This window comes from Providencia sp. PROV040, assembly GCF_032706145.1.
GTDB classification, from domain to species: Bacteria; Pseudomonadota; Gammaproteobacteria; order Enterobacterales; family Enterobacteriaceae; genus Providencia; species Providencia hangzhouensis.
Genome location: NZ_CP120530.1, coordinates 2,422,200 through 2,479,870 on the forward strand (window position 1 = coordinate 2,422,200; position 57,671 = coordinate 2,479,870).

48 protein-coding genes and 1 pseudogene (2 of these 49 cut by a window edge) are annotated in these 57,671 nt (G+C 38.5%); 15 read left to right on the forward strand and 34 right to left on the reverse strand.

Going from position 1 to position 57,671, the window contains the following annotated elements; all coding sequences use genetic code 11:
* The 4 genes from rsxC to P3L40_RS11110 form a co-directional block, all read right to left on the reverse strand.
* Positions 1-2,029 carry the 5' portion of an electron transport complex subunit RsxC gene (gene rsxC, locus P3L40_RS11095; RefSeq protein WP_210852524.1) on the reverse strand. Its footprint begins 431 nt before the window's first position, so 2,029 of the gene's 2,460 nt are visible here — the first part of the coding sequence; it begins with the start codon at positions 2,027-2,029; the stop codon falls past the left edge of the window.
* Entirely contained in the window at positions 2,022-2,636 is a 615-nt protein-coding gene (gene rsxB / locus P3L40_RS11100; protein ID WP_210852522.1) for an electron transport complex subunit RsxB, read from the reverse strand. Before rsxB ends, rsxC begins: the two co-directional genes overlap by 8 nt.
* Complete coding sequence (rsxA, locus tag P3L40_RS11105) at positions 2,636-3,217, reverse strand: electron transport complex subunit RsxA (protein ID WP_004254254.1); 582 nt, start codon at positions 3,215-3,217, stop codon at positions 2,636-2,638. Before rsxA ends, rsxB begins: the two co-directional genes overlap by 1 nt.
* Before the next feature lie 84 nt (positions 3,218-3,301).
* Entirely contained in the window at positions 3,302-3,742 is a 441-nt protein-coding gene (locus P3L40_RS11110) for a DUF2569 domain-containing protein (RefSeq protein WP_136135102.1), read from the reverse strand.
* Between the two features lie 128 nt (positions 3,743-3,870).
* Here P3L40_RS11110 and P3L40_RS11115 point away from each other — a divergent pair, with 128 nt between their 5' ends.
* Entirely contained in the window at positions 3,871-4,914 is a 1,044-nt protein-coding gene (locus P3L40_RS11115; protein WP_210852520.1) for an oxidoreductase, read from the forward strand.
* A gap of 60 nt (positions 4,915-4,974) precedes the next feature.
* Complete coding sequence (locus tag P3L40_RS11120; protein ID WP_112307120.1) at positions 4,975-5,952, forward strand: bile acid:sodium symporter family protein; 978 nt, start codon at positions 4,975-4,977, stop codon at positions 5,950-5,952.
* Positions 5,953-6,207: 255 nt separating this feature from the next.
* Here the strand turns inward: P3L40_RS11120 and add are convergent, their stop codons facing one another.
* The 3 genes from add to manA all read right to left on the reverse strand — a co-directional run bounded on the left by add (position 6,208) and on the right by manA (position 10,350).
* Complete coding sequence (gene add, locus P3L40_RS11125) at positions 6,208-7,209, reverse strand: adenosine deaminase (RefSeq protein ID WP_004254279.1); 1,002 nt, start codon at positions 7,207-7,209, stop codon at positions 6,208-6,210.
* A gap of 212 nt (positions 7,210-7,421) precedes the next feature.
* Positions 7,422-9,068, reverse strand: a complete 1,647-nt coding sequence (locus P3L40_RS11130; protein ID WP_228677005.1) for a YdgA family protein — start codon at positions 9,066-9,068, stop codon at positions 7,422-7,424.
* A 106-nt stretch (positions 9,069-9,174) separates the two neighbouring features.
* On the reverse strand, positions 9,175-10,350 hold the full coding sequence (gene manA, locus P3L40_RS11135) for a mannose-6-phosphate isomerase (RefSeq protein ID WP_036957724.1): 1,176 nt from the start codon (positions 10,348-10,350) through the stop codon (positions 9,175-9,177).
* A 179-nt stretch (positions 10,351-10,529) separates the two neighbouring features.
* On the opposite strand from manA, the gene fumC reads away from it, so the two are divergent.
* Complete coding sequence (fumC, locus tag P3L40_RS11140; RefSeq protein ID WP_036957725.1) at positions 10,530-11,927, forward strand: class II fumarate hydratase; 1,398 nt, start codon at positions 10,530-10,532, stop codon at positions 11,925-11,927.
* A gap of 59 nt (positions 11,928-11,986) precedes the next feature.
* Here the strand turns inward: fumC and tus are convergent, their stop codons facing one another.
* The 3 genes from tus to P3L40_RS11155 all read right to left on the reverse strand — a co-directional run bounded on the left by tus (position 11,987) and on the right by P3L40_RS11155 (position 14,977).
* Entirely contained in the window at positions 11,987-12,901 is a 915-nt protein-coding gene (gene tus / locus P3L40_RS11145) for a DNA replication terminus site-binding protein (RefSeq protein WP_136135105.1), read from the reverse strand.
* A gap of 141 nt (positions 12,902-13,042) precedes the next feature.
* Positions 13,043-13,621 carry a lytic polysaccharide monooxygenase gene (locus tag P3L40_RS11150; protein ID WP_228677007.1) on the reverse strand — a complete coding sequence of 193 codons (579 nt, stop codon included), beginning with the start codon at positions 13,619-13,621 and terminating at the stop codon, positions 13,043-13,045.
* A gap of 84 nt (positions 13,622-13,705) precedes the next feature.
* On the reverse strand, positions 13,706-14,977 hold the full coding sequence (locus P3L40_RS11155) for an MFS transporter (protein WP_004254299.1): 1,272 nt from the start codon (positions 14,975-14,977) through the stop codon (positions 13,706-13,708).
* A 125-nt stretch (positions 14,978-15,102) separates the two neighbouring features.
* Between P3L40_RS11155 and P3L40_RS11160 the strand changes: the two genes are divergently transcribed.
* The 3 genes from P3L40_RS11160 (at position 15,103) to bioD (ending at position 18,134) form a co-directional block, all read left to right on the forward strand.
* Positions 15,103-16,014 (forward strand): LysR family transcriptional regulator, encoded by a 912-nt coding sequence (locus tag P3L40_RS11160; protein WP_036957727.1) that lies wholly within the window; start codon positions 15,103-15,105, stop codon positions 16,012-16,014.
* 91 nt (positions 16,015-16,105) lie between these two features.
* Entirely contained in the window at positions 16,106-17,317 is a 1,212-nt protein-coding gene (locus tag P3L40_RS11165; protein ID WP_136135107.1) for an ROK family protein, read from the forward strand.
* Between the two features lie 142 nt (positions 17,318-17,459).
* Entirely contained in the window at positions 17,460-18,134 is a 675-nt protein-coding gene (gene bioD / locus P3L40_RS11170; RefSeq protein WP_136135108.1) for a dethiobiotin synthase, read from the forward strand.
* Between the two features lie 66 nt (positions 18,135-18,200).
* Here bioD and P3L40_RS11175 read toward each other — a convergent pair whose 3' ends face one another.
* From P3L40_RS11175 to tssD, 5 genes and pseudogenes are all read right to left on the reverse strand, one after another.
* Positions 18,201-18,434 (reverse strand): DUF1161 domain-containing protein, encoded by a 234-nt coding sequence (locus tag P3L40_RS11175; RefSeq protein WP_036957728.1) that lies wholly within the window; start codon positions 18,432-18,434, stop codon positions 18,201-18,203.
* A gap of 45 nt (positions 18,435-18,479) precedes the next feature.
* A complete protein-coding gene (locus tag P3L40_RS11180) occupies positions 18,480-18,851 on the reverse strand; it encodes a DUF1283 family protein (RefSeq protein ID WP_036957730.1) in 372 nt (123 codons plus the stop codon).
* A gap of 82 nt (positions 18,852-18,933) precedes the next feature.
* Complete coding sequence (ydfG, locus tag P3L40_RS11185; protein WP_136135109.1) at positions 18,934-19,683, reverse strand: bifunctional NADP-dependent 3-hydroxy acid dehydrogenase/3-hydroxypropionate dehydrogenase YdfG; 750 nt, start codon at positions 19,681-19,683, stop codon at positions 18,934-18,936.
* A 76-nt stretch (positions 19,684-19,759) separates the two neighbouring features.
* Positions 19,760-21,382, reverse strand: coding sequence for a DUF4139 domain-containing protein (locus P3L40_RS11190; protein WP_210852516.1), 1,623 nt, complete (start codon positions 21,380-21,382; stop codon positions 19,760-19,762).
* Between the two features lie 559 nt (positions 21,383-21,941).
* Positions 21,942-22,417, reverse strand: a pseudogene (tssD, locus tag P3L40_RS11195) (type VI secretion system tube protein TssD).
* A 292-nt stretch (positions 22,418-22,709) separates the two neighbouring features.
* Here tssD and P3L40_RS11200 point away from each other — a divergent pair.
* Entirely contained in the window at positions 22,710-22,955 is a 246-nt protein-coding gene (locus P3L40_RS11200) for a hypothetical protein (RefSeq protein WP_096863750.1), read from the forward strand.
* Positions 22,956-23,522: 567 nt separating this feature from the next.
* On the opposite strand, the gene P3L40_RS11205 is transcribed toward P3L40_RS11200, so the two are convergent.
* Both P3L40_RS11205 and P3L40_RS11210 read right to left on the reverse strand, forming a co-directional pair.
* Positions 23,523-24,056: a beta/gamma crystallin-related protein gene (locus tag P3L40_RS11205; RefSeq protein WP_094960555.1), complete on the reverse strand. Its 534-nt coding sequence runs from the start codon at positions 24,054-24,056 to the stop codon at positions 23,523-23,525.
* Positions 24,057-24,138: 82 nt separating this feature from the next.
* Positions 24,139-24,402 (reverse strand): DUF3811 domain-containing protein, encoded by a 264-nt coding sequence (locus P3L40_RS11210; protein ID WP_102138563.1) that lies wholly within the window; start codon positions 24,400-24,402, stop codon positions 24,139-24,141.
* Positions 24,403-24,558: 156 nt separating this feature from the next.
* On the opposite strand from P3L40_RS11210, the gene mnmH reads away from it, so the two are divergent.
* Complete coding sequence (gene mnmH / locus P3L40_RS11215) at positions 24,559-25,650, forward strand: tRNA 2-selenouridine(34) synthase MnmH (RefSeq protein ID WP_136135387.1); 1,092 nt, start codon at positions 24,559-24,561, stop codon at positions 25,648-25,650.
* A gap of 85 nt (positions 25,651-25,735) precedes the next feature.
* Here mnmH and P3L40_RS11220 read toward each other — a convergent pair whose 3' ends face one another.
* The 4 genes from P3L40_RS11220 to P3L40_RS11235 form a co-directional block, all read right to left on the reverse strand.
* Positions 25,736-26,389: a LysE family transporter gene (locus P3L40_RS11220; RefSeq protein ID WP_094960558.1), complete on the reverse strand. Its 654-nt coding sequence runs from the start codon at positions 26,387-26,389 to the stop codon at positions 25,736-25,738.
* A gap of 105 nt (positions 26,390-26,494) precedes the next feature.
* The gene (locus tag P3L40_RS11225) at positions 26,495-26,959 is read right to left on the reverse strand and encodes a YaiI/YqxD family protein (RefSeq protein ID WP_004254330.1); all 465 of its coding nucleotides are present in this window, start codon (positions 26,957-26,959) and stop codon (positions 26,495-26,497) included.
* 78 nt (positions 26,960-27,037) lie between these two features.
* On the reverse strand, positions 27,038-27,529 hold the full coding sequence (locus P3L40_RS11230; RefSeq protein ID WP_136135386.1) for a GNAT family N-acetyltransferase: 492 nt from the start codon (positions 27,527-27,529) through the stop codon (positions 27,038-27,040).
* A gap of 64 nt (positions 27,530-27,593) precedes the next feature.
* Entirely contained in the window at positions 27,594-28,811 is a 1,218-nt protein-coding gene (locus tag P3L40_RS11235) for an MFS transporter (protein WP_136135385.1), read from the reverse strand.
* A gap of 111 nt (positions 28,812-28,922) precedes the next feature.
* Between P3L40_RS11235 and P3L40_RS11240 the strand changes: the two genes are divergently transcribed.
* The gene (locus P3L40_RS11240) at positions 28,923-29,510 is read left to right on the forward strand and encodes a TetR/AcrR family transcriptional regulator (RefSeq protein ID WP_136135384.1); all 588 of its coding nucleotides are present in this window, start codon (positions 28,923-28,925) and stop codon (positions 29,508-29,510) included.
* Here the strand turns inward: P3L40_RS11240 and P3L40_RS11245 are convergent.
* The 4 genes from P3L40_RS11245 to P3L40_RS11260 form a co-directional block, all read right to left on the reverse strand.
* Positions 29,507-30,262 (reverse strand): DUF4184 family protein, encoded by a 756-nt coding sequence (locus P3L40_RS11245; protein ID WP_136135383.1) that lies wholly within the window; start codon positions 30,260-30,262, stop codon positions 29,507-29,509. The two genes, P3L40_RS11240 and P3L40_RS11245, sit on opposite strands and share 4 nt — an antisense overlap.
* A gap of 102 nt (positions 30,263-30,364) precedes the next feature.
* Positions 30,365-31,390: a threonine aldolase family protein gene (locus P3L40_RS11250; RefSeq protein ID WP_136135382.1), complete on the reverse strand. Its 1,026-nt coding sequence runs from the start codon at positions 31,388-31,390 to the stop codon at positions 30,365-30,367.
* Between the two features lie 194 nt (positions 31,391-31,584).
* Positions 31,585-32,220, reverse strand: a complete 636-nt coding sequence (alkB, locus tag P3L40_RS11255; RefSeq protein ID WP_080544462.1) for a DNA oxidative demethylase AlkB — start codon at positions 32,218-32,220, stop codon at positions 31,585-31,587.
* A gap of 106 nt (positions 32,221-32,326) precedes the next feature.
* A complete protein-coding gene (locus tag P3L40_RS11260; protein ID WP_136135381.1) occupies positions 32,327-33,199 on the reverse strand; it encodes an EamA family transporter in 873 nt (290 codons plus the stop codon).
* Between the two features lie 84 nt (positions 33,200-33,283).
* Here P3L40_RS11260 and P3L40_RS11265 point away from each other — a divergent pair, with 84 nt between their 5' ends.
* On the forward strand, positions 33,284-33,778 hold the full coding sequence (locus P3L40_RS11265; RefSeq protein WP_110591724.1) for a MarR family winged helix-turn-helix transcriptional regulator: 495 nt from the start codon (positions 33,284-33,286) through the stop codon (positions 33,776-33,778).
* 47 nt (positions 33,779-33,825) lie between these two features.
* Here the strand turns inward: P3L40_RS11265 and P3L40_RS11270 are convergent, their stop codons facing one another.
* The 5 genes from P3L40_RS11270 to P3L40_RS11290 all read right to left on the reverse strand — a co-directional run bounded on the left by P3L40_RS11270 (position 33,826) and on the right by P3L40_RS11290 (position 44,539).
* On the reverse strand, positions 33,826-35,868 hold the full coding sequence (locus tag P3L40_RS11270; protein WP_136135380.1) for an SWIM zinc finger domain-containing protein: 2,043 nt from the start codon (positions 35,866-35,868) through the stop codon (positions 33,826-33,828).
* The gene (locus P3L40_RS11275; RefSeq protein WP_112307108.1) at positions 35,865-37,019 is read right to left on the reverse strand and encodes a VWA domain-containing protein; all 1,155 of its coding nucleotides are present in this window, start codon (positions 37,017-37,019) and stop codon (positions 35,865-35,867) included. The genes P3L40_RS11270 and P3L40_RS11275 overlap by 4 nt, the downstream gene beginning before the upstream one ends.
* Positions 37,019-39,565, reverse strand: a complete 2,547-nt coding sequence (locus P3L40_RS11280) for a DUF5682 family protein (RefSeq protein WP_210852512.1) — start codon at positions 39,563-39,565, stop codon at positions 37,019-37,021. The genes P3L40_RS11275 and P3L40_RS11280 overlap by 1 nt, the downstream gene beginning before the upstream one ends.
* 105 nt (positions 39,566-39,670) lie before the next feature.
* Entirely contained in the window at positions 39,671-40,780 is a 1,110-nt protein-coding gene (locus P3L40_RS11285) for an ATP-binding protein (RefSeq protein WP_112307106.1), read from the reverse strand.
* Positions 40,781-40,804: 24 nt separating this feature from the next.
* Entirely contained in the window at positions 40,805-44,539 is a 3,735-nt protein-coding gene (locus tag P3L40_RS11290; RefSeq protein WP_210852510.1) for a DUF4132 domain-containing protein, read from the reverse strand.
* Positions 44,540-44,900: 361 nt separating this feature from the next.
* Between P3L40_RS11290 and P3L40_RS11295 the strand changes: the two genes are divergently transcribed.
* The 3 genes from P3L40_RS11295 (at position 44,901) to P3L40_RS11305 (ending at position 47,052) form a co-directional block, all read left to right on the forward strand.
* Positions 44,901-45,290: a RidA family protein gene (locus tag P3L40_RS11295; protein ID WP_210852508.1), complete on the forward strand. Its 390-nt coding sequence runs from the start codon at positions 44,901-44,903 to the stop codon at positions 45,288-45,290.
* A gap of 27 nt (positions 45,291-45,317) precedes the next feature.
* Positions 45,318-46,283, forward strand: coding sequence for a threo-3-hydroxy-L-aspartate ammonia-lyase (locus P3L40_RS11300; protein WP_180311957.1), 966 nt, complete (start codon positions 45,318-45,320; stop codon positions 46,281-46,283).
* A gap of 139 nt (positions 46,284-46,422) precedes the next feature.
* Entirely contained in the window at positions 46,423-47,052 is a 630-nt protein-coding gene (locus tag P3L40_RS11305; protein WP_036957733.1) for a transcriptional regulator, read from the forward strand.
* On the opposite strand, the gene P3L40_RS11310 is transcribed toward P3L40_RS11305, so the two are convergent.
* Positions 47,049-47,585 (reverse strand): metallophosphoesterase family protein, encoded by a 537-nt coding sequence (locus tag P3L40_RS11310; RefSeq protein WP_136135374.1) that lies wholly within the window; start codon positions 47,583-47,585, stop codon positions 47,049-47,051. The genes P3L40_RS11305 and P3L40_RS11310 overlap by 4 nt on opposite strands.
* Positions 47,586-47,827: 242 nt before the next feature.
* Here P3L40_RS11310 and P3L40_RS11315 point away from each other — a divergent pair, with 242 nt between their 5' ends.
* Complete coding sequence (locus P3L40_RS11315) at positions 47,828-48,709, forward strand: alpha/beta fold hydrolase (RefSeq protein ID WP_136135373.1); 882 nt, start codon at positions 47,828-47,830, stop codon at positions 48,707-48,709.
* A gap of 40 nt (positions 48,710-48,749) precedes the next feature.
* Here the strand turns inward: P3L40_RS11315 and P3L40_RS11320 are convergent, their stop codons facing one another.
* The 3 genes from P3L40_RS11320 to P3L40_RS11330 all read right to left on the reverse strand — a co-directional run bounded on the left by P3L40_RS11320 (position 48,750) and on the right by P3L40_RS11330 (position 57,145).
* Positions 48,750-49,634 (reverse strand): DUF362 domain-containing protein, encoded by an 885-nt coding sequence (locus P3L40_RS11320; protein ID WP_140172155.1) that lies wholly within the window; start codon positions 49,632-49,634, stop codon positions 48,750-48,752.
* Between the two features lie 191 nt (positions 49,635-49,825).
* Entirely contained in the window at positions 49,826-55,276 is a 5,451-nt protein-coding gene (locus P3L40_RS11325) for a calcium-binding protein (protein WP_210852506.1), read from the reverse strand.
* An 87-nt stretch (positions 55,277-55,363) separates the two neighbouring features.
* Complete coding sequence (locus P3L40_RS11330) at positions 55,364-57,145, reverse strand: C80 family cysteine peptidase (protein ID WP_210852504.1); 1,782 nt, start codon at positions 57,143-57,145, stop codon at positions 55,364-55,366.
* A 250-nt stretch (positions 57,146-57,395) separates the two neighbouring features.
* Between P3L40_RS11330 and P3L40_RS11335 the strand changes: the two genes are divergently transcribed.
* On the forward strand, positions 57,396-57,671 hold the beginning of the coding sequence (locus tag P3L40_RS11335) for an iron-containing alcohol dehydrogenase (protein WP_136134949.1). The gene runs 882 nt beyond the window's last position; the window shows 276 of its 1,158 coding nt (coding positions 1-276); it begins with the start codon at positions 57,396-57,398; its stop codon lies off the right edge, out of view.

Consider the following 57,671-nt stretch of genomic DNA (forward strand, 5'->3'; position numbering starts at 1 on the left):
CTTTACGTGGGTCAACCTCAGCGTCAGTGACCGTTTCAGCAACTGGCTCAGTTGCAGATTGCGCTTGTGCGGCTTTTTTGGCCTTCGCTCGTGCAATGGCAGCTGCGACAGCCGCTTTGCGCGGGTCAACCTCAGCATCAGTGACTGTGTTAGCGACTGGCTCAGTTGCAGGTTGCGCTTGAGCCGCTTTTTTGGCTTTCGCTCGTGCAATGGCGGCCGCGACAGCCACTTTACGTGGGTCAACCTCAGCGTCAGTGACCGTTTCAGCAACTGGCTCAGTTGCAGGTTGTTCTTGTGCGGCTTTTTTGGCCTTCGCTCGTGCAATGGCAGCTGCCACAGCGGTTTTGCGAGGATCATCCGTGGCCTCTATATCAGTAGGTTCTACTGGTGTATTGGCCAGTTTTTCCGCCTGTTTAGCACGTGCTCGTGCTTTACGGGCTTCGCGAGCAGCAATCACAGCACTATTGTCTGGTAATTCACCGGAAACAATCTTAATTGGTTCGGTTGTCGCACTTTGTTTGGCTTTAACCCGGGCTAAAGCTGCATTAACGGCATCTTTATCAGCGCTATCTACCTGTACAGCAGCTTTTTTATGACGTTCTTCCCTCGCTTGCTTATCACGTTCCATACGCAACTGTTTTGCTTCAAAACGCAACTTTGCTTCAGCAGCACGGCGCTCTTCTTGAGCTATTTCACGAATTTCTGCTTTTTCTTGACGATAATATTGCACTAGCGGAATATTACTTGGGCACACATAAGCACATGCACCACACTCTATGCAGTCAAATAAATTATGTTTTTGCGCTTTTTCGTGTTCATCTCCTTTACTGAACCAGTAAAGTTGCTGAGGAAGTAACCCGGCTGGGCAGGCATCGACACACAACCCACAACGAATACACGCTTCTTCTAGTGCTTTAGGTCCCATTTCTTCCATTGTGGGAACCAGTAAACAGTTACAAATTTTTACGACAGGGACATTCAGGTCGGGTAGGGTAAAGCCCATTAAAGGCCCCCCCATAATCACCATTTGTTCTGGTCCAGGGTTAAAACCTGATTGCTGTAATAGATGTTTAACGGGGGTGCCTAAACGCGCCCAAAAATTACCCGGTTTACTGATGGCTTCACCAGTAACGGTTACCACACGCTCAATCAATGGCTGGCCATCAACAACCGCGCGTTTAATGGCGACCACAGTACCGACGTTTTGCATCAACACACCAATTTGTGAAGAACGCGCACCAGATGGCACTTCTTTTCCTGTCAAAATTTTTGTCAGCTGTTTAGCACCACCTGATGGGTATTTTGTTGGTATAACTCGGATGAATATTTGTTTGTCTTGCGAGGTGACAGCATCTTTTAGGGCTTGGATAGCCTCGGGTTTATTGTCTTCAATACCAATTAATACTTGGTCTGGGGTTAATAAATGCTGTAAAACACGACAGCCTTCAATAACTTCCTGAGCATGTTCTTGCATTAACCTATCATCAGCTGTGATATAAGGCTCACATTCAGCTGCATTAATGATTAATGTTTTAATCGCATCTTGACCACCGGCCAATTTTGATGCGGTTGGGAAACCTGCACCACCGAGGCCGGCTATCCCAGCTTGTTCAATTTTTTGCAGTAATTCAGCACGGGTTAGTTGAATGTAATTAGGCTCTGGGGACAAAGTACACCATGCATCATGGCCATCGGCTGCAATACGCACACACAATTCTTTTAAGCCTGAAGGGTGTGCCGTTACCATAGGTTCAATTGCAGTGATCACCCCTGAAGTTGATGCATGAACAGGTACAGTACGCCCAAGCCCTTTAGTCAATGGCTGGCCTTTTAATACTGAGTCACCAACCTGAACAATTAGCTCTCCCTCAGGGCCCAAATGTTGTTGTAATGGGATAATCAGCTCATTGGGCACTGATGCAATACGCATCGGTGTTTGGCTAGATTGTAGCTTCATTTCAGGCGGATGGATCCCACCTTTAAAATCCCAAATATTATCTTTTTTCAACCAATTAAAGAGCTTAAGCATGAGTTTCACCTCTTGCTTTAGTGACAAGCTGTTCATGGGGTTCAACACTAATATTTTTTACTGGGATAGTGTTTAAATCCCATTTCCAATTGGCTGTAGTCGTTTTCACAGGAACAAGCTCAATACAATCTGTAGGACAAGGGGCGACGCATAAGTCGCAGCCTGTGCACAAGTCTTCAATCACAGTATGCATGGCGCGGGTTGCACCAACAATGGCATCAACAGGGCAAGCTTGAATGCATTTAGTACAACCAATGCAGTTTTCTTCGTCGATAATAGCCACTTTACGAACGGGGTTTTGCGCGGCTTCATCGCCATCAATCGGCAGAGGGTCGACATTAAGCAACTCAGCGATTTTTAGCATGACTTGCTCGCCACCAGGGGCGCATTTGTTGATCATTTCCCCATTATTTGCAACCGCTTCGGCGTAAGGGCGGCAGCCAGGATAACTGCATTGACCGCACTGGCTTTGAGGCAATATTGCTTCAACTTGTTCGACAATAGGGTCTGCTTCAACTTTAAAGCGTAATGAGGCGTAACCTAACATCAGCCCAAATATCAGGCCAAAAACGGCTAATATACCGATAGCAATCCATACAGACATCATTAGAATTTCACCAAACCACTAAAGCCCATAAACGCGAGAGACATTAAGCCAGCTGTAATTAGCCCAATTGATGATCCTTTAAATGGAGCAGGAACATTGGCAACAGCTAAACGTTCGCGAATAGCGGCAAATAAAACCATTACTAATGAGAAACCCACAGCAGCGCCAAAACCGTACACGGCAGACTGCATAAAAGTATGAGACATATTAATATTTAATAAGGCAACACCAAGAACCGCACAGTTGGTGGTAATTAAAGGTAGAAAAATACCGAGTAAACGGTAAAGCGTTGGGCTCGTTTTCCTGACCACCATTTCAGTAAACTGTACAACAACAGCAATCGCTAAAATAAAGCTTAGCGTCCGCAGATAGACAAGGTCGAGAGGAATAAGGACAAGTGTGTCAATCAACCAAGAACTGATTGACGCTAATGTCATAACAAACGTCGTTGCTAAGCCCATTCCAATGGCCGGTTCGAGTTTTTTTGAGACGCCCATAAAAGGGCATAAGCCAAGGAATTTAACGAGAACGAAGTTGTTAACCAGCACTGTTCCAACAAAGAGTAATAGATAATCAGTCATGCTATTGCCTGAAATGAAAAAAGAACAAAAACTGGCCGAAGCCAGTTAAACTATCATTATGATATCAAGCAATTTATGTGATGCTTATCGATCTTGTGTGAAAGTCATTTTCACACGTTGAGAGCGTTTTAGATAAGGGACAAAGAAACCCGCGCCAATTAAAGGCCATGCTAAGACCTGCAAAGCGGTTTCATCGTCAATAGGTGAAAATGCGAAGGTTTTTATACCTAATAATAACAAAATGAGTAGCCAAATAATAAAACGGCGGGGGAAATGCTTTGAGCGGGAAAACATCAGTTGCAGTACATGAATACTGAAAATAGTCATCCCAACAGCGATGGCAAATGACAGATACCAAGCGGCAGGAATAAAACTTGTCCAATGATCAACAGTCGTGACAATCTCATAAAGTTTAATGCAATACATAACAGTCATACTGCAAACAGCTAAAAAGGTTAATAACAAATAGATCGCTGGAACTAATAGCCAGCCAGTGATGCGGTTAGCGTCATAAACTGAAGTCATAATTAATCAAACCCATTTTGGCAAATTCGCTGGACAATCTACAATCCTATCATAGATTTATTTGCCATTTCATTCCTTCTGATGGTACTTTTTATCTCTACCTGAGTTTATCGTTGTATGAGGTCTAAATGTCTAAACCAATTAAAGTCGCGATCATCGGATATGGCTATGCCAGTAAAACATTTCATGCTCCCTTCCTTGGTATTTTAAAAGGGTATGATTTAACAACGATTTCTAGCAGTGACCCGAGTAAGGTTAAGGCAGATTGGCCAAATATTCATGTTGCCGCCTCTCCGGAAGCTGTTTTTGCTGATAAAGATATCGAACTAGTCGTTATTCCTACGCCTAATGATACTCACTTTCCTCTTGCTCAATCGGCATTAGCAGCAGGGAAGCACGTCGTTGTCGATAAACCATTTACATTAGATGTCTCACAAGCAGAACAATTAAAACAACAAGCGGAGCAAGCAGGAAAATTATTGTCGGTTTATCATAACCGCCGATGGGATTCAGGTTTTTTAACAGTTAAAAAAATATTAGAAGAAGGTAAGCTAGGCGATATTAAATATTATGAATCACATTTTGACCGTTATCGTCCGCTAGTTAGGCAACGTTGGCGTGAAGCTGATATTCCTGGAGCAGGTATTTGGTACGACTTAGGGCCGCACTTGTTGGATCAAGTCCTGCAGTATTTTGGTAGGCCTTTAGGGATCAGCGTTGATCTTGCTATGATCCGCCCTAATGCACAGGCAGTGGATTACTTTCATGCCGTTTTGCAATATGCAGATAAGAAGGTTGTATTACATGCAACAACATTAGCTGCTGCACCAACACCGATATATGTTATTCATGGAATGAATGGTAGTTATGTTAAATATGGTTTAGATCCCCAAGAAGACTGTTTAAAAGCTGGCCAACGACCAGAAGGGGCTGATTGGGGAGTTGATACCAATATGGGGAGCGTGACGTTGTCACAAGGTGATGAGCTTATAACACAATCGTGGCCAAACCAACGCGGTAATTATGGTGGTTATTATCAAGGGATATATGATGCGATTCGCCATGGTAAACCAAACCCTGTCACACCGAGTGAAGCAATAGATATTATGAAGCTTATTGAAGCAGGTATACGTTCGGCAAAAGAAAAACGCACAATCGAAGCAATATTTTAACGTCATTAACGCACACTATAAGGCCAGTTAATATAACTGGCTTTTATTATGGATAATCGAATGAATTTGCTAGCTAAACTGAGAATCGACCCATTTTTACTTATCATGATTGGCGTTGTCATTCTAGCCAGCCTTTTTCCTTGTGAAGGCGATATAAAAACGGGGTTTCAATATTTAACTACTGCTGCAATTGCATTATTGTTCTTTATGCATGGGGCTAAGTTATCTCGTGAATCAATAATGGCAGGGATAGGGCATTGGCGTCTCCACCTCTTGGTTTTTGCGAGTACATTTATTGTATTTCCTATCGTAGGCTTAGGGCTTGCGGTGATTGTACCTAAATGGATGTCACCTACCGTATATATGGGCTTTTTATATCTGTGTGCTTTACCTGCGACCGTACAGTCAGCAATTGCTTTCACTTCGGTGGCCGGGGGAAATATTGCCGCGGCTATTTGTAGTGCATCAGCGTCAAGCATTCTTGGGGTTTTTCTTTCACCAATCTTAGTTGGTTTATTGATGGATGCTGATGGCAGCCAAGCCATGGATACGCTCAATGCAATAGGGTCTATTTTAATGCAATTGATGCTGCCATTTGTTGTGGGGCATTTGTCTCGACCATTGATTGCCAATTGGATAAACCGGAATAGAAAATTAGTTAATATGACTGACCGGTCTTCAATATTATTGGTTGTTTATGTGGCATTTAGTGAAGCGGTTGTCGAGGGGATTTGGCAGAAAATAGACGCATTATCACTCTTTATGATTGTGGTTGTCACTTGCGTTATTTTATTTATTATCATTGTATTCAATACATTGGCTGCACGGTTGCTAGGTTTTAGCAAAGAAGATGAGATTACTATCGTGTTTTGTGGCTCGAAAAAGAGCCTAGCTAACGGAGTCCCAATGGCGAACGTCTTGTTTCCTGCTGCGACAGTAGGGGTCATCTTATTGCCACTGATGATTTTCCATCAAATACAACTTATGGTCAGTGCTGTACTTGCACAGCGTTATGCTAAACGATTATCGACCAAATAAGCACAAATATTGAGGGGATTAGTAACAACCCCTCATGTTTTTTGCTGTTTATTTATAAGGGTACTTATTTAGTTACAACATACAATAGGGCTTTATAATTGATACATTAACAACAGTGTTTATACGTTAAGTATAAAAAAGCTAACTAGAGGGGGAAGTGATTGGTTAATGATGACGGTCTATTGGTGTGTAAAGAGATGTGAAATGTTTGAGAGAGTTATCAGGGTTATAATAAATACCCTGATAACATTTAAATTAACGGGTAGCGGCTTTATGTAAGAGCGCTTTTTTCTCACTTTCAGATAAAAATGCCATACTTAGGCCATTACGTTGCGCTTGTTCTATTTCTGCTGAAGTTAAACCTGCTTGCGGGGCTGCAACTTCATACTCATAGCGTAACTCAATACCTTGAACTGCTGGGTCATCTGTATTAATTGAAGCCAATACACCTTGTTGCAAAAAGGTTTTTAATGGGTGTTGAGCAAGGGATGGCACAGTGCTTGTTTGAATATTTGATGTTAAACAGCTTTCCATACCAATTTGATGTTTTACTAAATATTCAATTAAAGCAGGGTCTTCTATTGCCTTTACACCATGGCCAATTCGTTGTGCACCTAATACATTGATAGCATGCCAAATACTGTTCGCTCCAGCCGCTTCACCTGCATGAACAGTGATATTTAACCCTGTATCTCTAGCTTTGATAAAGTGTGACTCAAATAACTCTCCAGGGAAACCTAGTTCATCTCCAGCTAAATCTAAAGCACATAAGTGATGACGATGCGCTAATAGTCCTTGTAATTCAGTTGTACAGGCTTGTTGGCCAAAAGTACGGCTCAAAATTCCAATTAAATTAATTTTAATGTCGAATTGTTGGCATCCAGCACGCACGCCATCAATAATAGCTTCAACGACACCTTCTACAGGTAGCTGGTGTTTCATGGCCATGTAGTATGGAGAGAAGCGTAGCTCTGCGTAATCGATACCAGCATTAAAAGCATCTTCGACATTTTCAAATGCCACACGGCGGCATGCTTCTAAATCTGCTAAAACAGCGACTCCCCAATCGAGTTTTGCTAAGAAACCGACTAAATCAGCTTCTTGTCCTATAATTTGGACGTGAGGGCGCAAAGCTTCAAGTTCTGTCGCTGGTAATTGAATGTGATGCTGTTCTGCTAAGGAAAGAATCGTTTCTGGGCGGATATTGCCATCAAGGTGGCGGTGTAAATCGGTTAAAGGTAAATGTGTTTTAATCACGGAATGATCCTTTATCTATTTTCTATCCTCATTTTGGCTTTTATTTTTCCAAATGCAATTCCAAATCACGAAAAATGTGAAACGTGATCAATAATTACATTTTAATTGTGATGTATATCACACTTGAGTGGGGTGTCAAATAAAAAAGCCAGCTATATGGGTTCACTTCATATTAACTGGCTTTTGTGACTAAATTGTATCGATTAGATTAATTAGTTAGCTGGCGCTGCATCTTGTGGTGCTAATTCAGGCTCAACTTCCATTTCTGGTGCTGGTTCTGCATCTGGAGCAGGTACAGCTTCATATTCTAATGCATCTTCTGGGTTAGACATCACTTTCATCTTAGTGAGGAACTCAGCTAAGGTATATTTGTCATTATTGAATGTCAGGTCATTACCTGCAAATTTGATAGTCATAGTTAAATCATTTTCGCTATCAATCATCCAAGGTGATTTTTTCTGTTTAGCTTTTTCAGCACGTTCTTCATCTGTCATAAACATTTCTTCAAATGGAGAAGAGAACATATCTGAAGTCAGCATTTGCTGAACACCTTCAAATTCAGAAGTAACCATACCTTTCATTTCTTTCTTAGTATCAGCATTAACTGGAACACCTTGATCTAAAATCATTGCTTGAGTCATTGATTCGATCATCATTGGCTTGTTCAGTTTTAAATTGAAATCAAAAGAAGTAATGAGTTGCTTGATAGCTTCATCAACTTTGTTAGACATTGCTAACGCAGTAATTTCATCTTGGTTCCATTTATTAAATGTGATGTTTAGGTCAACTGAACTTTGGCCAGCTTCATTTTTCCAGTAGAAGGGGCTAACAGTGAATACAGGCTTGCTTTTCATTAGCTCTGGCAATGTTGTAGACATCATTTCCATCGCTAAACGCTCTGTTGCTTCAGTTGGGTCACCATTAGCTAAGCCTTGAGCTAATGCTTCATTATATTGTTCAACGAATTTACCTAATGCTTTAGCATCTAATTTTTCAATAGCAACAGTCAGTTCGCCAGAACCTAAGTTTTGCTCTAATGCCTTTAAGTCAGAGATGCTATAAGAAATATTCCCTTTCACATCTTCGCCAGTAATAGAGGTGTCGCTTGAAATTTTGAAATCTTTAAAAGAAAATTTAGTTTCAGGAATGTTGAAATCTGTATCAGCAATAACAAATGACTGGGTTCCAGTGTAGAAGCCATATTGTGATTTTGTTACATTAGAGACTAATTTTAAGCCTTTTAATGTCATAGATTCAGAGTTATCTTTTTTACCAATAACTAAATTATCAGTGACTAAAGTTGCATCAACGGCAGCAAGATCAGAAGTTGTTGATACATCAAACTTAGAACCACTGAAAGATAATGAAACGTCATCTTTCTTATACTCGACAGGGATCAGCTCTAAATTGGTATCAATACTTTTGCTATAGCCAATGACAGCAGAACCATGAATAAATGGTTTACCTTGAGTCGCTTCGAATAATTCTTTTGTCGTCGCGTTGTTAGCTAATTCAATTTGCGTCGCTGCTAATTTTGGTAATAAATTAAACTTAGCGACTTGTGATAATGGGAATGGACCGTGGTCAATATTCGTTTTGAATACAATTGAGTCTTCTGGTGATACTGAATCCGCAGAGGTGATTACGATATCTGCTTTAGATGAAAAAACACCTTTTTCATAATTTTCTACTTTAAAATTCAAACCTGACTCAGGCACATTTACAGCAAAAAAATCGTTGGTTTTGAGAATTACTCTATCAAGTTCATCTTTTACTTTAGAACCTGTATACCATGAAGCTCCAGTCCACACTGCCCCCAGAGCAACAATAACACCAACCGCGACTAATGACTTTTTCATTATAAACATCCATCCTTTCAGCACGTTATTGCCGTACTTATAAATTTATAAAAGTTTTATATAATCGTCTTTATACAATGAAGACGGTTAAATACAGAATATGACACTATTTGTTAAATACCCGGGCTAGTTTGCCACTGCCATTAATGGTTATGCTTTTCTCATAAGCAGGCAAGAAAACAGATTCACCTGAATTAATGCATATTTCATCATTACTAGAATGTAAAACTAACTGGCCTTCAATACAGAACAAAATTGAGGCACTATTGTTAGATAGCGCAACTTCCGAGTGGGTTATAGAATATATATTAAATGCAAAATCTTCTACTGGAATATTATATTTCCAGATATTTCCAGATTTTTCGGGAATACTTAATAAATCCTTTGCAAACGTAGGCTTAAAGTCAATGTTAGCAATCAGCTCTGGGATATCTATGTGCTTATTTGTTAACCCAGCACGCAGTACATTATCTGAGTTTGCCATCACCTCTAACCCAACACCTTCTAGATATGCATGTGGCGTTCTGGCATATAAAAACATCGCTTCACCAGGTTCTAATTCAACGATGTTAAGAAGAAGAGGGGTAAATAGCCCATTATCTTCAGGATATAGGCTAACCATTTGCTTTATTGAGTTCCATGGCTCGCCTTGTCGGCTGTTTAAAGCGGCTTTCAATACGCCAAGTGCTAAATCTTTTTGTTCACCTGTTAAATTAAGAATTTGTGCAAATAAACGAGATAACTTTTCTTTTGTTGGGTCTTGAACAAATAATTGGATATCAGGATGTGCAGCTGAAACAAAATCCAGTAATTGCGCGATTTCATTCAGTGGGCGAAACGCGTTCATTGCCTTAAAAGGTGTTAACGCAAAGATTAATTCAGGCTTATGGTTGTCATCTTTATAATTGCGTATTGGGGAATCTAGTGGGATGCCAGCCGAATTTTCTTTAGCAAAACCAACTTCAGCATAAGTTTTGTTTGGATGTACTTGAACAGACAACGGTTGAGCAGCACATAACACTTTAAATAAATAAGGTAAACGATGATAAGTTTGTGCGACATGCTGACCTAAGTAGGCTTCAGGATCACTTTCAATTAAGGCGTTAAGTGGAATACTTTGATTTTTTTCCGCATCGAGAACTTCGGAGCTTGCTTTTGGATGAGCACCCATCCAAAGTTCAGCCATAGGTAAGCTATCAGGGTTTGAAATCCCATATAACTTAGTCAGGGCCGTTTTACTGCCCCAGTCATAGTTTTGGACTTTGTTTATCATTTTAAGCATAGCAAAATTCTCTTTTTCATAAAAATCAACTGATTTCCTTTTCACTACAATACAATAAGCTCGACCAAGTCTCATAAATGAAATTCAATTTGTGGCATTATACTGCTCGGTTATTTGCTTACCTGCAAGCAGATGATTCTAAAATCAATTATTCTGTGTATGTACCTAAGGAGATAGTAATGGCAGCCACTCGCATTGAAAAAGACTCAATGGGACCAATTGAAGTACCTGCTGACCAATTGTGGGGCGCGCAAACGCAGCGTTCTTTAGAACATTTCCGTATATCTGTAGAAAAAATGCCTGTTGCGTTAATTCACGCACTCGCTATCACTAAAAAAGCCGCTGCTAGTGTTAATATGGATCTTGGATTATTAGCTAAAGAGCGCGGCGATGCAATCATTGCTGCTGCTGACGAAGTTTTAGCTGGTAAACATCCAACGGAATTTCCTCTAGCTATTTGGCAAACCGGTTCTGGTACGCAAAGTAACATGAACATGAACGAGGTTTTAGCTAACCGTGGTAGCGAAATTCTCGGTGGTCAACGTGGTAATGATCGTCTTATTCACCCTAATGATGATGTGAATAAAAGTCAAAGTTCAAATGATGTTTTCCCAACGGCAATGCACGTTGCTGCGGTCGTCGCAATCCGCGAACATCTTCTCCCTGAACTGAAAATTTTGCATCAAACATTAGATGCAAAAGCGAAAGAATTTAAAGATATTGTAAAAATCGGTCGTACTCACTTGCAAGATGCAACCCCGTTGACGCTAGGCCAAGAAATTTCAGGTTGGGCTGCAATGTTAGCGCATAATGAAAAACACATTGAAAATTCTGTTCCTCATGTGTGTGAATTAGCGCTAGGTGGTACAGCAGTAGGGACTGGTTTAAATACGCATCCTGAATATGCGGTACGTGTTGCGAAAAAAATCGCAGAATTAACTGGCCAACCATTTGTTACGGCACCTAATAAATTTGAAGCATTAGCAACTTGCGATAGCCTTGTACATGCACATGGTGCTTTAAAGGGCTTAGCTGCCTCTTTAATGAAAATTGCCAATGATGTTAGGTGGTTAGCATCTGGTCCTCGCTGCGGTATTGGTGAAATATCTATCCCAGAAAATGAGCCAGGCAGTTCAATCATGCCAGGTAAAGTAAACCCTACACAGTGTGAAGCACTGACTATGTTATGTGCACAAGTTATGGGGAATGATGTTGCTGTTAACATTGGTGGGGCATCCGGTAATTTTGAGCTGAATGTATTCCGCCCAATGCTAATTGATAATTTCTTACAGTCTGTTCGCTTATTAGCTGATGGTATGCGTAGCTTTAATGAGCATTGTGCGATTGGAATTGAACCAAATCGTGAGCGTATTGAAAAATTACTTCATGAATCGCTAATGTTAGTGACAGCTTTAAATACTCACATTGGGTACGATAAAGCCGCAGAAATTGCTAAAAAAGCGCATAAAGAAGGACTGACGCTGAAAGAATCCGCATTGAAATTAAACTATTTAACAGAAGAACAGTTCAATGATTGGGTTCGTCCAGAAGATATGGTTGGCAGCATGAAATCTTAAGCTAGCTTATTAAACTGGCTTTATATAACACCCATACTGTTTGACAGATGGGTGTTTTTTTAGCGTTCTATATACAAATTTAAACGTGGTATTAATAGTTCAACTGCTTTTGCTCTGGGCCGATTACGGATTGCAATGTTATTGGCATGGTAATCGGGAAGTTCACCGACTTTAATTTCTGCCACCGCTTTTTCAAGCGCAAAAACAAATAAAGGCGTTGCACAAGCAAACTGGGTTTGTTTCTGTTGTTCTTTATCCCACACACGAGCGATTGGCTGAACTTTGACTGGCCGTTGAGTTTTTAAAACCGCATTGTAAGGTAGGGAGTCAATTAAGCGAATTTCATTTTCCAATTGTAAGCGCCAGTGCTCTTTTGGTAAATGAAGAGGGCAGCGGCCACTTTCTAAGCTTGCTTGTAAGCGGTCTAGCATTGCTTCTTTTGTGACTTTATTGATAACTTTTTTATTCGCCCAGCCAAAATTAATCGTATCGACATCAATCAATGAAGAGAGGGTTCGGTAGGTATTCAATGTTAGTAGGCCATGTAAACTATCACGGATAAATTCGAATCGATGAGGTTCGTCAACTTGTGTGACAATGGCTTTTATATGCATTTTTAACTCATTGATCTTTAAAATTAATGAATTAAAGTTACGATAAGTTTGCAAATTAGTTTGTATACATATAACCCCCGGTAAACGGATAGCGGCTTTGTTGCTGACCTCGTCAGGTTTGTTTTGTAAAAACAATAAGTTAACTAACTTTACTGTTTCACGTATCGCATCATGACCAACTAATGTTTGTACTGAGATTTGTTCTATCTCATTATTCTCTTCACCTTTAATTACAGAAGGTAACTGGAAGACATGAGCTGTAAATGGAACTTGTTTTGATTGTTCCAATAACAACAGGCTAAATTGGTTTATTTGTGATTCCAATTCATTGAACGTATTAATTAAATCTTGTTTTTTCATAATTTAGTTACAACATTCAAATAGGTGATAAACAATAAATAAGATAAACTCTCGTGTTTATCTATAAGAAAATCAGAGTCAAAAAGGGCAAGTGAGGTATTTTAACACTTGCCCCTTTCTTATATAAGCTTTCCTTTGACGTTAATTTATTTCTGCATCAATAACTTGATAAAACGCATTTTGCGTATCATCTATCGTCCAAATGGCTAAAATGACATGGTAACCTTTTTGATTTTTTGGCAATACACACTTGTGCTCAACAGTCTCTTCTGGAAACTCTACGCGTTCAAATTTACAAAATGGCGTTAGTGTAAATTGATTACGAGATAGCAAGGCGTTTGGCTGCCAGTCTGGCTTAGTTATGAAATATTCCCATTTTGTCGTTTTATGTTTTGCCGTGATGCGCCATTTAAACCTAACATCAGGTGAATTTAAGATAACCCGTTGCCATCGATTCGCAGTTTGTATGTCTAAGGGAGAAAAAGCAGCAATACCGGCGCTAGCAATTTTTCCATCAACTGGGCCATATTGAGGAAAACCTTTTTGGCCTTCAATAGATTGCGGTTCATATTGCACAGCTCCGCAGTGGGTATTTACCCCTTGCTTGCAGTAATATGAACGACTTTCAGGGGATTCGACATAGCCATGGGACCAAACAAAAGAACTACAGCATAGAAGTAATGGGGCAATTAAAAATGGTTTTATAGAGAATGGTTTCATTGGGTTTCCTCGTAATTAATAGACTTTTTTATCATCTACTAATCACGAGAAGGTATGGTAGTTTAACCTTTATTAGTTCCTAATCTACTGGTTATAACAAATTGATTTCAAACGGTAAGCAATGACTATGCCGATAAATAATATTCCAGCAATAAATAGCGCAACGCCATTCCAGCCAAAGTGTTGCCAAAATAAGCCACCAACCGTACCTGCAATACTTGACCCAGCGTAATAACTAAATAAATACAGAGAAGACGCTTGTCCACGTGCTCGTTTAGCTCTGCGTCCCACCCAGCTACTCGCTACAGAGTGCGCTGCAAAAAAGCCCGTTGTTAGTATTGTCATTCCTAGCAGCACTAACCAAACATTTGAATATAGTGTGATTAAAATACCAACTAACATCATAGTAATAGACGCTATGAGCACTCGTCCAAGTCCATACTTGTGAATTAAACTTCCCGTTTTAGTCGCACTGTAAGTCCCTGTTAAATAAATAACGGATAACAAGCCAACAGTAGACTGAGAAAAAGAGTAAGGCGCTTCAAGTAAACGATATCCAATGTAGTTGTACATTGTGACAAAACCACCCATCAAAACAAAGCCTTCAATAAATAGAAAAGGTAAGCCTTTGTCTCTAAAGTGTAGATGCAAATTAACCCATAGATTCTTAGGTTTTAAAGAACTCGCACGGAAATGCTGAGAAGGAGGCAATAAGCGCCAAAAACCAATAGCCGCGATCAAAGCTAACGAACCTAAAATCACAACGGCAACACGCCATGAATAAAAATCAGCAATCACTCCCGTCACCAAACGGCCGCTCATTCCACCCAATGAATTACCACTAATATATAACCCCATAGATAACGCAACATAACTTGGATGGATCTCTTCACTCAAATAAGTCATAGCGACAGCAGCAACGCCACTTAGCGATAAACCGACTAATGCCCTCGCAATTAAGATCCCTTGCCAACTCTGCATGACTGAACTGAGCAGAGTAAATAGTGCAGCACAAGCCAATGCAATAACCATCACATTTTTGCGGCCTATTGCATCTGAAATTGGCCCGGTAATCAGTAAACCTAATGCCATCAAGCCAGTACTCAGTGATAATGATAAGCTTGCAGTTGCAGGGGAAATATTAAAATCCTCTGACAGCATAGGTAATATTGGCTGAACAAAATATAGCAAAGCGAATGTGGCAAAGCCCACCGTAAAAAAAGATAAGGTTACACGTAAGTACAGCGCATCATCTCTTTGTATATAATGTTTTTTGGGTGTGGTATTTCCCTGCAAGGGTGTTCTTATTCCTTCATTAGGCCGCTCAGATGTGAGGCTATTTTGTGAGTGTTCCATGTTTATTCCTTGTCATACCAACACGTTTGATTTCGATCAAAGAATAGAAACTTTCTAGTTTTTTGTCTAATATATTAATTATTAATAATAATACTTTAAACATATTAATGGGTATTAACCAAAAGATGAGTATAGAACTTAGACATCTTCGATACTTTATTGCTGTCGCTGAAGAGCTTCATTTTGGCAAGGCAGCTGAACGTCTGCATATTTCACAGCCCCCTTTAAGCCAGCAAATACAAATGCTTGAAGAGAAAGTTAATGCAAAATTGTTAGAAAGGAATAATCGAAACGTTGCGTTAACGCCTGCGGGGGCAATGTTCTTAAAAGAGGCATATCAAATTTTAGCTCAAGTCGATGCGGCTGCGACAAAAGCAGCTCGCATGGAAAAAGGCGAACTTGGGGAGTTATCTATTGGATTTACGTCAACTACGCCATTTATGCACAAAGTTACCATGAGTTTACGGCAGTATCGGGAAGCTTACCCTGAAGTTTCTATTCATATGCATCAGATGAATACCAAACAACAGATAGCGCCATTAATTACGGGGCGAATTGATATTGGTATTATGAGAAATACGGTGTTACCAGAACAATTGGATTACCAACTATTATTTAAAGAACCATTTATGGTTGCCGTCTATGAAGGCCATCCATTATTAGAATTTATTGATGTTGGTGTTGATATTCAACAACTTGCTGATTATCCATTCATTTTCTTTGAACGTGATGTTGGTACCGCACTATATGATGAAATAAATCAATTGTTAACATCTGCGGGAGTGGTACCTACCATTTCTCAAGAAGCGGGGGAAGCCATGACCATTTTAGGATTAGTTTCCGCGGGAATGGGAATTTCTGTGATTACAGAATCATTCACACGAATGAAAATTGATGGTGTAAAATACTTAAAACTCACTAATATTAATGCTTCATCTGAAGTTTGGTTAGTCTACAATACTCGTAGAACATTACCTGCCGTAGCCAAAAAATTAACAAATCTTTTGATGGCCAACATTGTTGGCAACCAAGAGTGAGCTAGTTCACATTTTCAATGTAAACGAAATCATTCATACACAGATTAAGGCATAATAACTCATTGCTTTATAAAGGAATTGAATTATTACCATGGTGAATCAAACTGGTCACATTGACCAAATCAAACAGTTAAATACGGGTATTGTATATCGTATCATTGATCAACATGGTCCAATTTCGCGTATTGCCTTGTCAAAACAGGCTCAGCTTGCGCCCGCCAGTATCACTAAAATTACACGTGAACTTATGGATGCTCACTTAATCAAAGAGTTAGAGTTTCCAGTGCTTGGTTTACGTGGGCGTCCAGCTGTAGGGCTGGTAATTGAAAGTGAAGGGTGGCAATTTCTAGCGATCCGTATTGAAGGCCAGAAACTGATTATTTCCTTGAAAGAAATTAACGCAGTTACCTTGGCTCAAACAGAATATCCATTCACACCGTTAGGCAATAGTGAATTCATGGATTCGCTTACTGAATTAATCAGTCAATTTTTTGCTAGCCATCAAAAAATATTAGAAAGAGTCACTGCAATTAGCATTCTTATTGATGGTATATTAGATCCTCATACAGGTGTTATTTATCAGCATCCATCTTTTAAAATCCACCAACTGGCCATAGCGGAATCTCTTACCAAGCAAACCGGTTTACCAGTTTATTTACACCCTCCTGTGGATGCTTTAGCGTTAATGGATCATTTCTCTCATCAAGAGAAAAGAAAAGAAAAAAATATTATTTACTTACAGCTACAAGATGTTGTTAATGTCATGGTGCTAAGCCATGGAACAACATTAGATACAAATACCCATCGGCCTATTTTGTTCGGCCATACCCAATGTGAACCCTATAACCATAACTTATGCTATTGTGGTAGTGATGGTTGCTTAGAAACCCAAACTTCTATTCCTGCAATATTACACCAAGCTGAAAGTTTGCTAATAAACTACCCTGATTCGCATTTACATCAGAAAAATATCTCAATTGATAACATTTGCTCTGGAGCAATATCAAACGATAGCCTTTGTGTTTATCTTATTAATCAGGTTGCTCAACGGTTGGCAAAACCATTAGGATTGATGGTGAATTTATTGGGGAGCGAGCTAATTTTGGTAAACTCCCCATTGAATCAAGATTCTGAGTTATTTTTAGAATGTTTACATAATCATATAAACAAACATACGATCCCTCTATATTCATCTAATTTAGTAATAGAAAAATCCATATTTACCGTTAAGGATAGTGAAACGTCATTAATACAGAGAGCGTTATATGATGGTTCTCTACTACTACAACTATTACAAGGCTAAAACAATTCGATAATATTTATACTATCGTACACAAAATTGAGCTAACGCAAACTTCTCACTTACCCATTCCAATAAACTGAATCCATATCATTTTTGCAGCTTATTGCTGTATAAGTCTGTCACTTCAGGATAGAAAAAGACCATGATCAATCTATTTGTTACCGGGACAGATACAGATGTCGGGAAGACAGTATCGACGCTTGCCATCCTGCAAGCACTAAATAGCCAAGGAATTAAAGCCGTGGGCTATAAACCTATTGCGGATCAATGCATTGATACCCCTGAAGGAATCAGAAATAAAGATGCGTTGCTAATCCACAGTGTTTCTCAAGACCTTGTTTCCTATGATGAAGTTAATCCTGTGCGTATCACAGATAATTACAGTCATGAAAATAGCATTGATTTTAATAAAATAAAGCATGGGTTAGACCATTTACACCATCAATGCGATATGGTTGTTATCGAAGGTAATGGGGGATGGCGTTATCTACTTGATGATAATACTTTTTATGCAGACTGGTTAAAAGATCAGCGGGTCGGTGTTATCTTAGTCGTCGGTATTCAACATGGCTGTGTTAATCATGCATTATTAACCGCTGATGCAATTCGAGCCGATGGGTTACCATTAATAGGTTGGATGGCAAACCGCATCAACCCAGGGTTGGCACACTACGCCCAAATAATTGACCGGTTGCAACATCATATTAAGGCTCCATTAATTGGAGAAATTCCATATTTATTGCGCCCTGAAGAAAAAGAGTTAGGGCATTACCTCAATACAGATAAACTGCAAGAACTTATCGCTATTCCTAACTAATAATAAGCAATAAAGAAAAAGGGCGCCATCATCAAATAGCGCCCTTGTTTCTATCTAAATTGTAACCTAGTGACGAGTATAAATGATTTTATAAGAATCATTTTGGCAGTGCCCGACAACTTGGCCTTTAGACGAGTCAACTTCATCATTAGGCACTGCAACCAAACTAAAGTTATCAGCAGGAACGCCATTATTGATAATCTTTTGTTTGATTTCCTCAATCACACTTTCACATGAAGCTTGGGCAAAAACTGGCACTAGCACCAGTGCAAATAAGGGTAATAACAATTTCTTTTTCATCTTCTCTCCTTGATCAACAGCTCCATAAGACAACCTATTATAAGGTTATGGATTATTAATTGGACGGCCATTACTTACATCAAGGCAACGTTTAGTGCTTGGTTCCCAGTAAGCATTTAGATTGAGGCTTTTTTCGCATTTATCTTTTGCATCAAAAGCCTGATCTACTTTATCAAACTCTTTTTCGGTACGAGTATTAACCTTTTTGCGCAACATACGGGTATCATCCCATTGTTCCTTTTCTTGACGCGCTTGCTCTTTATTAAGAGAGTCATCGCCTTTGCCCACAGAAACGCAAGTACTGCCTGCAGTGCATGATGTCGTGGATTGTGCCGCAGAAGACGATGTAGCCCAAAGTAAAGGGAGACATAAACAAATCGCAGTTAAGCCAGTTTTCAACATTTTGTGTGAACTCATGTAAATTCCTTACTAAACAGGACCGATAACCTGAGTATAGCTAAAAAAGTGTCAGTGCGTCTGTATAGAATAGTACTAAAAATTAAATCTGTTTATGTACTGTTAAACCTGCAAAAGTTTGGCAAACAGGCATCAATTCTAATGTATTTACATTCATATGTGCAGGTAATGTGGCAACCCAGTATACCGTTTCCGCGATATCTTCAGGGGTTAGAGCGTCAGCGCCTTGATAAGTACTAGCCGCTTTATCATCATCTCCTTTAAAGCGAATATTTGAAAATTCTGTTCCACCGACTAGGCCTGGCTCAATATCAGTCACTCGGATTTTTTTCCCCTGTAAATCAGCACGTAAACCAAGTGAAAACTGTTTAACAAAAGCCTTGGTTGCACCGTAAACATTGCCACCTTTGTAAGGCCAGCTCGCCGCCGTAGAGCCAATATTAATAATATGACCGTGATTGTTGGCAACCATGCCTTGCAATACTTCGTAGGTCATATTGACTAAACCTTTGGTATTCGTATTAATCATAACGTCCCAATCATCAGGATTGGCGTCAAATGCAGGTTCTAAACCTAATGCTAAACCTGCATTATTCACTAAAACATCGATTTTTTTGAGGTGTGCAGGTAAATTTGCAATCGCATTATGGATGGCTTTTCTATCTTGGATATCTAAAGTTAACGGATAAAATTTATCACCTAACTCTTTATGGAGGGCTTCTAAACGCTCTGTTCTACGTCCTGTACCAATAACAGTGTAATTATGTTTGATAAATCGACGGGCAATTGATTCACCAAAACCAGAAGAAGCACCCGTTACTAAAATAATCATTGAAAACCTCATAGTTGTTATTGTCGTGCTAACGTGATTTCATTTTAACGCTATCTATTGGGAACCACAAAAATTGTTACAACCCCAATATTTGTTTGTCTTTTGGGTAGCTCAAGGTATAGCTGAATGAGATTTGCTTTTCTTCATTAGGTTCTAAGGTGATATCCCATGTTATTTCACCGGTGCTTTTGTTGGTGACCGCATTTTTATCCTCTATTGCAGACACTTTTATATCGCTATCCTCACTCACTGGAATTTGGTCATAAACTGTTACTTCAACGGGTTTCGTATGCATATTCTTTACTTTAACCAAGTAACTTTCTGTTTGTTGGATTGTTGACCCCATAAAACTCGGTTTTTTCTTTATTTTTTCATTTGGTTCACGGGAAACCTGAATATTCTTATCGACCCCAAAAGGTACTACCAATGAGTCAACCAATTGATTAGCATTGACCATGAAATTGCCTATATAAGTATTTCCATAATATATATTAGCATTACCATTCAATAGGTTAAGTGATTGCCAATCTTCAATATTCGCTTGTAAGAACACTTCTTCAGTTAATTTTGGCGTGGCGGTATATTTATATTTAACATCAATATGTTGTTGTTTGATGGTGAGCGAATTCGGCTTGATCGTACTTTTTAGCGAGTAAGGCAGGGCGATTTGGTAATTTAAATTGATACCGTTATTAGACGTTGTAACAAAGTCTGCTATTCCTGAATTGATTGTCTTCTTTTTCTCACTAACATGACTTTCTTCATACATTGCTACTGGAGCTGCTGGCATTCTCATTCGAGCCTGACTCGCTATTTGAGCATTATTATCATAAACGGACAAACGCCAAGGTTGTAAGACAGAAGGCATGATATTTTTAGAGGGGTTAATCGTTGAAAGTGTTAAGTTAATTTTATCCCAATCAATGCCTGTATTTTGCACTATATCCGCTTTGTACGTTAAAACAATAGGGGATTGCGAATTTAAGCTACGGAGATCATAACTCGGAGACCAAGCAGCATCAGGTGTTAAATAAGAAACTTGCAACTCTGTGGTAACTGGCTTTTTCGCATCGATAGATAAGACAATTTGGCTTTGTTCGCCAATTGAAGAGGGCATATTTTCATCAATTTTTGCCTGCAATAACGCGGCTTTTTCTTGCAGTTCAACTAATTCCAACTGGTGTTCTTGTTGATCTTGTAAAATATTAGACATCTGCTGACGCATAAAATTTAATTTTTGGGCGGATTCTTCTAGTGCTTGCTCTGTATTTTCCCCAAAAAAGCGGTGATCTTTCAATAAGCTTAATTGTTCTTCACCTACTTTAATTGCAATATTCAATGTTTCTATTTGCTGACTTAATAGTTTTTTCTGTTCCAAAAGTTCAACAATAGCAATTGGATAATTAGCTTCAGTTGCTATTTTTTGAAGATTAACGGAGCGAATAACCACATCATCATGTTTAAGATTAATCGATAATGTACGCGGGTCAATATTATTCGCAATATTAGTGAGAACAACGGAACTCTCACCCTTATTAAGTGACAGTGTCACGGTGTTATCTAATTCGGCGCCACGTAAGAATACAGTTGCGTGGTTAAGTTCAACAGGTTGATTTAATAAGGTTTCTGCAAAAATATAATGAGAATTAAATAATGTAGCAACCAGCAGGCTACTTGCTAATCGAGCAGGTATCTTCATAGTTGAGCTCCAAGAACCAATTATTGGTATAAAATTGAAAATTGAGTTAAGTGGCATGGTATTGCATTTTAATATTTGTTGATAACAGATAAAGCTTAAAGTCGCTTTAAAAAATATAAGTTAAAAGAAAAAAACATTAATATGTTATATTATTTTGCCGAACCATTCTTTGAAAAGATATTAAATTTAATTTCTTCAGGGGATAACAAGCTGGTTTTAGATAATTTATACTTGGCTTTTAATGAGTTAATTAATAATGCTAGAACAGGTAAATAACATGCGTGATTTTCTTAGTGGTATTTTAGATTTGATTTTTTTAGAGTTATTTATTTGGGTAAACTTGTTTTTTTCAGCTACCATATCTGTATCGATCTATTTTTTCCTAAAAGATCTAGGGATTGAAAGTGAGGGGGGTACTTTAATTATTTTTCTGATTTTATTTATCGGGATGTTCATTCTGAAAAATATCATTTATAATAAGCTAAAATAAAGAAAAAGCTAATTTAAATAATAGGTTTTTATCTTTCAAAATTTCATGATGATAAAAACCTTATTACTATTAAAGGCTTTGTTCACAAATGCTATAACCTGATGTTCCTGCAGTTATATGATTATATGTAATATCCCTATATATAATTGAAAATGATTCTTCTGGTTGCATATCATTGCTATTGATTGAATGAGGTATTCTAACATTGCGATTGATAATGTAGGCTTCATTAATTTTAACAACTAAATACTTTTCTATGGTTCCATTTGTTGTCGTTTTATAAATACTCAATTCTAATTGAAGCTTTTCATTATTAGAGTTTGCCACTAAAAGCAGTGGGTTGATTTATCAATCATCTTAATAAAATCAACAGGATGGTGAGTCATATTTTGCATACGCGATGTTGATTCAGAATACTGAGTAATAAATATTTCATCTTGATGATTTAATTGAAATTTATTCCCTATAGAATCCTCAGTTCCACAGCCTCTTGAAATTAAACCTTGTCGTTCACCAGTTAGCTTTAAATAAATTATATTAGACATTTATTTCAATAACCTATGTTGTTTTATGTAGACAGAATAGTAGCATATTGGTTAATCTTAAATCAAATTTCTCAACTTTTATGTCGATAGATATGTGAGGCGACACGCCGATTTTTCAAAGGAAATTAAATACCAATTCGCCGATACAATGGGGGGACATATTAAGTGCCACGAAACCGCGCTTGCGCCACTGGTTGACAGGGTTTTAATTGTTCGATCTAATAGCAATTTAATAGTTTAATGGTCGAAGACGAAAGAATCTTTCAGCGATAATTTATAGGGAATGAATTAGGTGAAAACTGTTTGGATTAGTGAAAAATCATTTTTGGCAATGGCTAAGTTCATGAACGACTATAACGAAGCTAAAAAGAACCAACACGGAATTAACCAGCCAAAACGCTGTATTTCTTCGTTTCACACTTATGTCAAGGCTAAGTTAAAATGTCCGCCTTTCAGCAAAGTTGAAATATCCTTTTTCTTTCCCCACGTCGAAAAAAGAAAGGTTAACCCCATAGATAAATATAGTGCAGACATTTAGATTGAGCCTCTACAACTTAGGTTCGCATAATGCATATTATGTTAAATATGGTATAACGCTTAATAACGACCTAACATGGTTACCAAGTACACGCGCCCTTCAATCCCTATCGGCCCAAGTCTATATTTTAAGAACTGAATAACTTGCTAAGCAAACATACTATGCATCACTTTACTACTTTCTTCACAAACGTACCCTTGGCATCTAAAACCTTTCCATCTTTACTTACTGGTAACATCAATCCAATTATTGAACGTGACTCATTAGACTCAAAAATAGAGAAAAGCGGCTAACAAAATTGTCGCCGCTTGGTATTATAAAAAAGTTTAATTTTCTATAAGAAAGTCCTTTCTCATTGGGACAAATATATCTAATATTTCCCCGCTCTCTAAACATTCACATTGATGTTTTTCATTAGATGGAATATAAATAACATACACATTGCTTGAACATTACGATAGCGAATTAATTGGTACCATTTCATTGGTTGGATATTATCGATGCCTTCTTTTTTAACTTGCCCTTCTCGAATAATAGAGCCACCAGCAATAACAGTCGACGACTTTTTTAAGGTCGTTTCATAATTTTGATTGAGCGAGTTTTTTGGCTATATCCTAGCGTATTGTGCGAACCGCCCATCTCTGTATGGTATTTGCCAGTATAATTATCGCCTTCGTAAAAACGGACAATCCAGCCGTCAGGGATAGTATAAGAGGCTATTTTATCTGAGAAATGGTGACGGGAAAGATACGGAATATCGTCAAATACTTCAATATAATCGCCCTTTTGCCACGATTTAGCGTAAACAATTAGGCTTTCTTCAATATATTGATCACCAAACGATAATTTACTGGTGCTGCATTTCGCATCTTGAGCTTTACAGAAAATACTGCCTTGCCCTTGCCCTAATTCACAGCGTCGAGAGGTTTTGTGTCGCGCTGTTTGCTCAGACATTGCAGCTTCTGCATAGAAGTTAGAAAAAGGAGATAAAGCGCAAACATGTACAACAACAGAATCATTACGGGATGGTTTCCCATGATAATTAGATTTTGCGACAGTAAAACTACTGAATAACAATAATAATAACGCAATCTTTTTCATTTTTGAGGTCTTTTAATGATTTGAATAGCGTAAAATTACAATTACTTAATGCAAATCACTAGCGGAACACTCTGATTAAAAATTAGCGATACCCTCTTTTATGATTTTGAGAAGACCAACTGTAACTTGCATCGCTGGGAACTAACTTATCTTTTTTCTTTTCTGCCCGTAATTTTTTCGCTTGCTTTTCGACTTCTTGAGATATTTCGGTAATGATTTGTTTCCTTACTTTGCTCTGCTCGGAATTTGTTAATTCACGGCCAAGTTTTTTCCTTTCTTGAGCGAGCCTTGTACGCACTTGGATTTTTTGAGTTTCGGTCATTTCTTGAATCGTTAACATCTTCATTGTATTACCCCTTACTCATATTAAAATACCTAACAACAATATATCATTATTAGGCAATAAAACACTAACCATTGTTTTAAGCCTAACATTAATGCCAAGCAATAGGATTAAGAGTATAGTAACCTCATTGCAACTTTAAAGAATCTCGCTGTTATTATGGAATTAACCTCGTCTTCGCAAAATATTCGCCAAATCTTAACTACTGACACACCACTCATCGATGTCAGAGCTCCTATCGAATTTCAACAAGGGTCGATGCCTAATGCGATTAACCTTCCTTTGATGAATGATGATGAACGCGCTGCCGTTGGTACATGCTATAAACAACAAGGTTCTGCTAAAGCCGTTGAATTAGGCCACCAACTTGTCAGTGGTGATATTAAAATCGCGCGGATCACCGAGTGGAAAGAAGCCTGCCAACAAAATACCCATGGTTATATTTGCTGTGCACGTGGTGGAATGCGCTCCCATATCGTGCAATTTTGGCTAAAAGAGGTGGGAATTGAATACCCTCTTATTAACGGTGGATATAAAGCTTTACGACAAACCGCAATTGATGCCATCAATGAACTGGTCCAGCGCCCTATCATTTTAGTGGGCGGCTGTACCGGTAATGGTAAAACCACTTTAGTCCATCAACTCGCGAACGGAATTGATTTAGAAGGTCTCGCACACCACCGTGGCTCTTCTTTTGGCCGTACATTACAACAACAACACTCCCAAGCCACGTTTGAAAATTACTTAGCGGTCGCTTTATTGAAGAAAGCCCAATACTGTCAACATTGGGTACTGGAAGATGAGGGACGTGCCATTGGTGCAAATAGCCTACCTCTTGAACTACGCACACAAATGGAAAAAGCGCCAATCGCTATTATTGAAGACCCCTTTGAGCTACGTCTTGAGCGTTTAAAATATGAATATTTTGATCGTATGACGCAAGATTTTTTAGCAACTTTTGGTTTTGAGCGAGGCTGGCAGGAATATAGTGACTATCTGCACCATGGCCTATTAGCCATTCGCAAACGTTTAGGCTCACAGCGGACAATCGAATTAACCCATTTACTTGATCTTGCTTTAGCAGACCAAAAAACAACCGGTGATACCCAAACACATTTTTCGTGGTTAATTCCATTGTTGAATGAATACTATGACCCAATGTATTGCTATCAATTAAGTAAAAAGCAGCATCGCATCATTTTCCGTGGTAATTATAAAGAAGTTGAACATTGGCTAACTGATCAACAATGATGCATTTTCTTTCACCACAAATAGCCTCATCGTATGGAGTCTGAGGCTATTTTATATCGTAATGGCTTGAACATGATCATAAAACCTAGAATGGTGATTTTTTTACTACCAGCTCGCTAACCCCTTGGTAAATCAACCTTGTAGCCAATCCTCCAAGAATTAGCCCGACGCCTTTGCCGACAACTTTATGAACGCGTGAATAAGTTCTACGCACAGAGGTTAAAGAGAATGTTTGGCATAAAATTATCCGCCAAATTAGTGATGCAACAACAATTCCCATCCAAATAACTAACTTAGTCCATAATGGTGTTGATGGGGAAATAGTCGTTGAAAAAATACTCATAAAAAATAAAACGGTTTGTGGGTTTGATAAATCAGAAATCAAACCCCGCCTAAAGTAGACACCTGATGGAAAACTTTCCATGGTATTTTCGGTGGACAGATTGAGTTGTGTTTTGTTATTGAAAACACTCACTGCGTAATAAAGTAAATATAAACCACCCAGAATCTTAATGAGTGAGAATAATGAGCCGAACTCCGCCATTAATGTGACCAAACCAAATAGACCGAGACCTGAATAAATGGCATTGCCTAATACCACGCCATAACCACAGGTTAACCCCGCTTTTTTACCTGAGCTTAATGTGGTTTGCACAACAATAAACAAATTTGCCCCAGGATTAAAAAAGGTCAGTATAAATAAGAAGAGCGTGATGATAATGCTGTGTAATGGATCCATTATTTTTCTTCAAAAATTTAAGGTTAACCATTATAGTCACGGCATAGAGAGTAATTCTGTTTTACTATGCACATTTTCTGAGCTTAAATCAGAAAATGTGCTGGCTTATGATGACGCTAATGATTTTTTACGTTGCAACAACCATTTATCTAATTCATTAGCAAATTGCTGCCTGTCTTTCTGGTTTAAACTTGCAGGTCCACCCGTTTGGATGCCACTGGCTCTCATGGTATCCATAAAATCACGAATATTAAGGCGCTCACGAATGGTAGCTTCGCTATAGCGTTCTCCTCGAGGGTTTAATGCATTTGCGCCCTTTTCTATAACCTCTGCGGCCAATGGGATATCTGCGGTGATCACTAAATCATCTTTTTGGGCTCGCAACACAATTTCATTATCAGCTACATCAAACCCTGCAGGTACCTGTAAGGTTTTTAAAAAAGGTGACGGAGGTACCGTTAAACGCTGGTTTGCAACAAATGTTATTTGCACTTTTTCTCTATCTGCTGCACGGTATAAAACCTCTTTAATTACTTTTGGACATGCATCCGCATCTACCCAAATTATCATTATGATTTCCCAAATAGTGATTATATATAATGAGATATGATACCAGACAACAAAATCACAGGCTTAAGAAAATACATTTTACAATTTCATCACCATTTCATGCCACGTCATTCCACCATGATCGGATTCTGACGGTTTAACATATTGGTAGCCAAAGTGCTTATACAGGTCAATATGGCGTTCTTTGCACATAAGATGAATTGTTTCTTTATTCTTGTCCTTCATGGAATTAATAAATGTTTTCATCAGTAAGGACGAATAACCTTTACCTTGATATTTGGGATGCACGACCACTGACATAATAACGACATTCGGTGCTTTTGGGTCATGTCCAATGAGTTCTTTAAATTCCTCATCAGACATTACAACCTCCCATGCACAACCCGCATTAATAAAACCAACCACTTCTCCAGCTAATTCCATACATAAAAAACCGTCTGGATATTGTTGGATACGCGTGGCTATTTTTTCTCTTGTTGCCGCTTCATCCCCTTCATAGGATTCGACTTCAATCGCATAACAGGAGTCAACATCACCGAGTGTGGCCGCTCGAAATACTGGAGAGTGCATTAGGTTACCTCATTAAATAATTTTTTATGATTTTATCACTACATGGTTTATTTTTTCGTTGTTTTTAATGGCCATTTTCGCATTTAACTGCTACTTTTTGTTGGGTTTTATCGCGTAAGTAACTCAACCATGTTGAAATTAAAACTAAAACACCGCCAGAGATAGCAACGGCGTAACCTGCGTAAGGGCCGTAGGTATCCACCATTTTACCCGTTAACATTGCACCAATTGCAACACCGATATTTAACCCAGCAAGTAACCAGGTCATTCCTTCTGTTAATTTATTTTGCGGAACAATTTTCTCAACTAATGTCATTGCAATGATCATCGTCGGTGCAAAGAACACCCCTGAAATAAACACCACCACAGATAATGAATAAACCCCTACGACCCACCACATTGGTACAATAGAAAGAAACGTCATTAAGCCGCTGAGGAAGAGTAAGCGTGGCAAAGGTGTGTTAAAGGTTAACCCTCCAAATACGATCCCCATTGCACATGAACCGACTGCATAGGCCGATAACACTAAACTGGCCATCGCCGGTTGCTGTTGTAATTGAGCCAAAGTGACACTCAAGATATCCACACTGCCAACAATCACACCTAAAGCAATCATCAACACAATCAATAACTGCAATCCAACCATTGAAATAATTGATTTATTCGGCATTACAAGATGATCAGATACAACTACTTTAGGTTCAGTGCTGCGTTGTGAAATAAACAATGCCATCCCCACAGCGAGTAGAATCGCTGCAACCAGTAAACCCGCTTGAGGAAATAAAGCAACACTGATCCCGACAGATAACGGTGGGCCAACAATAAAAGTCGCATCATCAAATACGGTTTCTAATGAATACGCCATTTGTAATACGGGCTGATCTTTATACTGTGCTGTCCACCTTGCCCTTACCATGGCAGACATACTTGGCATTGCTCCCGTTAACAGTGCCCCGATAAATAAGCCGATATCGGGTAATGATAACCACGTAGTTATGATGATAATAAAAACACCGAGTACACTGACAACAGTTACCACCGGCAAGACGCGAAATTGACCAAATTTATCCACTAAGCGGGAGACTTGCGGAGATAGCAACGCATAAGTTAATACAAAGGTGGCAGAAACAAGCCCTGCCAAGGTATAGCTCCCTTTCAATTGTGCTAACAGGGTAATGATCCCGATCCCCATCATTGGTAACGCTAAACGTGCCAATAACCCTGCTATCACAAAGTGCTGGTTTTCTTTTGCCTGAAATAACTGCTGATAGCGACCTATCATATGAACTCCAAAATGAAATTTAATTATACATACGATACGTATGTATAATTATGATATAATCATACACATTGAATGTAAATAATTATACGCCATGTATGTAAGAGGTTTTTAATGGCAAGAAGAACACAAGCGCAAATGGCGGAAACACGTGCAAATTTGCTAACTACAGCACGAGAGCACTTTAGCCGACTTGGCTATGCAGAAACTTCAATGGATGAAATTGCAGCAAGCGTTAATCTCACACGCGGTGCCCTTTACCACCACTTTGGCGACAAACAAGGCTTATTTACTGCCGTTGTTGAGCAAATCGACTCACAAATGAACGCACGGTTACAAGGAATTACTCGCCATACTGAAGACTTATGGAACAGTTTCTGTCAACGCTGTCATGCTTACTTAGAAATGGCATTAGAGCCCGAATACCAACAAATTATTTTGCGTGACGCGAAAGCTGTATTAGGCGATTTTTTAGCTAAATCAAACTTACAGTGTACTGAACAGATTGAACGCTTACTTTATGAGCTTGCCAAAAAAGGCATTATTAAAGATATTGATACCCATGCATTGGCTTTTTTAATTAATGGCGGTCTCGCAGAAGCAGCATATTGGATTTCACAAAGTGATAGTCAACAGCGATTAAAGAAAAGTATCGCTGCCATCGATATTATGCTATCAGGGTTATTACTTGCGAAAGACTAATTTTGCGTGGCCTTTCGCTGGCGCTGATATTTTATCAGTGCAAACAATATACTTGCTGTAAAAAAAACAGGAACTAGCAGTGTTAGTTCTAAATATACAAAGCGATTGAAACTAAGCACATCCCCTTTCATGGCTAATTTATAGGCAAATGGTAAGGAAATACACCCTGAAACAATGGCAATCTTGAGTAATGCCATTAATTTTTTCGCATACTCTTGCTGCTGAATTGCAGATTGCCGACGGTAGTACTGCGTGTATTTTATCAACAAGTACAACGCTCCCAATAAAGAGCCAAGGTGTTGCAGTAATTTATAAATAGCAATTTCTTGGCTATCCGTCATGTTAAATACGACAAGCTGCAAAAATTCAGCGTGCCGAACAAAAGCCCCTGACTGATGAGTAAAAGCATCCCAGATAATATGGCTTGCAGCACCGATATAAAAGGAAATCACGACAATACAGAATTGTCGAAATGATCCTACACTCCTGTTTTCTATGGGAAATGGCACTGCATAGTGGAGAAAAAAAACACTTTTTTGTACAAAAATAGTGATGAGTAAACACAATGGTAAGCCAGTATATAACCAGCCTATCAAGTCATGAGCCGTAGTGGCTGCCGAGTACCACATCATTGAATAAAATAGATCTGGGCTTAGGCTACCTAAAATTAAGGCAGGTAAGCTTAAAAAATGCCCAAATCGACTTTGTTTTATCGGAAAAACGACTGCAGGATGGGAAAAAGTCCAAGGCATGGTAAATTGCTCATTAACGTCATCAATAAGCCACTATCATGATAAATAAAACCCAATAAATATAGGCGAAATATCGGAAATATTTACTGGGATGATAATTACCTAAAGTAAAGCTTGGAAAGTCTGCTTTAATTTGTCTACATCTTGCTGAGTTGTTGACCACGAGGTACAAAAACGAATACACGTGGTTTCCGGTGTCGGCTTACAAATTAAGCTTAACTGATAGTGTGTTAATAATTTATTCGCCAGTGCATTTGGGAAAATAACGAAAACTTGGTTTGACTCTACGGGCGCAAGAAATTGGAATCCCTTTTCAGCAAAAAATGAAGCGAGTTGTGATGCCATCTCATTAAGATGACTTCCCAATTTAAAATACAAATCATCATTAAACAGTGGTTCGAACTGGGCGGCGAGCAGCCAACCTTTTGCTTGTAGCCCACCTTTTTGCTTAATACTAAAACGGAAATCTGATTGCAATGCAGGGTTTACAAGCACCAAAATCTCCCCAGTTAATGCACCTATTTTCGTTCCACCGATGTAAAAAATATCGGTCAACTTCGCGATATCTTCAATGGTTAAATCACTATATTTCGACATTAAACCAGAAGACAAGCGAGCACCATCCATAAATAACAGTAAGTTATGAGCGTCACAAACCTCGCGTAGCGCAACTAACTCTTGTTTACGGTAAACAGTGCCAATTTCGGTTGAATTACTGATATAAACAAGCTTAGGCTGGACAGTATGTTCATCATTATGTTCAGACAGCACCTTGATGATATGCTCTGGTGCGAGTTTTCCTGATGGTGAGTCAACAGTAATAACTTTATGTCCTGTCGCTTCAATTGCCCCCGTTTCATGAACGGCGATATGCCCACTATCTACGGTGATAACCGCTTGGTGAGGTCGTAAAACGTGGGAAATCGTTGTCAGATTAGTAATTGTACCGCCATTAAAGAAATGAATATCAGCACTAGGTTGGCCAATTCTCAATCTAATTTGAGCTGCAACCCTGCTACAAACCTCATCAGAGCCATAACCTTTGAAACGTTTCCCTGATAAATCATTTAAAGTCTGCATAACTGCAGGGTGAGCTATTTCATTATAATCATTTAAAAAGCTATACATTCACTTACCTACCAATACCTAGTTATATTAATTTATAACCATCATTTATAGGTGCATCTAATTTATTATTCAATGATATTTTTTCTATATAAATACTAAATTTAACGATTAGTATTATTTAATCTACTGAGATGAAATATTAAGTCATTCATGGTCTATTTAATTGATAAATTGGAATATTGTAAAAGGCGAATTTAAGGTTGAGAACGCCTAAACGTCAAGTTATAGCGGTAAGGCCCTAACAACGGGTGTACACCTGATTTAATACGACGTACTCCATGATAATTTAACCGTGACCGACCGCCCCATACCAAGACATCCCCATGTTCTAAATAAACAGCGATTTTAGGCGCATCACGGGTTGCCCCACCAAAATCAAATATTGTGGGTAGCCCTAAAGAAAAAGAAACAATTGGATGAGTGAAATCGGCTTCGTCTTTGTCTTGGTGCAATGACATTGCAGCGCCAACTGCATACCGGTTAATTAAGCAAGCATCAGGGATAAAATGTTCGAAGCCAGCGGTACTCGCTGCTGAAGTTGCCAATTGAACAAACGAAATAGGCATAGGTTGCCACGGCTGGTTCGTGACAGGGTCACGCTGACTGTAACGATAACCCTTTTTATCTGTCACCCAACCCCAGTCGCCGCAGTTAGTCATTGCTGCCGACATTTGATAACCATTGGGTGTTGCCATATGCCTTAATGGATTAGCAGTAATAACGTTGCTTAATGACTGCAATAATGCATCACTTTGCCCCAGTAAAAAACCTTTGAGTAAAAAAGCCTCTGGTGCAATTTGTACGATATTATCTTCATCAGGAAATAACATATTAGTCACTAGTCACTTTTTTATAATCCAAGTGAATACTCTAATGGATATTAACACAGGAAAAAAGGTTGCTTAGCACAACAAATAAGCAACCATCAAAATACCTTTAACGTTGATAAGCTAAAGTGACTTTTCTTGTTTCCGCTCGTTGGCTCGCCCACACACTGAGTAAAATGACAACCATACCAATAAATTGCAAGGTGCTAAGTTGTTGATTGAGATAAAACCACCCTAAAACCACCGCACTCACAGGGCTTAAGAAACCCAGTGACGCAACTGAACTTGGGCCTAATATTGCAAGCCCACGGAACCATAAAGCGTAAGTCAATGCTCCACCAATAAGCGTTAGATACCCCAACCCGATTAAATTTAATGAACTTAACGGTGGCAAAGCCGGCTCAAACACAATGGCAAATGGTAATAAAACTAAGCCTCCCGCAGTTAATTGCCATGAAGTAAAGGTTAAAGCGCTCACTGGTGGCTGCCAGCGGCGACTCAAAACCGTCCCTGCGGCCATTGAAAATGCGCCTGCTAACCCTGCAACAATGCCTAGAGGGTCTAAGGCGGCATTCGGTGTTAAAAGTAATATTGCTACCCCGAATACTCCCGCTATTGATGCGATAATGGATACCGCTGATAACCGATTATTTAACAACCAGCGGCTTAGAAATAGTACAATTAATGGCTGTACGGCGCCAACCGTTGCCGCTACACCACCAGGTAAGCGATACGCAGCAATAAACAGTAACCACCAAAATAAAGAAAAATTTAAAACACCTAATATCACCACACGTAACCACCAAATACCCTCGGGAAGTTTTCTTAGCACGAGTATCAATAGTAACCCAGCTGGTAAAGCGCGCAATACCGCCAATGTTAATGGTATCCCTGCGGGTAACATTTCTGTTGTCACTAAGTATGTGCTCCCCCATACAATCGGTGCCAATGCTGTCAATCCTAAAACTGTTATACGGCCCATATTTCTATTCTCTTAATTTATCTTGACATCAAGATATGTGCATTTTACCTTGACGTCAAGATAAATAACCGCCATTATTTACCTATGGATAGAATAGATAAAATCACTCAACAGTGGGAAAGAGAACGCCCTGATCTCGATATTAGCCCTATGGGATTAATTGGCCGGTTGGGTAATGTCGCGTACCACTTAACTCGAGAAATGGAAAAGGTCTTCGCTCAGTTTGGTCTTAACCGTTCAAGTTTTGATGTGCTTGCAACTTTGCGCCGTGCAGGAGCCCCCTATACGCTAAGCCCAGGAGAAATGCTCTCAACGTTGATGGTTACATCGGGGACAATGACTAACCGAATAGACCAATTAGAAAAAGCGGGGTTAGTCAGCCGCCATACCAACCCGGATGATGGCCGTGGTTTTTTGGTTTCATTAACAACTGAAGGCTTAACGCTAATCAACCAACTTATTGAAGTACATACACAAAACCAAGCTCGCCTCGTTGCTAAATTGTCACCACAAGAGCAACAAGCATTGAATCAGTTATTGCGAACATTCTTAGCGTCATTTGAGCCTAATGAAAAATAACACGCTGTGTTGAGAATAATACAAGGGGGAAATATCTCCCCCTCGTATTATTCATTGAATTGAAAAGGCAATGGCATTTGTAACCTTTCAAAACGGTCACATAAATAGACTAACCGTAATATTACTTGGGGTTGTAAGTCACTGGAAGTAATCAATGGTTTAAACTGATTAGCCAACCAAAGAGCCCCTAAATCCTCAAGCGTTCTAATGACATACGCGATTTCATTTTGTTGAGTTTGGGATAAACATTGCCTTCCTGTACACGCTTGCGTTTCTAGTACTGAAAGTATCGGCCGAACAAGTTGGCTAGCTAACGTTAATTCAGGCACAAAAGTTTGGCTTTTTTGCTGTTTTTTCGCCATATATTCGATAATTTTATTAAAAAAACCGGAACGTTGCTTCTTACGTGGTGAACTTTCAAAGTCTAAGTAAAACAACTCAATACCGTGTTCCTTTTTTAACCATAGCGTTTTAGGTACTAACTGAATCGCCTCTTGCGAATGATTTACCTGCACCGTAACAGCACAGATTGGCCATTGCTGTTTTGTAATAAAACGTAATTCTTCAATTTTATGGTCATCACTCCCTTGCCAATTTAACCGTAAAAATGCTCGATTTTTGTGTGTGTCAGTCACCGCCCATAAGACACATTGTTCCGTTTCATCCCAATAAAGCGGCTCATAGTCATCAATATGCAATAAAACGGGGGAAAACCTGTTGTCTTGTGTGAGTGTTGGCAACTCATTCGCTGCTAACTGCCAATCGGTATAACCAAATTCAGTTTTAATGTTAAGGTAATCATTGGTTGTTATCCCATTTTCTTGACTGCTAACGGCATAGCTTTCGCCACTGACTGATAATTTCCCCTCCTCTGATAACCGTGGTGAATGCAATTTAAAGGGAGTTTTCATCAAACTCTCGGCGGTATGTTTCCATAACGCCAGTGTTTGCCAAACATTTTGTCGATTAAACGTTGGGTCAAGGCTATTACTACGACCTTGCGTGCATTGAATGATTTTTTTATTTTGTCGATCCCAAAAACTCAATGTAGCACCAATCGCACCACTTTCGGTTTTCCACCAATTTGCATCGATAGGCAATAAATCAAATTCTATGGGTTGATCGCTATACTGCCGCCTTTGCAACCCTTTGAGTTCAATAAGCTGATGTTCATTTGCTACTGATAATTGATGCAAATAAGCTGATATTTCAGCTATCAACCGTAAAACTTGCCCTTCATCCATTGTAAAGTGCTTATCAGCTAACCGCCTGACTTGCTGGCTAAGGCGTCTCATATAATTGGCTAAGCGAGGCAACCCTTCCGCACGCGCTGACATATTCAGTAATTGTAACTGGCTAGCACTGCTTTGGCTAATATGCGATAGCCCTTGTCGTAACATATCCTGAATGAATTGTTCGATTGAACTCATCACTATTTTATCATCTTGGCTAAGCGCCTGTTGATGAGTTTGACTTGCGGTTAATTCCTCTGGCCAATGCCACTCTTGGCCATGCTGAAGCATTAATTTTGCAATAATAGCAAGATGAACCGCATTTTTTTGTTTTTCGGGTAGTGATGAAATCATGCCCTGCAAACCACTACCACGCATATAAATAATTGGCTCATCATATTCTGGTAGAATGATTTTTAACTGGTTCGATTGCGCTTCATAAACTAATTCTTTTTCTTGCCACTCCTGTATAAATCTAAACGCTAAACGCATATCAGGCTTAGAAGCTTGCTTGATTAGGCTTTCTGGTAACAATGCTAATAACTCACTTAGCACCGTTTCACTGGCTATCGGTTTCGCTGAATCAATTTCTGTGGTTGCATTCGATTGTACCCACAAAACGGCCGCTAAAATGTGTTTACAACACCCCGTTGCTGGGCAATCACAAGTAGCTTTTTGGATCCCTTGCGCATCTAAAGAAACACGTTGCCCATCACTCGTGAATGTTCCAGCGTCTAAGTCTGTTGGGTTAACCTTTTGGTTTTCAACGTCTTTACGTGCACGTCGAAGTAACCCCACATTCGCAAATACGGCTAATGCATCGTCGTCATACTGTAAGTAACTGTTTTGCCAACTCATTGCATGACCTCTGCTAACCATTGTGCAAAATGTTCCGGTGTTAATGCAGCAACATGCATCCCTCTATCTGCGAGTTTTTGGGCAATGTCTGGATCATAAACGGGCAGTGCCTCATCATCCAACGCCGCTAGACCCAATAACTTCACTTGTTGGCTATGTAGGCGTTGTGTGCAATTGAGTAAATGATTCAGTGCGCCACCCTCTTCAAAATCACTGATTAAGCTAATCACGGTACGTTTTGGGTTGCGGATTAAACTTTCGCAATATTGCATAGCTTTAGCGATATCCGTTCCGCCCCCCAATTGCACAGTCATTAACACTTCAACAGGATCATGAGCAAGATGGCTTAAATCAACCACTTGAGTATCAAAAATCACTAAAGATACACGTACTGTCGGTAATGCCGCTAATATACTCGCGCATACAGCCGCATACATAATAGAGCTCGCCATTGAGCCACTCTGGTCCACACACAGGATCACATCCCACGGTAAGTGTTGTTGTTGACGAGAATTAAAATGAGGCGTTTTTATCACTAACCGTTGATTTTGTTTATCATAATTCTTTAAGTTGGCAGCAATAGTTCCTCGCCAATCAAAATTACGGCTGTTTGGGACCAGTGAGCGTCGAAAACGATTACGCCGCCCTGTTAATGCATGACGAAATTGGTTACGCATTTGACTCAAAATATCATCCACCACTTTGCGTATAATATTTTTGACAGCATCACGGGTTTCTTCGTTCATCTTCCCGCGTAGGCTTAACAACGCTTTTGCGAGAGATTTTGTTGGCTCCATGGCATTTAGCGCTTGTGGGTCCTTTAATAAGCTACTGATCTCATAACGTTCTAATGCTTGGGATTGCATTCGCTCAAAGGTACTATTGGGGAACAATTTACGCGCTTGGTTTAACCAATTAACCGCCGTTAATTGAGAAGCATCTAAGGAACCATGGCGCCCAGCTTCTTGCTTTAAACCTCGGCGTTGGTATTCCCGACGATATAAAAAGTCCAAAGAGCGTTCTATTTTTAACTCTTCAGCACTAAAGACGGCCTGACCAAGTGCATTATCGGCATATTGCCCAAGTATTAAACGCCAGCGCTTAGCCAATTTAAGCTGTTCAGGGGTTAATATGACATTTTTCTGACTCATTATTTGCCTTCCTGAGTGCTAATAAGCCAATTTTGCAACCCCAGTTCAAGCAGCTGGCCTTGTAACTGTTGTTCGAGTTGAATCACTTGCATCATTTGTTGTTCATTAAATTCTGTTTGGTGCAATGTGAGCTCTTTTGCCTCAATCGCTAAGTCTTGTGCCACATATTGTGCCATTTGTGCATTTTGTTTAGGTGTTAGCTGGCTAAACGCAAACCGTAAATCAGGTAAAACCTGAATAAAACGCCCTTCATCCCATTCACTAAGTAACTGATTTAACATATCAATGAGTAATGGTATGCGTAAGACTAACTCGGGTGCAGTTCGCATCACACCAATAAAATAGCCAATTGCCATTTCGGGATCACTACCAGTGCTGAACGCGCGTTTAATTTCCTCTATCAAGATGGTTTCATCAATTTTCGCCCCAAGGTAACGCAAAGCATCAACGGCACCTTTTAAAAGCGGCGCATGGTTTAACTGCCCTTCACAGCGGTCTAATTCATGATAAAAATCGATGCTATAATCATGATTTTTATTAATTTCAGGCATAAAAGTGATTAATTCACGGCAAGCAAGTAATGCTGAAAAATGGTGTTCCTGCTGCTGTTCATCCCCTTGTGTAATTTGTGCAAAACAATAAAACGCTTGTTGCAACAGGGCATCTAAACGTGCTTCGATAGCAAAACCATCTTCAATATCAAAGAATTGGCGCCCTCGCCACAGATGAACAAGCTTATGACCACAAACTATCAAGGATTCAAACTTTGCATCCTGTTGAATATAGCCATCCAACAATGAAAATAATGCAGGCATCCGTTGATGCAGCCCAATTAATGCAGCTTGCATAAGTAGTGCGACCGCACTTTGGCTTGAACGACTAACGCCTTGCTGTTCTAGGTTTTTTTCCATTTCAAACAAACGGTTTAGCGCGATAGTTTTTAATTGTGTTCCTTGTTCCGATAAGGCAATCAATTCCCCTTCAACATTGGGCGTCCACGCGTATTGCCATTCTTCAAACAATAAATCCATTTGGTTACCAGACAAAAAGTTTGGCCCAGATAGATGCTTAGCAAAATGGATATCAAGAAATGCTAATAAATGCAGGAATCGGCTACGCGCACGATGTTGTTGATTACGATAGACATCTAAGCGACTCACCTTACTTAAGGTGTCATCAAGCTTGAAACGAAAACTTTTTGCTATTTCATAAGTTTCAGTGACCAACGGAGGCGTTGCTGTCCCTTTGGGGATTTTCCCGAGTAAAAAGCCAGAGAAACAGGTTTTTATTTCCTGCCAAAGCTCAATTTGGCTTTCATCTAAGCTACCTTTGATAAAAACACTTTGTAACCCATCTAACAGATCATATCGCCCAGGGCCTGCATGCCCACGAAAGGCGGCAAGACGAATGCTTTGCTCTGCGGCCAGTTTAACCGATAAAAAACCAGGAGCAGCTTCAAATTGCTTTTCACGTAAAACATTCGCAACTTTAGAAAGATAGGCAACACCTAGACGATTTCGATAAGCTTGCGTAGGCTGGTTATCTCCTGCTATCTGCGCTTGGCGTTGTTGTAACAATGACAACCATGATTGTTGGTAAAATGCGGGGGACGGCATTCCTGATGCATAGCCATTTAATGCATCGAGTTTGTCATAGCTATAGCGAATGAACCAAGCCTTGTCTTGTTCACCCAGTTTTTGCTGTTGGATAAACGTTTTTTGTTGTGCCGCAGAAAGCTTAAATTGTTGTTTGTGAGCCACTTCCAACCCTTCAAGAAGAGCAAGGGTATGGAAGCCCCCCGTTACCACCACAATTTTAGCCTGTGGATGTTGGGCTTTAATGGTTTGGATATGCGCTTGCATATATTGCTCACGCTGTATAGAACCTTCTGACTCAAGGACTTGGGGTTCATAATCAAGTCGTGCCAATGCACACCATATAAAGCTGTCCATAAAAAATGCAGGCCAATCTGCCAGTTGTTCAATCGTTCTTAATTCAAAAATTTGTTCCCATAATTCATCATGGTCACGGCAACCACTTTTCTTCGCAAGCTGGCTAATAAATAAGCTATGTGCTAAGTAACGCTCTTTCTGCAAACTTTGAGATTGCATATCATTAGCTTCGTCTTCATTAACTTGCGCTGTCCATGGTAAGTCAATAAAACGTAGCTGGGCTTGGTATTGCTGACCTATTTGTAAAGCCTGCCATTCTGGGGAATACTCACAGAATGGGAAATAGGCAGAACGAGTGACAGTGTCACTTTTATCATCTGTCTGTGTCGGTTTTAATTCTGTTTGCGCCATAATGGCGACGGGGGGCTGGGTATCATGATGTAATAAGCTCGTCAGTAGCTCATTAAAACTATCGGGTCCCTCGATTAAAACATAGTCAGGTTTGATTTGTTCAATCAAAGACAACGTGCTGTATGCACATGCGGGACTATGATGCCGAATAGGTGCAAAGTAGATACCGGCTGATTCAAATTGTTGCCTGTCGTGTAATGCATTTTCAATGCGTTCTGGTAAAGGTATAGATAGCAAGCTCACCGCTGATTTCCCTAAGGGTTATTCGCCTTGAATGGCCTTTGCTGATTTAATCATCGTGACAATAAGTGGGTAGAACCATAGCGGCTCTACCCTTGCTATGGAAACTTATTGCCAAAATGCCCTCGATGCATCAAAAAAAGCTTTCCAGTCTTGGCTATGTTTTGCCCTTTCTCTCGCGACATTATCAATGTAATAACGCATCCGTTTAATATCATCAGGGTTATCTTTTAAAACCACACCGATGAGCTGCCGTGCAACTGCTCCTGCATTGAGCGTACCATCGCCTAAGTAATGAGCTTCAAGCGCACATGCATAAGCAATATTAACGGCCTCGGCTGTCGACATAACCGCGTCTGGCGTTTTAATATTGCCCCCATCTTTAGTATTTCCTGAGCGCAATTCTTGAAATGTCGTAACCAACAGTTCGATCACGTTGCTTGGGATCGTCACTTGGCCGTTCAGGTCAGCTAACTCTGTGGCTAATTGCTTATTAATCAGTTCAATTTCAAATGCAGGGTCTTGGATTGGCCGCACGGTTTCAAAATTAAATCGGCGTTTTAGTGCTGATGACATCTCATGAACACCGCGATCACGCAAGTTTGCTGTACCAATTAAATTAAAGCCTTGTTTCGCGCTGATCCGTGCATTGTCTTTCATTTCAGGGATCATCATTTGCTTTTCTGACATCAAGCTCACCAGCACATCTTGTATTTCAGGGGGGCAGCGTGTGATCTCTTCAAAACGCACAATTTTACCTTCTTGCATACCTTGGTATAACGGCGAACTCACCAGAGCCTTTTCCGTCGGGCCTTCCGCCAATAGCAATGCATAATTCCATGAGTACTTAATGTGATCTTCTGTTGTGCCCGCGGTTCCTTGAATGGTTAAACCTGAATCACCACTAATTGCAGCAGCTAATAATTCAGATAACATGGATTTTGCCGTCCCGGGTTCCCCTACTAGCATTAGTCCTTGCTTACCTAATAACGTCACAATTGCACGGTCAACCAAAGCATCATCACCGAAAAACTTTGCAGAAATATTGAGTGATTCATCACCTAAAATAAATTGCCTAACGGCACGAGGTGAACGCAGCCACCCTTGTGGTTTCGGGTTTTGTTTATCCGCTTCGGTTAAACGTGCCAATTCATCGGCAAAACGAATTTCTGCGCTTTCACGCAGAACATTCCCTTGTGTTGTTTTATTTTTAGTCATTCCAAAATCCTACGTTAAACCCGCTTACCAAGGTGTTTTCTTTTCCCACTCAGGGTCAAAACCTGCACACGCATCCGCAACTTTTAAATAATCCGCATAGCTTTCAGCTAATAAAATAGGCGGGATATCTTTTAACTCGATATAGCTGCGGTTCCATGAGCTTTGTTGTGATTTTTCAAAGCTTAGTGAAAATAAGACGGCTGGGATATTTTCCTCTGGCACATAGCTACCACTAAACTCGATATAGACATAAAAACCTAAACTAGCGAAATGTTTTGCATAATGGGTAAAGCTTCCACCATCTTCCGCTTGCCCACGTTGGTAACCCATTTTCGTCAAGACGCCACGCAAGGTATAGGTGTCGGTTAACCAGCCTTTACGGTCTTCAATTTCGGTTAATTTCAGATCCAGTTCAGGAATTTTATGTTCCATCTGCGAAAATAAAAATTTCACTTTGTAATCTTTAAAATGCGCTATCCACGCTTTCCGTTCATCTTCACTGACCAATGCCGCATGGGCTAATTTGACATAAGAATCAGTGGATAACGTGATTTCATCGTCATCTAAATTTAATAAACTGCCATCGTCTGATGGACGAAATACATTTAGAATGTTGCTGTCTTTCGTTTCTATCCAAACTAATTTTTCGATAAGTCCACGCATCACTGGGTGCGCTTGAATATATTCCTGCCAATCTGCTGTTGTCCAAAGGCGCTCTGAGCACATCGCTTCGTACAAACGTGCAGTTTGTAGTTCAATCACTTGCTTGAGCTCTTTTTTACTCGCAGTAAATAGTTTTTTAGATTCTTTAGCTAATTCTTCATTGTCTGTTTTGCGTGCAGCAGGTAATGTTTTGATTTCTTTACCTTCAGGATTAAACAAGACGAGTTTTTGCTGAGTATCCAGTCTCGCAGTAAACGTACGGTCACCATATTCAAGTGCCAAGATACCTGTTTCATCCATTCCGGCTGTCGGTATCGTTCTATCTGCAAGTTCATCTGCGCTCCAACCATTACGTTCAGCAATTTGAGCAACAAGCCCGCGTGCTTTTTCCTGAACTGACGCGGTACGATAACGACGAGAAAGAGACAATAATAGTTGGATAATCAGTGGGTCATTACTCGTTGCAACCGCATCAATCATGGCTTCAATTTGTGCACGGCGCTGGTAGTGATCACGCATATAGTTACGCAATGTGGTCACGGCAAGGTGCCCTTCAATACCACAGATCAGGGCTAACATTCCTTTATCACTAATAGCGGAACCTAAATAACGGCGCAGAACTTCATTTTTTATCTCATTAAATGTCTGTTCTAAAGTATAGTTTTCATACTGACTATAATATTCAGGCCAGCGTTTCACCCAATCTTGATAATTAGCTAAGCGTTTTGGCGCATCACGTTCTGCTTCCGCCATTGCCATTTCTAATGACGGCCCAGCAATATCTTGGCCGATAAAGCTATTTAAAATAAAACTGCCTAGTTTCTTTTGGCTCTCCACCGAAAGCAAACCAATATAACGTTGTAGCAGCCCATTCCCTGCTGGCATTTTTAATTTAACCGCTAGGATCACCCACCAGCGAATAATATCTGCTTCTACGGGTTTATTATTTTGCCAAGTTAATGCCGGCAAAGAATCTAGGTTAAACCATGCCATGCTGGCAGGCGCTTTCGCTTTTAGCCCTTTTTGCGCTTCAGCTAATAACACTTTAGGTGCAAGGTAACCAGAAATATCTTCCCCAAATTGTTCCAAAGCGGTTAATAAGGCCGCCCGCACAACTTCCCGTTTTTCTTTCTTTAATAAGGCGTAGAGTGGTTTTAATGAATCTGGATTATTCAAGCGTGCCAGCCATTCAATGGCAGTGACACGAATTTCTTGTTTGCCTGAGTCTAACCCTTCTGCCGCATTAAGATGAATATTCGGTAATGTCTCTAGTAGTTTCTGCGCACTCAGACGATGGGTTTTATTTTCCCCTAGGGCCAACTCCATAATACGTGGAATAAATCGCGCAGGAATGGTCGGCAACATTGCAAGCACATCAATTCCACTCGCCGCATCATATTCTTGGTAATAGCGCTGAGTTTCTTGTTGAGGGATTAAACCCAATGCTTCTGCAATAAAATCTGGATTTTGAATGAAAAACGGCCAAACTTGTGCTGGCTGGTTAAAGATGGCTAACCCATTGGCATATGAGCGTAAGCAAAGGTCTGCAATCAACCGTGTTGCGTTTTTAAAATGACATTGTATTAACGTTTTTTCTAATTGGCGCAATTCTATTTGCCCAAGAATTCTTGGTGGAACTTCCCGAGTAAGATGATAATGGGATAAATGCTCTTCATTTGTTCGGTTATGGCTAATCAGACGTAATGCATGGAATAACGTAAACTCAGGTAAGTTAGTAATACGTTCTTTAAATTTCACCACGCTATATTCATGATCAGTAATAATTTCTTTACCTGAATTCAGTTTATCAATCACTTTGCAACAAGCTTGCGCATTGAGCTTTTGGAATTCTTTGTAATGGCGTTGCGCCCAATTGTAACTGTGCTTCTGTTTCTTATTTTCTTCAATTTCATTTTCTGCATTTTCTTTTGCTTTTTGCAGCATTTCATTGAAATTATTAACTAAAATTTCTTTTGCACTTTCAGGCAGTGGTGTATCTTCTAATTCAACGAGTTCAGGTAACTCAGTCTCTTCAACTTGGCTGGCAGTATCCATGACTGAGAATCTCGAAATCGCACTTTCAATACTTTTAAGTACCGTTTTATTGGTTTCAGTTGTTAGTGCAGCTTCTAATATCTCACGGTGTTCCCCTATACGGGCAAATAAATCCGCGGCTTGGGTACGCTGTTTTGGTGTTCCCTCTGTTAGAATTTTTGTTAAATGTTGTGTGACCGATTGCGCAGGTAAAATTGCCATTGTCGGTTCCGCAGCCGCACGTACTGTTTTTAAAGAACTAGTAGCAAAAGCAACTAATATATCTGCGAAAAGCGTATAAAGCTCAACATCTTTCTTCAAAGTGTTGATTAATTGAATTTGCCCAGCAGCGGATAAATGATTGGCTAACGTATGCTTAATAAATGCTTGCTCTGCGATTAAATACGCTTTGAAACCTGGAATGGAAAATAGCCGATTTAAGTTATCATAATGATAATCGGATAAATGATGGCGGTCGAAAATAATATATAAAATAGTGTTAGCTGGTTTATCTGTCTCTTGTGCGATGATTTGCGCTAATAGGTCAAAATGCCAATGTTTTCGATGTTCTAACTTAGTATCTCGCGAATTATCATAGGTTTTTGCAAAAGCATCGCCCATTAAATAACTCACCCATGACGGTAATTCAGGTGTTAATACTTTGATATTGATATCTTGGCATGCCGCCGCTAACACTTTAGCAAAACGGGCTATCTGTGATGCAGTAATGCCATCACCCACTTTTGAATATAATTTATGCCTTGCGTTTGCCCCTTGGCGAATTAATTTATTATATTGGCTCGAGTTAAAGTTATTTCCCCCCCACCACCAATCTACGGTGCCAGGTTTATCGAGTAAAATAACCGCTTTTTCGTTATCCAATTGGCTTAGTTGAACCAATACTTCTGGCGATTTTCCATCTAGCACATACTCTAAAACAGTTTTAGGCAATGCTTCATCTAATACTGACAAAGGCAAAAGCGCTTCTTGTAAATATTGTTCTGCAACAGGTGATTCTTTTTTCCCAAAAATTGAAAGAAGATTAAATGTGAACTTCGCCATGTGATATCCCTAAAAGTATTTATATAACAACTTCTTATCATTTTAATGATATCGTCACAATTTGATTATTCTTAATCATTTTTAATTAAGATATATCGCTCAATCTGCCTTGCCAATTTAAATTCTGCCTATAGGAATATCGCAGTAGATTTACTCTTGATAATTAACTTTTACCCAGTAAATAATTTAATTAACTGTCTTATATCTCTATTTTTCTTTTTATTATGTTGATGGCAATTCTGATAACAGTTTGTTGTTATTTACATCAAATTTATTTCGCGAAGAAAAGCATTGACTAAACACATAATCTAATATTAGACTAAAAATCCAATCAGGGTATTTTATGCATAATGAGGTAAATATGAGTCAACGGATTGAGTGTGTGAATGCACCGACACTCATTGCCCCCAAAGGGCATTATTCACACTGTGTTACTGCAAACGGTTTGGTTTTTATCTCAGGACAATTACCGGTTGATGAGCTCGGGAATGCGGTGATTGACGTGTCATTCCAAAAGCAAGCCTCGCTTGTGCTTGATAATTTACAAGCATGTTTAGATGCCGTTAACTGTAGTAAAGCACAGTTGGTTCAAGTCCGAGTTTATATCGCAGACATGAAAAACTGGCCATTATTCAACCAAATTTATGCTAGTTGGATGGGTGACCATCGCCCAGCTCGTGCTGTCGCAGGTGTTGCTGAACTGCATTTTGGTGCAGCCTTAGAAATTGAAGCCGTTGCTGTGTCTGCTTAATTACTTATTATTCATTGGGGTTATATCATGTCAGAATTAATATTACCGACTTTTCAAGATGTGGAAGCAGCTGCACGACGCATTGCGGGTTTTGCGCATAAAACCCCTGTTCTTACCTCAACCACCGCAAATAAAGAATTTGGGGCCGAACTGTTTTTTAAATGCGAAAACTTCCAGCGTATGGGGGCTTTTAAATTTCGTGGAGCCTTTAATGCGTTGAGTTTGTTGAGTCCCGAGCAGAAAAAAGCAGGCGTTATTGCATTTTCTTCTGGTAACCATGCGCAAGGTATTGCTTTAGCGGCGCAACTTCTACACATTCCGGCCACCATTCTGATGCCCAATGATGCACCTGCCGTGAAAGTAGCAGCTACGCAAGGTTACGGGGCCACCGTTATCCGTTTTGATCGTTATAAAGAAGATAGAGAAGTACTTTGCCAGCAACTCGCAGCCCAACAGGGGTTAACCATTATTCCACCGTATGATCACCCTGATATCATAGCTGGCCAAGGCACAGCAGCCAAAGAATTGATTGAAGAAGTAGGTGAATTAGATGCCCTATTCGTTTGCTTAGGTGGAGGAGGCTTACTCTCAGGGTGTGCCATTGCAACCAGACAATTATCGCCTAATTGCCTAATTTATGGGGTTGAACCTTTAGCAGGCAATGATGCACAACAATCATTTCGTCGAGGGGAAATTGTACATATAGACACGCCAAAAACTATCGCAGACGGTGCCCAAACCCAACATCTAGGTAACTACACTTTTGCAGTTATCAAAAATAAGGTTGATGATATTTTCACTGTAACCGATGAACAGCTAATTGACCGCATGAAATTTTATGCAGAGCGCATGAAAATTATCGTTGAGCCGACAGGTTGCTTGTCCTATGCTGCTGCCCTTGCCCACAAAGAACAGTTCCAAGGTAAGCGCGTGGGGATCATTGTCAGCGGTGGAAATGTTGATATTCAGCACTTTGCACAATTAGTTTCATAAGTAGTTAACTAGTTTTATAAAGAATTTAACTAGTTTTATAAAGAATTAGTTTCATAATGATCACCACCCTTCATCTATTAGCAATACGAAAAATAGGTTAAAATTAGGGATTAACGCTTGATAGATGAAGGGAAATTGCATGTCAGATCAAAAAAATAATTCATTACTGGCTCAAGTTGAAATTATTGCAAAAGGTCTTAGTGAAACATTCGCCCCTTTTTGTGAGGTTGTTGTACACGACCTTAAAAATCCAGAGCACTCAATCCTGTCGATTCATAATAACTTATCTGGTCGCCAAGTTGGTGAGCCGACTACCGAACTCGGCCATGCAAGAATTGAATCTGCAGATTTTCCGAACATCATAGCCAATTATACCAACCAATTTTCCGATGGGCGCCCAGTAAAAAGTACTTCGATTGGTATTAAAGATGAGTCAGGGAAATATATCGCAGCATTGTGCTTAAATCTGGATATGACGTTATTTAGAAGTATGCAAAGTATGTTATCGCAATTTATTGATGTGGGAAATAGCCCAATAAAAGAGCATATTGAGCCTAATGGGACCGAAGCGATTCGCATACGTATTGACCAATATGCAGCAGCCTTAGCAGCAACCCCACGCACATTGAAAGCGGACGAAAGAAAAAACTTAATTGAAGTGCTACGCAATGAAGGCCTGTTAGATGTAAAAAAATCCATGGAAACGGTGGCACAGCACTTAGGGATATCAAGGGCTTCAGTTTATTTGTATGCCAAAAAAGAAAGTTAACTATTTGCCTTTCTTAATATCTGTTTAATACTGATAGGGAAAAAATCATTCACATCTACGCCGACATTAATGGCTCGGGGCCCTAATACCGCTAAACGCTTAAACTGCTCAGGGTCTTTACCTGAATTATGAACATGTCCATATAAATGAATCGCATCACGGAAGAAGCCTTGCCATTCTAATATTGGATAATGGAATAACACTAATTTCTGTTTTTGATATTCCAACTCATAATAGCTTTTAACCCATTCAAACAACGATTGGTCGAATTCAGGGTCGTCTAAAAATTTATCATGATTGCCGCGGATCAAATATTTTTTCCCCGCTAAACGGCGTAATATTTTATTGGCATCCGCACCACCACCCTTGTATAAAAAATCACCTAGTATGTAAATCTCATCATGATCAGTAACATACGCATTCCAGTTATGAATTAATGTATCATTCATGTGACTGGTGCTTTTAAACGGGCGATCACATAGGTTAATAATGTTCGAATGGCAAAAATGGGTATCTGAAATAAAGTAAATCATATAAAACCTAAAAATATATTAATAATTATTCTACTCAAGCAAACGATTTGCTTGCTAGCTATCATATCTCAATGATTTTTAATTGCTTTACAGAATTGACTGAAAAACAGACTTATATTGCATTGCCATGGTATATTTCAATTATATCATAGGTAATCATTGCCAATTTTTATGGCTCGCAATTACAACGAAACTACGGCATATAAATAGCACTATTCATTAATAACGATTCCGGAAGAAAAATGACCAAAACCAATTTAGTTCCACTTTTTTACGATTCATTTGGTACACCAGATAACCCCACTATTGTTCTGATCCCTGGCTTAGGTGGCCATAACATTAGCTGGACCAGCGATTTTTGTCAGGAAATTGCAGATGCCGGTTTTTACCTGTTACGTATAGATAATCGAGATGCGGGTTTATCTCATCATATCAATGAGTTCCCACCTATTGATTTAGGGGTATTGATTGAAAAAATGCAAAAAGGTGAACCTTTCCCTATTCCTTATACTTTATTCGATATGGCTGAGGATATTATCCACCTCTTGGATACATTATCTATTGATAAAGCCCACGTTATCGGCCGTTCCATGGGCGGAATGATAGCACAAATAGTGGCTGCAAAGTTTCCTGAGCGTACACTCTCTCTTTGCGCGATCATGTCATCAACAGGGAACCCAGCACTGCCACAAAGCGCTCCCGATGTTATGCAAATGCTGATGAGCCCAAGTGCTAACCCAAAAGAAGATTTAGAAGGGTATTTATCAGGACAGCTTGCGTTTTATCGCCGGATCAGCTCAACGTTTGGCCCATTTGATGAAAATTATTATCGTGAATATATACTGCAGTCACTCACACGCAATCATTCACCGGAAGGAACAAAACGCCAAATTGTTGCTGTTGCCGTCACCGGAGATCTGCGTCCTTATATTCAGCAAATCAACGTCCCTGCATTGGTTATTCACGGTTCAATTGATCCGCTCTTTCCTTTAGCTGCAGGAAAAGACATTGCTGACAATATTCCTAATGCAAAATTGGAGATTATTGACGGTATGGGCCATGAAACGCCACCAATGATTAATCCACTAATCGCTAAATTGATAATTAATCACTTAAATCAATAAATTAACATACTAAGGCTCTAAAAATGAGCCTTAGTCATCCTTATAACCAACCTTGTTTCTTATGCTGTGCACAAATTGGACAAATATGGGTATTTTCTTCCCAAGAAGAAAAAGGTAAATGGCAGGTATGACACTGCGCATCATAATAATGGAAGATTTTCGGCACGTTATTTTTAGCTGTATAGCTTTGTACATGAATAGATTTAGGAAAACAAACGACTTGGCAACTCATACAACCAGTACAACGTTTTTCATCTATCAAAAATTGGTTATTTTCAATTTCTATCGCATGCTCATCACACATCTTGGCACAAGCGCCACAAAGAATGCATTTTTCCGTGTCTAGTTCGACCTTAAACCAGCTATCTTCAGGGTAAAATTGTTTTCTTGCATTTAATCCTGTTTTCACCTGCCCCTTATCTAACGGCTTTGAATCCAATTTTTGACGAAATAGCATCATCCGACGACCGCTATCGACTTGTTCAGGCTGAACAATACGTAATTGCCAAATAGGTTCTTGTAATGTTTTGAGTTTTAAATTTAATGCCGCAATCGTTGGCAACCATTTATCAACCCAGGGTTCAGCGATTTGCATACCACGAATGCCATATTGCCGGTGCCAAACAATCAGTTCGTCCGCATTAGCAATCGGCTCATCATGGTTTACTATCAAAAATTCCCCTTGATAACTACGTTCATGGGGTTTGATATTTTCGATGGCATCGACAGGGCAAGCAAATAAACAATTACCACATTGAAAACATAATTCATTATTAATTTCTGCATCCATATGGCTAAACGATACCGCACCCACAGGACAGCTGGTGGCACAATTATCACAGATGCTATTTTTCAGGCGTTTTCTTACGCACTGACCGTTAATTATGGGTTCAGGAGGCAGCTCTAAACTAATAAAACGTCTCATTGCTCTACACTCTCCCGTTACAACAAAAATAACTTATTTAAAAATTGTTATATTTAATAGTTAAATTCTAGCATTAATTTTTACACTATTTTAGTACAACACTCTGTAGATAAAGATGATTTGGGCTAAATAATTACTTAAAAACCACAAAACTCTCTGTATTTTGGAGCCTTGTGGTTTACGCCTCCTATCTAACTCGCTTTTTTCATATAATTATCAACAAGGTTGGCAGGCTCCCAATTCTTCTGCAAATGTTCAATATCCTGAATACCAATACATTTTTCTTCGTCTTGTAGGCGTAGTGCCGCTAACGTCTCCACTAAATGATTCAATTTTTGTTGGGTGGAATGCTCATTTTGCCCCTCTAAAGACCGAACATGAACTACAGTGGGAGCTATCGTATTCGGATACTGAAATATTTTTACACTACGTCCCTGCTCTGAAGTATAAATATATCGAGTTGCATTACTTCGGTGGTCAGGTTCTTCTCGAATAACGTCCTTATTAAAATTAATGAGGTAAATCGTGTTTTCACCGCCAAGGCTATACAACGAATTCCAGCCTACAATTTCGCCATTGATAATAAAACTATTTTTTCCGCTAGCGTCTGTTAACAGCCCATTTGAACCATTAGAGATGAAGACATCATTCCCTTCACCACCATATAAATTGGTATCACTTGTTGATGCATAAAGAACATTATGTCCGTAAATACCATCTGGAATTGAAATGGCTCCAGTTACCGCTTGCGCTTTAAATACCCGCCCGACCCCACTTCTATCCCAAACTTTTTGTTCTGGTCCTTTTGTTCGAATAAACAAGCGCCTAAATGGCGTATTTTCACTAATATGTATATTTTTTATCTTTGTATCAAGAATTGATGAAAAGCTTAATTCGTTAGAAAAATTTTTAAACTCATCCATAGGATGCCAAATCTGTTCTGGCGTTAATTCTTTTTTATATTGACGCTGTTCAGCAAGGTAGCGAACTAAATGTGCCATTCCATCATTATGAATATGGGCTGGCATATGGGAGGGTAACCGCTGATGATGATAAACTTGATTATTGCTATTTTTATTATTTTGGGGCATTTTTACCTTAACTGTGCGTAAATTAGATTGCGATGTATAAAGATGATAAGTTTCTTCCCGTTCGTCTATGACTGCATACTGTGCTTTAAAGTTAAATAAATGAATGCTATTAAATCCAATTTGGTCTAATATTTCTGTATTACCTACCTCTTTACTTCCATCGATTAAATAATGGTCATCCCCTCCTTGCCCATCAAGTTTGTCATTACCCAAGTCGGATAGAATTAAATCACTATTTTCACCTCCATATACATAATCATCACCGCTACCTCCATACAAAACATTCCCTCCTCCATTTGTAATAATAATATCATTACCTTCCCCTGAATTTATGATATTTCCTATCATGCTGTTGTCTTCAATTAGGTCATCACCATTGTTTGCATCTAGAATAGGATAACGAAAATTATATCCCTTAGGAATTTTTATGTAATCATCATTTTCTGAGGGTAATTCCAAACATTCAATTGGTTCAATGTTATGAGAATCCTGCCCCATTTTTATCCTAAATAAATTTCCATGACCGTCTTTAATGTAAATTTCTTTACTTATTGGATATGATAAATTAATGAAGCTAATTTCAATTTTTTCATTACTGAATTTATCATATAAAAATATTGATGTTCCCAGTGCCTTGATATCAAATCCATTCTCATAAGGTAATAAAATGGTCATATCAAACTCATTTTCCATTTCTGATTTAATATTTGAAAAGTCAAAAATGATTTTACCTTGAAAAATCTGATCTGGGTTAACTTGATAAACATCTCTTCCTTTAGTAACCATGATATGACTGTTTCTACTGACCATTAAAAGGTGGTCATCATTACTCTCTCCTTTATATTCTAACTTGCTCGCTAACCCATGAAATTTAAAATCTCCCCATAAAGTTTGGCCATATATTTTATTATCAACTGAAATTGTTTTTTCACTCTCATCAATACTCATTGTAGAGCTAGCGCCACCCTGATAAGTAATATTGAAAATATTTTCACTTATAATGTGTGAAGCACTTGAATCCAAATTGTTTAGCTTAGTATTTAATACAAATCCGTCCTTTGTATATAATTGATACCTATGAAACATTCCCCTACCGTTACTATCTGTTTTATACATGTTTTTTAAAGTAACAGTCAGTGTTAAAACTTTCGTCTCTGGCTCTGCCGATTTCATTTCAATAGTTAATATGAGATCATTACCAGAAATACTGGCATCCTTTATTTCGCTTAACATATACCCTAAATTTACTCGGCTTTGGCCTTGTGTGTTTTCAATAATTACAGCTGATAATTCTAATAAATTATCATTTAATTTATCTTGATTATTGTGCCAATCAACACGACGTAGAAAATAACTATCATTACCTTCTCCACCATTGACTATCCCTGATTCAAATATTAATTGATCATCCCCCTCCATACCTTGAATAAATGCAATCATTGCTCCTGCATCTAATGTGTTAGATTCTTTATTACCTAATAATTCTGCTGTCGACGTGCTATGTCCAATTAGCATCACATCATTAACATTACGCAAATGAACCTTCTTAACTTTATGATTAATGAAGGCCACTTCTGATGTTCCCTTGTTCAAATCGATATCTATTTTACTGTTGGATGGAATGTCTTTAATGATTATACTATTATTCCCCCCATTGCCATCAAAATAAATTTCGTTATTTTCTTTAACATCATATTCGAATAATAATGATAAATTTGTAATATCATCTTTTTCTCCTCCAACGAGAAATTTACTCCCTGCATTGATGTTAAATAAATTTCTTGAATCTTTTTTTCCAACAATAATATCTGTTCCATTCCCAGGGTTAAAACTAATGTTTTTTTGCTTTGCTTCATTTTCATATCGGTAACCTATATTTTGCATGCCTTCATAAATAACCCTAGGCTTCTCACTTAATAATTCTCTTGCAATATCAATAGGCTGGTTTAAAAATTCACTCCCTAGTCTATTCACTCTGATATCATTATTTATATCAGGGTGAATCGTATTGGTATAATTATTTCTGGCCTGGAATAGCCGTAGCTCTGATGCTGATAATGAACTTAGTTGTGTAGCAACCGACTGTTTTTTCTTTATGTTATAAAAAGTAGTTAGTTCGTTTTTATGTAAAAATTGTTTTAGTAATAAGCTATCATACTCAGGATTAAGTACAATAATGTCATTGGCAACCTCCTCGCCAATATTTTTATAAGCGATAGGAGCCGTTTTATTCACTAGTCTAAAACGATAATTAAAATTCAGTTCATTGACCCTCTGTGTTTGAAAGCTTTTTACCCAACGATTATCTTGAGAGTCATAATGATAATTTTCCCGAATAAAATTAATTTGCTCGATGGTATAGTAAGGCCCTATTTCATCACTATCAATATGACTAAGAGGTCCACGGTTATCCACATCAGCAAACTCTGCACTACTAATTATTTTTGAGTTATTTCTATAATAAATATAATGTTTGATATGTTCAACAAGGATCGGTTTACCAACCAATTGTAAGTGTTCATCAAAACCTTGATATAAAAATGACGACTTGAACGTATCTAAGTCTTGCTGCCAATTTATATTTTTGAAGTATGCTAAATGCTGTTTATAACTAAATCGATTTAATATATTGTCTGATGGAGGAAAACCAAGTGCAGCACGAATACCTTCTCTGGCTTTTTCATCCCAGCCTAGAGATTCACCGAGTTCCTCTTCAATTTTTTCTACTGCGCGAATACCTGTATATACCATCCCTCCAATTAATAAGGAACCCGCAACAATTAAACCAACGACAGGTATTGCCGATGAACCAATGATTATACCGATCATGGTTACACCACCCACAATAATGTTAGCAATTGACAAAGAACCATTCACAATTAAGTCTTGGCGCTCTTTATCATTTGTAACCCTGTCTAGTTGTTCAAATGCTTCACAAGCTTGATAAATATCTAACCCCATTCCAATTAAATTAAATATAATTGTAATACGAGCTGTAATTTTTGATGATACATTAAACGATCCAGCTTGTTTATAAGCGAGCTTAAGTAGAATAGGTTGTAAGACCATATCCCCATAATTAAAGAATGCATTTGCGCAGGCTAGATCAAGGTTTTTCTGTATTTCTCGTCTTTCTTTTTCTAATAGATTAGGATTATCTAATTCATCTATTAACTGGTAAACAGAGTTGATTGTTAGAAATATCCCTGTAGAACCAATTCCTTGTCCAAAATAATTAGCTATTTTTGCATAAGTTGGTAATTTAATACCGATGCGTCGTAAATCTTCTATAGTCTTATCCACACCAACTGGATTATCGAGTTGTGATTTCTGAATAATTTGGAGCTGTTCTTGTAGTACGGCTCTTGGTTGGATCATTGAATTAACATCAATTCGTCTTGTTATATGGTCATCTTGTAAACTCTTATTAATCATTTTAATTAAATTAATGTCTTTTTCATTTTCAGTTAAAAAGGTTAACTGAAATGCTAATTTATCAGGATTAAATTTAACATTATCCTCCCAGTTTGGAAGCTGAGTATGTTTAAAATCTAATGGTTCGCTATTTATTGTAGCCCCAATATCTCTAAGTTTTTTTAATGATGTTACCTGCTCGTAAAAAATAATTTCTGAGTCATCAGTCACTGAGATTCCTGATGACTTGAAAAAGGTATCTAGCTCACTGATTATGCTTTGCTGCATACTTTGGTATGCTTCACTCTTTGTATTTATGATTTGCACTTCACCAAACAGGGCTTCGCCTACTTTGTGCTTAAATCCCGCAATATTTCCTCTGGTTGATATTTTGCCATCTTCTTGCGTCATTTCTTGGTTAATATATTCATTAAAAACACTAGATAAGTGTTTTTTTGCCTGACTAAATTCTGAGTGACCAATAACAAGCTCGACACCAGTAGTATCAGATAAAGTTAAAAAATACTTATCATTACGTGAATAACTTGTAATTGTATATGTTTCCTTATCACTTTGAAAAGTGATGTTCTGGTTATTTTCTATATTTTCAAATAATAATTTGTGAGATTGTTCGTCTATTTCATTAGAAACAGCCCCTAATAAATCAAAATTCGATTGATATATTTCATCAAATTTATTGAGCACTTCCTGCTCTTTACTGGTAATATTACTTAATTCTTTTTTCCGTGTTAGCTTGGTTAGAACTTCAAGTTTTTCCTTAAGTTGCAAACTTTGTTCGTCAGTTAAATTGCTATACTGCAAAAAGTGTAAAAGGTAGATATTCTCAAATGAATGCATTTCAACTGGCAATTTATTTACTGCAACATCGAATCCCTCTTTATATGATAGCTGAGATAATGCTGCATAATTAAATTTTATTTTTTCATGTAAATCTAAAATTAATCCAAATTCTTTTTTTAATGAATTGTCGTTTCCAGATGAGGGCTCAATATCTATATAGAGCATTAATAAATCATCAATATATTGATTATATTCTCTTAATTTTATTGGATCTTGGACTAGTTTTAAAACTTCTGCATGATTAAAGCCTTTTCCACTAGGGAATAACGCATTCAAACGGTTTATAGACAGCTGACTTAGGTAGTTTAGTTTTTCAGGCTGCTGGCTTAAAAACCCTAAAATCTCTTTTACTTCAATAGCTTGCTACTTAACCCCAGTGGTGTCATCATCAATAAATATTAAATCCCACATCTGAGAAAAATTATTTTCATTCTCAGCATCACAAATTGTATTAATTTTTTTACTAATAATGGGATCATATGCTGCGATATTTAATTTTTTCTTATCGATGCCTCCATCTTGTAATGAAAAATACCCTTTCAAATAAGAATGTCTATCAATGTCAATGTGGTCTACGAATAAATTACCTATACTAATATTTTCAAGTAATGACCTTATTTTATTTCTTAATTCAAAATTATCACCTAAAAAAAATTCAGTATATATTCTATTTATTTTAAGCTTACTTGTTAATTCCTCACTAAAAATCAACTTTTCATCTTTAGTTAACAGTGCCTTTTTATCGGTTAAATGTAGCAGAATATTTTCTGGTATTTTAAGGTCATATCTTGTTTTTAATACATTTAGTGAGTTAGCATAATTTTGTATAAAACCAGCTTCAGAATGAATATTATCTATTAATATCCACTGTTGTTTAGATGCCTTTAGTAAACTTTCTGGGTCACCATACTCTGAAAAAAATTCCATTGTATTCGGGTTTAATTGAAATAATAATGCACTATCAGGGGAGTCCTTAATTAGATCTTCTGCATATTTTTTACCGACAACACCTCTTCCTGAACGAATAATAATTTTTACAGTATCATTGTTTTTTTGTGGATTAGCATTTATATCGACTTTATTAATCATTAACCATAATGGTGTTTCTAATATTCCAACATTTTCATATTCACGAATTAGTTCACTTCTAAAATCACTATTAAATTGAGTATCTTTCGCATTTAACTTCTGTTTAAAAATAGCGTATGCATCATGATTAAAAGCCACTTTTTTAATCAAATCAACGTCAATTTTATACTCATTATCTGGATCCCTAAAAATATCCATAGCAGTAGAATGGTCATCTTTTATTAATTGCCAAACTTCCAACTCACCACTTCTTAACTCATCGATAAAATATAAACTGGCATGCTTGTCATTAATATAGCCTTGCTGGTTAGTTTGGTTAATATTAATTTCTAACCGCCAATTTTTAGTAGACTGTTTTTCCCCTGCTAAATCATATGGCCAAGTTATTTTTTTACTGTCATTCGAGACACCGATAGATCGATTATATCCCACTACAGGAAGGTATATTCCTTGTTTAGCTAATTCGACACTTGCCCTAAACACGAAATTTTCATTTAGCCCCCCACGGCCTAATTGGCAACCAGCCAAAACAATTTTATTGGGTGGGTATGCTTTCAGCACATGACTTTTGAGGTACTTCAACCCTGCAATAAGTTGGTAAGCTTGGTACCCTTCAAAGAGACTTGGTTGATTACGTCCATTATATTTACCATGGCCAACAACCGCCCAACGTATTTTCCCGTTAACTTTTGCCTGTAAATCACCATGTACTACTTTCCACTGTTCATTCTCAATATCGAACTGTATAACAAGCGAATTATTAGGGAATTTCGCTAATAATCTCCCCGTTGATTTAGCTGCAGCATCGTCCCCCCCTATTTGGATCAAAACATGATAATCATATGTAGAGTCACTTGTTGGCTTACTTATTGAATGATGAGTAATTTTAAGCCTTGTGAATTCATCTATAGGATTAAACCAGTTAGATATATTTTTAAGTTCGGAGGACTGCTCCCCTACTAATGGCCTACCATCTATGTGTTCCGTTAAAAATATCAAATCATCATCTTTATTAATTATTTTATCATTAGTTTTCTTAACATTTACATTTATCATCTGAATTTTCTTTCCATGTCAAATTAAAGCCCACCTTCAACTTAACAAGATTGCCACATCAGTAAAATATATAAAAAAATAATTAAGATTAACTACAATTAACAACGCTCAAGATAATTTCCCTATTAAAATATAAACCATCAAATCGATATGATACACAATCATTTTAAGATTATATTATGTTTACTTGTAATTATATTATATGCATGTAATTATTTGGATTCATTTCTACTTTCTACGAAGGCCATATATGAACAATTTCGAATTTTATAACCCCACTCGTATCATGTTTGGTGAAGGTAAAATCAGTGAACTTGACCGAGTTGTCCCTAAAAATGCTAAGGTTCTTATTTTATTTGGCGGTGAAAGTGCAAGAAAAACAGGAACCTTAAATGAAGTTGAGCAAGCTTTAGGATCTCGAGCATTCGATCATTTTGGTGGAATTGAGGCCAATCCTCGTTATGAAACATTGATAAAAGCTGTTGATAAAATTGAAAAAGAAGGTTTCGATTTCTTGCTGGCGGTT

What these genes read in the sequence shown, in the direction of transcription:
- P3L40_RS11225 (WP_004254330.1), bottom strand. Translation starts at nt 26,959, where the DNA reads ATGATAATTTGGGTAGATGCGGATGCATGTCCAAAAGTAATTAAAGAG.
- manA (WP_036957724.1), bottom strand. Translation starts at nt 10,350, where the DNA reads ATGCTTAAAATGATAAACAAAGTCCAAAACTATGACTGGGGCAGTAAA.
- P3L40_RS11110 (WP_136135102.1), bottom strand. Translation starts at nt 3,742, where the DNA reads ATGACTTCAGTTTATGACGCTAACCGCATCACTGGCTGGCTATTAGTT.
- P3L40_RS11235 (WP_136135385.1), bottom strand. Translation starts at nt 28,811, where the DNA reads ATGATAGGTCGCTATCAGCAGTTATTTCAGGCAAAAGAAAACCAGCAC.
- P3L40_RS11330 (WP_210852504.1), bottom strand. Translation starts at nt 57,145, where the DNA reads ATGATAAATGTAAATGTTAAGAAAACTAATGATAAAATAATTAATAAA.
- P3L40_RS11175 (WP_036957728.1), bottom strand. Translation starts at nt 18,434, where the DNA reads ATGAAAAAGAAATTGTTATTACCCTTATTTGCACTGGTGCTAGTGCCA.
- P3L40_RS11155 (WP_004254299.1), bottom strand. Translation starts at nt 14,977, where the DNA reads ATGGAACACTCACAAAATAGCCTCACATCTGAGCGGCCTAATGAAGGA.
- P3L40_RS11285 (WP_112307106.1), bottom strand. Translation starts at nt 40,780, where the DNA reads ATGACTAAAAATAAAACAACACAAGGGAATGTTCTGCGTGAAAGCGCA.
- P3L40_RS11250 (WP_136135382.1), bottom strand. Translation starts at nt 31,390, where the DNA reads ATGTATAGCTTTTTAAATGATTATAATGAAATAGCTCACCCTGCAGTT.
- P3L40_RS11205 (WP_094960555.1), bottom strand. Translation starts at nt 24,056, where the DNA reads ATGAAAAAGATTGCGTTATTATTATTGTTATTCAGTAGTTTTACTGTC.
- P3L40_RS11180 (WP_036957730.1), bottom strand. Translation starts at nt 18,851, where the DNA reads ATGAGTTCACACAAAATGTTGAAAACTGGCTTAACTGCGATTTGTTTA.
- P3L40_RS11130 (WP_228677005.1), bottom strand. Translation starts at nt 9,068, where the DNA reads ATGAAAAAGTCATTAGTCGCGGTTGGTGTTATTGTTGCTCTGGGGGCA.
- P3L40_RS11320 (WP_140172155.1), bottom strand. Translation starts at nt 49,634, where the DNA reads ATGAGACGTTTTATTAGTTTAGAGCTGCCTCCTGAACCCATAATTAAC.
- mnmH (WP_136135387.1), top strand. Translation starts at nt 24,559, where the DNA reads ATGGAATTAACCTCGTCTTCGCAAAATATTCGCCAAATCTTAACTACT.
- P3L40_RS11260 (WP_136135381.1), bottom strand. Translation starts at nt 33,199, where the DNA reads ATGGGCCGTATAACAGTTTTAGGATTGACAGCATTGGCACCGATTGTA.
- P3L40_RS11240 (WP_136135384.1), top strand. Translation starts at nt 28,923, where the DNA reads ATGGCAAGAAGAACACAAGCGCAAATGGCGGAAACACGTGCAAATTTG.
- P3L40_RS11275 (WP_112307108.1), bottom strand. Translation starts at nt 37,019, where the DNA reads ATGAGTCAGAAAAATGTCATATTAACCCCTGAACAGCTTAAATTGGCT.
- P3L40_RS11305 (WP_036957733.1), top strand. Translation starts at nt 46,423, where the DNA reads ATGTCAGATCAAAAAAATAATTCATTACTGGCTCAAGTTGAAATTATT.
- bioD (WP_136135108.1), top strand. Translation starts at nt 17,460, where the DNA reads ATGATCAATCTATTTGTTACCGGGACAGATACAGATGTCGGGAAGACA.
- P3L40_RS11115 (WP_210852520.1), top strand. Translation starts at nt 3,871, where the DNA reads ATGTCTAAACCAATTAAAGTCGCGATCATCGGATATGGCTATGCCAGT.
- P3L40_RS11120 (WP_112307120.1), top strand. Translation starts at nt 4,975, where the DNA reads ATGAATTTGCTAGCTAAACTGAGAATCGACCCATTTTTACTTATCATG.
- rsxB (WP_210852522.1), bottom strand. Translation starts at nt 2,636, where the DNA reads ATGATGTCTGTATGGATTGCTATCGGTATATTAGCCGTTTTTGGCCTG.
- P3L40_RS11160 (WP_036957727.1), top strand. Translation starts at nt 15,103, where the DNA reads ATGAGTATAGAACTTAGACATCTTCGATACTTTATTGCTGTCGCTGAA.
- P3L40_RS11265 (WP_110591724.1), top strand. Translation starts at nt 33,284, where the DNA reads ATGGATAGAATAGATAAAATCACTCAACAGTGGGAAAGAGAACGCCCT.
- P3L40_RS11310 (WP_136135374.1), bottom strand. Translation starts at nt 47,585, where the DNA reads ATGATTTACTTTATTTCAGATACCCATTTTTGCCATTCGAACATTATT.
- P3L40_RS11220 (WP_094960558.1), bottom strand. Translation starts at nt 26,389, where the DNA reads ATGGATCCATTACACAGCATTATCATCACGCTCTTCTTATTTATACTG.
- tus (WP_136135105.1), bottom strand. Translation starts at nt 12,901, where the DNA reads ATGAAAAAACAAGATTTAATTAATACGTTCAATGAATTGGAATCACAA.
- P3L40_RS11315 (WP_136135373.1), top strand. Translation starts at nt 47,828, where the DNA reads ATGACCAAAACCAATTTAGTTCCACTTTTTTACGATTCATTTGGTACA.
- alkB (WP_080544462.1), bottom strand. Translation starts at nt 32,220, where the DNA reads ATGTTATTTCCTGATGAAGATAATATCGTACAAATTGCACCAGAGGCT.
- P3L40_RS11230 (WP_136135386.1), bottom strand. Translation starts at nt 27,529, where the DNA reads ATGCACTCTCCAGTATTTCGAGCGGCCACACTCGGTGATGTTGACTCC.
- P3L40_RS11300 (WP_180311957.1), top strand. Translation starts at nt 45,318, where the DNA reads ATGTCAGAATTAATATTACCGACTTTTCAAGATGTGGAAGCAGCTGCA.
- fumC (WP_036957725.1), top strand. Translation starts at nt 10,530, where the DNA reads ATGGCAGCCACTCGCATTGAAAAAGACTCAATGGGACCAATTGAAGTA.
- ydfG (WP_136135109.1), bottom strand. Translation starts at nt 19,683, where the DNA reads ATGATTATTTTAGTAACGGGTGCTTCTTCTGGTTTTGGTGAATCAATT.
- P3L40_RS11165 (WP_136135107.1), top strand. Translation starts at nt 16,106, where the DNA reads ATGGTGAATCAAACTGGTCACATTGACCAAATCAAACAGTTAAATACG.
- P3L40_RS11295 (WP_210852508.1), top strand. Translation starts at nt 44,901, where the DNA reads ATGAGTCAACGGATTGAGTGTGTGAATGCACCGACACTCATTGCCCCC.
- P3L40_RS11245 (WP_136135383.1), bottom strand. Translation starts at nt 30,262, where the DNA reads ATGCCTTGGACTTTTTCCCATCCTGCAGTCGTTTTTCCGATAAAACAA.
- rsxA (WP_004254254.1), bottom strand. Translation starts at nt 3,217, where the DNA reads ATGACTGATTATCTATTACTCTTTGTTGGAACAGTGCTGGTTAACAAC.
- P3L40_RS11270 (WP_136135380.1), bottom strand. Translation starts at nt 35,868, where the DNA reads ATGAGTTGGCAAAACAGTTACTTACAGTATGACGACGATGCATTAGCC.
- P3L40_RS11290 (WP_210852510.1), bottom strand. Translation starts at nt 44,539, where the DNA reads ATGGCGAAGTTCACATTTAATCTTCTTTCAATTTTTGGGAAAAAAGAA.
- P3L40_RS11190 (WP_210852516.1), bottom strand. Translation starts at nt 21,382, where the DNA reads ATGAAGATACCTGCTCGATTAGCAAGTAGCCTGCTGGTTGCTACATTA.
- P3L40_RS11150 (WP_228677007.1), bottom strand. Translation starts at nt 13,621, where the DNA reads ATGAAACCATTCTCTATAAAACCATTTTTAATTGCCCCATTACTTCTA.
- P3L40_RS11210 (WP_102138563.1), bottom strand. Translation starts at nt 24,402, where the DNA reads ATGAAGATGTTAACGATTCAAGAAATGACCGAAACTCAAAAAATCCAA.